This is a genomic window from Nonomuraea sp. NPDC005650 (assembly GCF_040605375.1).
Lineage (GTDB): Bacteria > Actinomycetota > Actinomycetes > Streptosporangiales > Streptosporangiaceae > Nonomuraea.
In genome coordinates, this window is the sequence record NZ_JBEXCR010000059.1 from 1 (window position 1) to 54,876 (window position 54,876).

General features: G+C 71.0%; 53 protein-coding genes. 25 read left to right on the top strand and 28 right to left on the bottom strand.

All coding sequences use genetic code 11. The features are described from left to right. Window positions 1-89: 89 nt before the first annotated feature. Window positions 90-1,664: an ATP-binding cassette domain-containing protein gene (locus ABZS69_RS58300; RefSeq protein WP_355390745.1), complete on the bottom strand. Its 1,575-nt coding sequence runs from the start codon at window positions 1,662-1,664 to the stop codon at window positions 90-92. A 77-nt stretch (window positions 1,665-1,741) separates the two neighbouring features. Here ABZS69_RS58300 and ABZS69_RS58305 point away from each other — a divergent pair, with 77 nt between their 5' ends. Then, complete coding sequence (locus ABZS69_RS58305) at window positions 1,742-2,392, top strand: TetR/AcrR family transcriptional regulator C-terminal domain-containing protein (RefSeq protein WP_355390748.1); 651 nt, start codon at window positions 1,742-1,744, stop codon at window positions 2,390-2,392. 25 nt (window positions 2,393-2,417) lie between these two features. Here ABZS69_RS58305 and ABZS69_RS58310 read toward each other — a convergent pair whose 3' ends face one another. From ABZS69_RS58310 to ABZS69_RS58320, 3 genes are all read right to left on the bottom strand, one after another. After that, on the bottom strand, window positions 2,418-3,812 hold the full coding sequence (locus tag ABZS69_RS58310) for an MFS transporter (protein ID WP_355390751.1): 1,395 nt from the start codon (window positions 3,810-3,812) through the stop codon (window positions 2,418-2,420). 212 nt (window positions 3,813-4,024) lie between these two features. After that, window positions 4,025-4,621, bottom strand: a complete 597-nt coding sequence (locus ABZS69_RS58315; protein WP_355390754.1) for a hypothetical protein — start codon at window positions 4,619-4,621, stop codon at window positions 4,025-4,027. 69 nt (window positions 4,622-4,690) lie between these two features. Then, window positions 4,691-5,392 (bottom strand): DUF2470 domain-containing protein, encoded by a 702-nt coding sequence (locus ABZS69_RS58320; protein WP_355390757.1) that lies wholly within the window; start codon window positions 5,390-5,392, stop codon window positions 4,691-4,693. Between the two features lie 68 nt (window positions 5,393-5,460). Between ABZS69_RS58320 and rpsD the strand changes: the two genes are divergently transcribed. Both rpsD and ABZS69_RS58330 read left to right on the top strand, forming a co-directional pair. Further along, window positions 5,461-6,075, top strand: a complete 615-nt coding sequence (rpsD, locus tag ABZS69_RS58325) for a 30S ribosomal protein S4 (RefSeq protein WP_355390939.1) — start codon at window positions 5,461-5,463, stop codon at window positions 6,073-6,075. A gap of 2 nt (window positions 6,076-6,077) precedes the next feature. Then, on the top strand, window positions 6,078-7,289 hold the full coding sequence (locus tag ABZS69_RS58330; RefSeq protein ID WP_355390760.1) for a low temperature requirement protein A: 1,212 nt from the start codon (window positions 6,078-6,080) through the stop codon (window positions 7,287-7,289). On the opposite strand, the gene ABZS69_RS58335 is transcribed toward ABZS69_RS58330, so the two are convergent. Further along, complete coding sequence (locus ABZS69_RS58335; RefSeq protein ID WP_355390763.1) at window positions 7,272-8,051, bottom strand: ion transporter; 780 nt, start codon at window positions 8,049-8,051, stop codon at window positions 7,272-7,274. The two genes, ABZS69_RS58330 and ABZS69_RS58335, sit on opposite strands and share 18 nt — an antisense overlap. Before the next feature lie 119 nt (window positions 8,052-8,170). Between ABZS69_RS58335 and ABZS69_RS58340 the strand changes: the two genes are divergently transcribed. Continuing rightward, the gene (locus tag ABZS69_RS58340; RefSeq protein ID WP_355390766.1) at window positions 8,171-8,482 is read left to right on the top strand and encodes a DUF4190 domain-containing protein; all 312 of its coding nucleotides are present in this window, start codon (window positions 8,171-8,173) and stop codon (window positions 8,480-8,482) included. Here the strand turns inward: ABZS69_RS58340 and ABZS69_RS58345 are convergent. Then, entirely contained in the window at window positions 8,420-9,100 is a 681-nt protein-coding gene (locus tag ABZS69_RS58345; protein WP_355390769.1) for a TetR/AcrR family transcriptional regulator, read from the bottom strand. The two genes, ABZS69_RS58340 and ABZS69_RS58345, sit on opposite strands and share 63 nt — an antisense overlap. 66 nt (window positions 9,101-9,166) lie before the next feature. Between ABZS69_RS58345 and ABZS69_RS58350 the strand changes: the two genes are divergently transcribed. Then, on the top strand, window positions 9,167-9,907 hold the full coding sequence (locus ABZS69_RS58350; RefSeq protein WP_355390772.1) for an ATP-binding cassette domain-containing protein: 741 nt from the start codon (window positions 9,167-9,169) through the stop codon (window positions 9,905-9,907). Further along, complete coding sequence (locus ABZS69_RS58355) at window positions 9,907-10,632, top strand: ABC transporter permease (protein ID WP_355390775.1); 726 nt, start codon at window positions 9,907-9,909, stop codon at window positions 10,630-10,632. Before ABZS69_RS58350 ends, ABZS69_RS58355 begins: the two co-directional genes overlap by 1 nt. A 10-nt stretch (window positions 10,633-10,642) precedes the next feature. Here ABZS69_RS58355 and ABZS69_RS58360 read toward each other — a convergent pair whose 3' ends face one another. Beyond that, a complete protein-coding gene (locus ABZS69_RS58360) occupies window positions 10,643-12,001 on the bottom strand; it encodes a S8 family serine peptidase (protein ID WP_355390778.1) in 1,359 nt (452 codons plus the stop codon). Between the two features lie 183 nt (window positions 12,002-12,184). On the opposite strand from ABZS69_RS58360, the gene ABZS69_RS58365 reads away from it, so the two are divergent. Then, window positions 12,185-14,221, top strand: a complete 2,037-nt coding sequence (locus ABZS69_RS58365) for a spermidine synthase (protein ID WP_355390781.1) — start codon at window positions 12,185-12,187, stop codon at window positions 14,219-14,221. 141 nt (window positions 14,222-14,362) lie between these two features. Here the strand turns inward: ABZS69_RS58365 and ABZS69_RS58370 are convergent, their stop codons facing one another. Beyond that, window positions 14,363-15,910, bottom strand: a complete 1,548-nt coding sequence (locus ABZS69_RS58370) for an LCP family protein (RefSeq protein ID WP_355390784.1) — start codon at window positions 15,908-15,910, stop codon at window positions 14,363-14,365. A 174-nt stretch (window positions 15,911-16,084) separates the two neighbouring features. After that, window positions 16,085-17,392 (bottom strand): neutral zinc metallopeptidase, encoded by a 1,308-nt coding sequence (locus tag ABZS69_RS58375; protein WP_355390787.1) that lies wholly within the window; start codon window positions 17,390-17,392, stop codon window positions 16,085-16,087. Window positions 17,393-17,660: 268 nt separating this feature from the next. On the opposite strand from ABZS69_RS58375, the gene ABZS69_RS58380 reads away from it, so the two are divergent. Then, the gene (locus ABZS69_RS58380) at window positions 17,661-18,530 is read left to right on the top strand and encodes a LysR family transcriptional regulator (protein ID WP_355390791.1); all 870 of its coding nucleotides are present in this window, start codon (window positions 17,661-17,663) and stop codon (window positions 18,528-18,530) included. A 33-nt stretch (window positions 18,531-18,563) separates the two neighbouring features. On the opposite strand, the gene ABZS69_RS58385 is transcribed toward ABZS69_RS58380, so the two are convergent. Together ABZS69_RS58385 and ABZS69_RS58390 are read right to left on the bottom strand one after the other, a co-directional pair. Then, window positions 18,564-19,910 carry an ATP-binding protein gene (locus ABZS69_RS58385; protein ID WP_355390794.1) on the bottom strand — a complete coding sequence of 449 codons (1,347 nt, stop codon included), beginning with the start codon at window positions 19,908-19,910 and terminating at the stop codon, window positions 18,564-18,566. Continuing rightward, on the bottom strand, window positions 19,903-20,577 hold the full coding sequence (locus tag ABZS69_RS58390; protein ID WP_355390797.1) for a response regulator transcription factor: 675 nt from the start codon (window positions 20,575-20,577) through the stop codon (window positions 19,903-19,905). The genes ABZS69_RS58385 and ABZS69_RS58390 overlap by 8 nt, the downstream gene beginning before the upstream one ends. A gap of 127 nt (window positions 20,578-20,704) precedes the next feature. On the opposite strand from ABZS69_RS58390, the gene ABZS69_RS58395 reads away from it, so the two are divergent. Genes ABZS69_RS58395 through ABZS69_RS58405 form a run of 3 tightly spaced genes read left to right on the top strand, consistent with a single transcriptional unit; the run spans window position 20,705 to window position 23,827 of the window. Then, window positions 20,705-21,868 (top strand): DUF2092 domain-containing protein, encoded by a 1,164-nt coding sequence (locus tag ABZS69_RS58395; protein WP_355390800.1) that lies wholly within the window; start codon window positions 20,705-20,707, stop codon window positions 21,866-21,868. Next, window positions 21,865-22,851: an ABC transporter ATP-binding protein gene (locus ABZS69_RS58400; RefSeq protein WP_355390803.1), complete on the top strand. Its 987-nt coding sequence runs from the start codon at window positions 21,865-21,867 to the stop codon at window positions 22,849-22,851. The genes ABZS69_RS58395 and ABZS69_RS58400 overlap by 4 nt, the downstream gene beginning before the upstream one ends. Then, window positions 22,838-23,827 (top strand): ABC transporter permease, encoded by a 990-nt coding sequence (locus ABZS69_RS58405; protein WP_355390806.1) that lies wholly within the window; start codon window positions 22,838-22,840, stop codon window positions 23,825-23,827. The genes ABZS69_RS58400 and ABZS69_RS58405 overlap by 14 nt, the downstream gene beginning before the upstream one ends. 53 nt (window positions 23,828-23,880) lie before the next feature. On the opposite strand, the gene ABZS69_RS58410 is transcribed toward ABZS69_RS58405, so the two are convergent. Continuing rightward, complete coding sequence (locus ABZS69_RS58410) at window positions 23,881-24,612, bottom strand: YcnI family protein (protein WP_355390808.1); 732 nt, start codon at window positions 24,610-24,612, stop codon at window positions 23,881-23,883. Between the two features lie 47 nt (window positions 24,613-24,659). Further along, entirely contained in the window at window positions 24,660-25,229 is a 570-nt protein-coding gene (locus ABZS69_RS58415; RefSeq protein ID WP_355390810.1) for an MFS transporter, read from the bottom strand. Between the two features lie 120 nt (window positions 25,230-25,349). Between ABZS69_RS58415 and ABZS69_RS58420 the strand changes: the two genes are divergently transcribed. After that, window positions 25,350-25,832, top strand: a complete 483-nt coding sequence (locus ABZS69_RS58420) for a hypothetical protein (RefSeq protein WP_355390813.1) — start codon at window positions 25,350-25,352, stop codon at window positions 25,830-25,832. Here the strand turns inward: ABZS69_RS58420 and ABZS69_RS58425 are convergent. The 4 genes from ABZS69_RS58425 to ABZS69_RS58440 all read right to left on the bottom strand — a co-directional run bounded on the left by ABZS69_RS58425 (window position 25,826) and on the right by ABZS69_RS58440 (window position 28,662). Beyond that, window positions 25,826-26,572, bottom strand: coding sequence for an ATP-binding cassette domain-containing protein (locus tag ABZS69_RS58425; RefSeq protein WP_355390816.1), 747 nt, complete (start codon window positions 26,570-26,572; stop codon window positions 25,826-25,828). The two genes, ABZS69_RS58420 and ABZS69_RS58425, sit on opposite strands and share 7 nt — an antisense overlap. A gap of 2 nt (window positions 26,573-26,574) precedes the next feature. Then, window positions 26,575-27,363, bottom strand: coding sequence for an ABC-2 family transporter protein (locus ABZS69_RS58430; protein WP_355390819.1), 789 nt, complete (start codon window positions 27,361-27,363; stop codon window positions 26,575-26,577). Next, window positions 27,356-28,141: an ABC-2 family transporter protein gene (locus ABZS69_RS58435; protein ID WP_355390942.1), complete on the bottom strand. Its 786-nt coding sequence runs from the start codon at window positions 28,139-28,141 to the stop codon at window positions 27,356-27,358. Before ABZS69_RS58435 ends, ABZS69_RS58430 begins: the two co-directional genes overlap by 8 nt. A 125-nt stretch (window positions 28,142-28,266) precedes the next feature. Next, window positions 28,267-28,662 carry a hypothetical protein gene (locus ABZS69_RS58440; protein WP_355390821.1) on the bottom strand — a complete coding sequence of 132 codons (396 nt, stop codon included), beginning with the start codon at window positions 28,660-28,662 and terminating at the stop codon, window positions 28,267-28,269. Between the two features lie 106 nt (window positions 28,663-28,768). Here ABZS69_RS58440 and ABZS69_RS58445 point away from each other — a divergent pair, with 106 nt between their 5' ends. The 3 genes from ABZS69_RS58445 to ABZS69_RS58455 all read left to right on the top strand — a co-directional run bounded on the left by ABZS69_RS58445 (window position 28,769) and on the right by ABZS69_RS58455 (window position 32,382). Next, window positions 28,769-29,746, top strand: coding sequence for an alpha/beta hydrolase (locus ABZS69_RS58445; protein ID WP_355390824.1), 978 nt, complete (start codon window positions 28,769-28,771; stop codon window positions 29,744-29,746). 95 nt (window positions 29,747-29,841) lie between these two features. Next, a complete protein-coding gene (locus ABZS69_RS58450; RefSeq protein ID WP_355390826.1) occupies window positions 29,842-30,678 on the top strand; it encodes a siderophore-interacting protein in 837 nt (278 codons plus the stop codon). Between the two features lie 216 nt (window positions 30,679-30,894). Further along, on the top strand, window positions 30,895-32,382 hold the full coding sequence (locus ABZS69_RS58455; RefSeq protein ID WP_355390829.1) for a protein kinase: 1,488 nt from the start codon (window positions 30,895-30,897) through the stop codon (window positions 32,380-32,382). On the opposite strand, the gene ABZS69_RS58460 is transcribed toward ABZS69_RS58455, so the two are convergent. Next, entirely contained in the window at window positions 32,369-33,568 is a 1,200-nt protein-coding gene (locus ABZS69_RS58460; RefSeq protein WP_355390832.1) for a hypothetical protein, read from the bottom strand. The two genes, ABZS69_RS58455 and ABZS69_RS58460, sit on opposite strands and share 14 nt — an antisense overlap. After that, entirely contained in the window at window positions 33,565-34,065 is a 501-nt protein-coding gene (locus ABZS69_RS58465) for a SigE family RNA polymerase sigma factor (protein WP_355390835.1), read from the bottom strand. Before ABZS69_RS58465 ends, ABZS69_RS58460 begins: the two co-directional genes overlap by 4 nt. Window positions 34,066-34,195: 130 nt before the next feature. Here ABZS69_RS58465 and ABZS69_RS58470 point away from each other — a divergent pair, with 130 nt between their 5' ends. Further along, a complete protein-coding gene (locus tag ABZS69_RS58470; RefSeq protein WP_355390838.1) occupies window positions 34,196-34,393 on the top strand; it encodes a hypothetical protein in 198 nt (65 codons plus the stop codon). Between the two features lie 94 nt (window positions 34,394-34,487). Further along, a complete protein-coding gene (locus ABZS69_RS58475; protein ID WP_355390841.1) occupies window positions 34,488-35,774 on the top strand; it encodes a hypothetical protein in 1,287 nt (428 codons plus the stop codon). Window positions 35,775-35,869: 95 nt separating this feature from the next. Here ABZS69_RS58475 and aceA read toward each other — a convergent pair whose 3' ends face one another. Further along, window positions 35,870-37,156 carry an isocitrate lyase gene (gene aceA, locus ABZS69_RS58480; protein ID WP_355390844.1) on the bottom strand — a complete coding sequence of 429 codons (1,287 nt, stop codon included), beginning with the start codon at window positions 37,154-37,156 and terminating at the stop codon, window positions 35,870-35,872. Window positions 37,157-37,435: 279 nt separating this feature from the next. On the opposite strand from aceA, the gene ABZS69_RS58485 reads away from it, so the two are divergent. Beyond that, window positions 37,436-38,875: a helix-turn-helix domain-containing protein gene (locus tag ABZS69_RS58485; RefSeq protein WP_355390945.1), complete on the top strand. Its 1,440-nt coding sequence runs from the start codon at window positions 37,436-37,438 to the stop codon at window positions 38,873-38,875. Between the two features lie 33 nt (window positions 38,876-38,908). Beyond that, window positions 38,909-39,835 (top strand): glucosyl-3-phosphoglycerate synthase, encoded by a 927-nt coding sequence (locus ABZS69_RS58490; RefSeq protein ID WP_355390847.1) that lies wholly within the window; start codon window positions 38,909-38,911, stop codon window positions 39,833-39,835. Here ABZS69_RS58490 and ABZS69_RS58495 read toward each other — a convergent pair. Continuing rightward, on the bottom strand, window positions 39,819-40,403 hold the full coding sequence (locus ABZS69_RS58495) for a TetR family transcriptional regulator (RefSeq protein ID WP_355390850.1): 585 nt from the start codon (window positions 40,401-40,403) through the stop codon (window positions 39,819-39,821). The genes ABZS69_RS58490 and ABZS69_RS58495 overlap by 17 nt on opposite strands. A gap of 86 nt (window positions 40,404-40,489) precedes the next feature. Between ABZS69_RS58495 and ABZS69_RS58500 the strand changes: the two genes are divergently transcribed. Both ABZS69_RS58500 and ABZS69_RS58505 read left to right on the top strand, forming a co-directional pair. After that, entirely contained in the window at window positions 40,490-41,695 is a 1,206-nt protein-coding gene (locus tag ABZS69_RS58500) for an MFS transporter (protein WP_355390853.1), read from the top strand. A 46-nt stretch (window positions 41,696-41,741) separates the two neighbouring features. Beyond that, window positions 41,742-42,950, top strand: a complete 1,209-nt coding sequence (locus ABZS69_RS58505) for an acyl-CoA dehydrogenase family protein (RefSeq protein ID WP_355390856.1) — start codon at window positions 41,742-41,744, stop codon at window positions 42,948-42,950. On the opposite strand, the gene ABZS69_RS58510 is transcribed toward ABZS69_RS58505, so the two are convergent. Continuing rightward, on the bottom strand, window positions 42,928-43,458 hold the full coding sequence (locus ABZS69_RS58510; protein ID WP_355390859.1) for a helix-turn-helix domain-containing protein: 531 nt from the start codon (window positions 43,456-43,458) through the stop codon (window positions 42,928-42,930). The genes ABZS69_RS58505 and ABZS69_RS58510 overlap by 23 nt on opposite strands. Window positions 43,459-43,614: 156 nt before the next feature. On the opposite strand from ABZS69_RS58510, the gene ABZS69_RS58515 reads away from it, so the two are divergent. Genes ABZS69_RS58515 through ABZS69_RS58525 form a run of 3 tightly spaced genes read left to right on the top strand, consistent with a single transcriptional unit; the run spans window position 43,615 to window position 46,894 of the window. Continuing rightward, window positions 43,615-44,862 (top strand): CocE/NonD family hydrolase, encoded by a 1,248-nt coding sequence (locus ABZS69_RS58515; RefSeq protein WP_355390862.1) that lies wholly within the window; start codon window positions 43,615-43,617, stop codon window positions 44,860-44,862. Continuing rightward, window positions 44,859-45,617: a hypothetical protein gene (locus ABZS69_RS58520; RefSeq protein ID WP_355390865.1), complete on the top strand. Its 759-nt coding sequence runs from the start codon at window positions 44,859-44,861 to the stop codon at window positions 45,615-45,617. Before ABZS69_RS58515 ends, ABZS69_RS58520 begins: the two co-directional genes overlap by 4 nt. Beyond that, complete coding sequence (locus ABZS69_RS58525) at window positions 45,614-46,894, top strand: glycosyltransferase (protein WP_355390868.1); 1,281 nt, start codon at window positions 45,614-45,616, stop codon at window positions 46,892-46,894. Before ABZS69_RS58520 ends, ABZS69_RS58525 begins: the two co-directional genes overlap by 4 nt. A 316-nt stretch (window positions 46,895-47,210) precedes the next feature. Here ABZS69_RS58525 and ABZS69_RS58530 read toward each other — a convergent pair whose 3' ends face one another. From ABZS69_RS58530 to ABZS69_RS58545, 4 genes are all read right to left on the bottom strand, one after another. After that, a complete protein-coding gene (locus tag ABZS69_RS58530) occupies window positions 47,211-48,494 on the bottom strand; it encodes an ArsB/NhaD family transporter (protein ID WP_355390871.1) in 1,284 nt (427 codons plus the stop codon). Then, window positions 48,491-48,937 carry a CBS domain-containing protein gene (locus ABZS69_RS58535; RefSeq protein ID WP_355390874.1) on the bottom strand — a complete coding sequence of 149 codons (447 nt, stop codon included), beginning with the start codon at window positions 48,935-48,937 and terminating at the stop codon, window positions 48,491-48,493. The genes ABZS69_RS58530 and ABZS69_RS58535 overlap by 4 nt, the downstream gene beginning before the upstream one ends. Window positions 48,938-49,252: 315 nt before the next feature. Further along, window positions 49,253-50,479: a glycosyltransferase gene (locus ABZS69_RS58540; RefSeq protein ID WP_355390877.1), complete on the bottom strand. Its 1,227-nt coding sequence runs from the start codon at window positions 50,477-50,479 to the stop codon at window positions 49,253-49,255. Continuing rightward, the gene (locus tag ABZS69_RS58545; RefSeq protein ID WP_355390880.1) at window positions 50,476-50,928 is read right to left on the bottom strand and encodes a MarR family transcriptional regulator; all 453 of its coding nucleotides are present in this window, start codon (window positions 50,926-50,928) and stop codon (window positions 50,476-50,478) included. The genes ABZS69_RS58540 and ABZS69_RS58545 overlap by 4 nt, the downstream gene beginning before the upstream one ends. Window positions 50,929-51,159: 231 nt before the next feature. Here ABZS69_RS58545 and nhaA point away from each other — a divergent pair, with 231 nt between their 5' ends. Then, complete coding sequence (gene nhaA / locus ABZS69_RS58550; protein ID WP_355390883.1) at window positions 51,160-52,455, top strand: Na+/H+ antiporter NhaA; 1,296 nt, start codon at window positions 51,160-51,162, stop codon at window positions 52,453-52,455. A gap of 37 nt (window positions 52,456-52,492) precedes the next feature. Here nhaA and ABZS69_RS58555 read toward each other — a convergent pair whose 3' ends face one another. After that, entirely contained in the window at window positions 52,493-53,113 is a 621-nt protein-coding gene (locus ABZS69_RS58555) for a TetR/AcrR family transcriptional regulator (RefSeq protein WP_355390886.1), read from the bottom strand. Further along, complete coding sequence (locus ABZS69_RS58560; protein ID WP_355390889.1) at window positions 53,110-54,573, bottom strand: FAD-dependent oxidoreductase; 1,464 nt, start codon at window positions 54,571-54,573, stop codon at window positions 53,110-53,112. Before ABZS69_RS58560 ends, ABZS69_RS58555 begins: the two co-directional genes overlap by 4 nt. Window positions 54,574-54,876: the final 303 nt, after the last annotated feature.

A 54,876-nucleotide genomic window follows, 5' to 3' on the forward strand; every position in this document is an offset into this window, starting at 1 on the left:
GGAGTGACAGACCTCTTCTACAGCGGCTCCGCTGCTTTGTTCACTGTTCTTGACGAACAGCCCTCTCCCTTAACTGAACGGCGTTGCCCCTAGAGGTCCCAGCGGGGGACGTCGCTCTCCCGTACGAGCCCGTCCGCGCCGAACACCAGATAACGGTCGAGGTCGGCGGCGAACCAGCGGTCGTGCGTGACCGCCAGCACCGTCCCCTCGAACCCCGCGAGCCCCTGCTGGAGCGCCTCCGCGCTGGCCAGGTCCAGGTTGTCGGTCGGCTCGTCGAGCAGCAGCAGCGTCGCGCCCGACAGCTCCAGCAGCAGGATCTGCAGCCGCGCCTGCTGCCCGCCCGACAACGTCTCGAACGGCTGCCCGCCCGCCGGCGCCAGCTCGTAGCGGGCCAGCGCCGCCATCGCCTCGTTGCGGGTCATCGCGTGCTCCCGCATCACCACGTCGGCCGCGGCGCGCCCGCGCAGGTCGGGCCGCGCGTGGGTCTGCGTGAAATACCCGGCTGACACCCTGGCGCCCAGGCGGGCCACGCCGGTGTGCGCGATCGGCTCTCCGGCCAGCAGGCGCAGGAAGTGGGACTTGCCGGTGCCGTTCAGGCCCAGCACGCCGACCCGCTCGCCGTAGCGGACCTCGGTGGAGAACGGCCGCAGCAGCCCGCTGAGTTCGAGGTCCTCGCAGATCACCGCCCGCTTCCCGGTGCGTCCGCCGCGCAGCCGCATCCGGACGTTCTGCTCCTTCGGGGCACGCTGCGGGGGTCCTGCCCGCTCGAAGCGCTCCAGCCTCGTGACCGCCGACTGGTACGCCCCCGCCAGCGCGTCGTTGTTCGCCGAGCGCTGACGCAGCGTGTGGACCAGCCTGCGCAGTCTGGCCCGTTCGTCCTCCCAGCGCCTGCGCAGCTCTTCGAGACGCTCCTTGCGCCGCCTGCGGGCCTCGGCGTACGTCGCGAACCCGCCGCCGTGCACCCACACCCCGCGCCCCTCCACGGTGATGATCCGGTCCGCGGCCTCGGCCAGCAGCTGCCGGTCGTGCGAGACGAGCAGCACCGTCTTGGCCGAGCCCCTGATCGCCCGCTCCAGCCACTGCTTGGCCCGCACGTCGAGGTAGTTGTCCGGCTCGTCCAGCAGCAGCACCTCGTCCGGGCCGCGCAGCAGCGCCTCCAGCATGAGCCGCTTCTGCTCCCCGCCGGACAACGTGTCCAGCCCTCTGCCCCGCACCCGCTCGTACGGCAGCCCCAGGGCCTCGGTGGCGCACACGTCCCACACCACCTCCAGCTCGTAGCCGCCCGCGTCGGCGTAGTCGGCGATGGCCTGGGCGTAGGCGAGCTGGGCTGGCTCGTCGTCGCTGCGGGTGATCGCCGCCTCGGCCGCGTCCAGGGCGGTGGCGGCGTCGCGGACGCGCCGCGGGGCGACGTTGAGCAGCAGGTCGTGCACGGTGCCATCGCCGAGGAACTGCCGCATCACCCCGATCCCGCCGCCGCTCGCGACGCGGCCGTCCGACGGGGCCAGCTCGCCCGCGATCAGCCGCAGCAGTGTGGTCTTGCCCGCGCCGTTCGGCCCCACGAGCGCCGCCTTGGCGCCCGCGCCCACCTTGAACGAGGTCTCCAGCAGCAGCGGCCGCCCGTCCGGCAGCAGGTACGTCAGCCCGCTCACCTCGATGTGCCCCATGACGGCCACCCCCACTCGATCGTCGTTCGACTAACTAGACCATCGATCTAGTCACTCGAACAACGTATTATCCCCGGGTGGACACCGTGTGGTCGCGCCCCAGGAAGGCGCCGAGGCAGACGCTGACGCTCGACCGGATCGTGGCCGAGGCGGTGGCGCTGCTCGACGAGGAAGGCGTGGGCCGCCTGACCATGCGCCACCTGGCCGAGCGGCTCGACACCGGCTCCACCACGCTCTACTGGCACGTCAAGAACAAGGACGACGTCCTCGACCTGGCCCTGGACGCGGTCTTCGGGGAGGTGCGCCTGCCGGCGGGCGGCTCCGGGTGGCAGGAGTCGGTGCGCGAGCTCATCGGCGGCTGGCGCGCGGCCCTGCTGCGCCACCCGTGGTCGGCCACGATCCTCGACCGCCCGCTCATGGGCCCGAACGCGCTGGAGCGCACCGAGTTCCTCTACGCGACGCTGGCCGCCGCCGGTTTCGCCGCCCCCAAGCCCGCCGCCTACAGCCTGTCCAACTACGTCATGGGCTCAGTCGTCATGCAGGTGACCTGGCAGGACCGCGACGGGGACGGCACCGGCGAGTTCCTCAAGGAGCGCGCCGACCGCTATCCGGCCCTGGCCGAGCACGGTCTCGACCATGCCTGGGACGCCACGTTCGACGAGGGTCTGGGCTACCTCCTGGACGGCATGGAGCAGTCCCTCGGACGCGGAGACGGCCGGCTCGGGTGAGCCGGCCGTTCTCGGGGGTCGATCGTCAGTCCTCGCGGGCCTGTTTCGGGAGCATCAGGCCGACCGCGAACGTCGTGGCGATCATCCCGGCCGCCACCCACAGCGTGATCGCGACGCTCCCGGTGCCGAAGTAGAGGGTGCCCAGCACGGCCAGGCCCAGCGCCCCGCCCACCTGCTGGAGCGCGGTCAGCGTGCCGGAGGCGGAGCCGGTCTCGCGGGGTTCGACGGCGGCCATCACGATGCTGAAGTACGGGCTCATGATCAGCCCGCTGCCCAGCCCGGCCACCACCAGCGCCGGGGCGAGCTGCCAGGGCGTGACCCCGGGCGAGACGACGGCGATCACCCCGATCACGCCGAGCCCCATGACGATCGCCCCGGCCAGCAGCACCTTGCGGCCGTGGCTCCTGGCGGCCTGCGCGACGCCCATGCCCGCGATCATGCCCAGTGACGAGGGCACGCTGGTCAGCGCCGCCTTGAGCGGGGAGTAGCCGAGGCCGAGCTGGGTGTAGAGGCCGATCACGAGGAAGAACCCGGTGAAGGCGGCGAAGTAGATCGTGCCGGTCGCCATGCCGGAGACGAACGCCCGCTTGCCGAACAGGCTCGGCGCCACCAGCGGGTCGCCGCCACGCCTGGCCCGGCGCCTCTCGTAGGCCGCGAAGACCGCGAACACCGCCGCGGAGCCCGCCATCATCGCGAACGACCACGCCGGCCAGCCGCTCTCGTGCCCCTGGACCAGCGGGAAGACCATGAGAACGGTCCCCGCGGAGGCCAGCACGGCGCCCGTCAGGTCGAGCCGCACGCCCTTGACCGGGCGGGAGGCGGGCAGGAAGCGCAGGGCGGCCAGCGCGGCACCGGCCCCGATCGGCAGGTTGATCAGGAAGATCAGCCGCCAGTCGACCCCGGTCAGCGCGCCCGCCAGGATGGGCCCGCCCACCGCCGACAGCCCCATGACCGGCCCGAACAGCCCCATAGCGACCGCCAGTTCCTTGGGCGGGAACATCTCCTTCATCAGCCCCATGCCCTGCGGGATCATCGCCGCGCCGAACAGCCCCTGCACGACCCGCGCCGCGATGATCGTCTCGGGGGAGGCGGCCACGGCGCACAGCAGCGATCCCACGGTGAACCCGACGACGCCGATGAGGAACATGCGCTTGCGCCCCACGATGTCCCCGAGCCGCCCGCCGGTCAGCAGGCCCGCGGTCATGGCGAGGGTGTAGGCCGCGCCGAGCCACTGGATCAGGGAGGTGCCGCCGCCGAGGTCGGCCCGCATCGTTGGGCCCGCGACGTTGGTGACGGTCGCGTCGAGCAGCTCCATCACCGAACCGGCGAGGACCACCGCGAGCGCGGGCCAGCGCCACTTGTAGGGCGCGGGCTCGGGTGCGGCCGGTGTCTGCGCCGGGCGGGTGTCGAGCACGGTCATTGCGGCCTCCTGAATCGGAACGGCTTGTTCTGTTCCAGATTAGCAGAACGGAACGCTTCATTCCACAAGAAGGCCGAGATTCTTCGCGACGATCAGGGGCAAAGGGGCGCCGTTACGGTGACCGGCCCGTGAGCCTTCACGAGCGGCCATGGCGGGCGGCAATGGGCGTCGGCGTGTGCGGCCCGCCGTGCGCAGTCGTAAAAGGTGGGGGTTTAAGGGGTTCTGTGGTGTCTGGGGTGGCGCGTCTGACCGGGCGGCGTGTGAGTGCGGGCGGGGGTCGTCGCGGTGGTGGGAGACGGCGTGACGGACGGGCGGGTCGGCTGCGCCGCCGGAGTGATCGTTACCCGCGCCGGCGTGGGCGTGCGGGAGACGGCGGGCCCGGCGGGCACCGCCGGGGTGGGCCGCGCGGCGTGCGCAGGCAGGGACGTCGGCCGGGATGTCGGCAGGGACGTCGGGCGCGCGGGGAGCGCCTGCTTCGGGGTCGGGCGGCGCGCGGCCGAGAAGGAATGCGTCGGGTGCGCGCGCGTCGGGCGCGCGGAGGGGCTGAGCGTGGTGGGCGCCGTATGGGGGTGGGACTCGGTGGCGACCGGGATGGAGCCGTCGCGGGGGCCGGGGCCGGTGCGGTGCCAGTCGATCGCGTCCAGCCGCTTGCCGCCGGACGTCCCGCCGATCAGGATCCCCGCCGTGGCCAGCATGAGCGTGCCGAGCAGCGCGCCGGTGACCATGAGCGCCCGGCCCCGCCGCCCGATCCCGTCGGGGAAATCATCGGCGAACGGGGTGGGTGCCGGTGATCGCTCCGTGCCAGTCACGCCTCAAATGCTAGAGAGGCGGCGCCGATGCCAGGGTCGATCCGGACAAATCGGAGTCAATTGTGATCATCAACAGGTGCAGAGCAGCCCGCGCAGCGCCGTCTCCAGGCACAGGTCGGACCGGGCCGGGGTCGGCCACGGGAAGCGGATCAGCGACTCGTCCACCCGTACGGTCGCCCCGAACCGGTCCAGCTCCCACAGCCACACCTCGCCGGCCTCCTCGCCGAGCTGGCGGGACACGCCCGCGGTGAGCTGCGCCCGGTGCGAGGCGTTGACGTGCGCGAGCACCCGCTCGGCCGTCTCCGCCAGCGGGTCCGGCGCCGCGCCCAGGTAGTCGTCGGCGTCCAGCAGCCCCGACTCCTGCCCGGTCAGGTACACGACCTGCCCCACGTCCAGCCGCAGCAGCCGGGGTGCGGCCGGCTCCCCGAACCGCTCCAGCGCGTCGAACAGGCTCTCGTCGGCGCTGTGGGCGGCCACCGCGACCGCCGCGCCGCGGGCCTCGCCCTCCGGCACGGCCTCCACCCACCCCTGCACCTCCAGCAGCCCGCGCGGATGGGTGACGTCGCCCAGTTGCCGCATCGCCGTCAGGTTCACCGCCACGACGGCGTCCTCGCGCAGGCGGTGCAGGGACTCGCCGGGCAGCACCAGGAGCACGGGCCGGCCGCGCTCGTCCACGCCTCCCCGGGCCGGGGAGGGGGCGCCGTCGACGGACAGCTTGGCGACGCTCGCGGTCGTGGCGAGGGTGCGGACCCGCTCGGGGATCGGCAGCATGGGCCCTCCGTTCCAATGATAGGTTAGGCTTCCCTAAGTAAGGATTACCTAATCACATTGAGGTGAACGTGCGCTACACCGGCCCCAAGGTGCGACTGTCCCGACGCGCGGGCGTCCCGCTGACCAGGAAAGCCGTCCGCTACTTCGAACAGCGCCCCTACCCGCCGGGTGAGCACGGCCGCAAGACCAACCGCCGAAGCACCGGCGACTACGGGCTGCGGCTGATGGAGAAGCAGAAGCTGCGCTGGTACTACGACGTGTCCGAGCGGCAGCTGCGCCGTTACTGGGACCTCGCCGTCCGCAAGCCGGGCGCCTCCGGCGCCGAGCTGGTCACGCTGCTGGAGATCCGCCTGGCCTCGCTCGTGCTGCGCGCGGGGCTGGCGCCGTCCATCTACGCGGCCCGGCAGTACGTCAACCACGGCCACATCGCTGTGGACGGCCGCAAGGTGGACATCCCCAGCTACCTGGTCAAGCCCGGACAGGTGGTCACGGTGCGGGAGCGGTCCCGCAGGATGCAGCCGTTCGTGGCCGCGGCCGAAGGCGTGTACGCCGACGAGCGCATCGCGCCCTACCTCTCCGTGGACCACGCCAATCTGACGTTCACGCTGACGAACCGCCCCGAACGCGAGCAGATCGTGGTGCCCGTGGATGAGCAACTCGTCGTGGAGTTCTATTCTCGTTAGCCGTGAGTGAACCGGGAGAGCGTCACGCCAGTTGGTTAGAGCTGTTCTTCGATCTGGTGGTCGTCGTGGCGGTGGCGCAGCTGGCCCACCGCCTGGCGCACCCGACGTGGGCGAACGTCGCGTTGTTCGCGGTGCTCTACTACGCGGTGTGGAGCGTGTGGACGACGCTGACGCTCTACTCCAACGCCGAGGCCGAGCGCACCCGCACGCGCGGCATGCTGATCGGCATGTTCGGCATCGCCGTGATGGCCGCGGCCGCGCCCGACGTGGCCCACGTGCTGGAGGCGACCGGCGACACGCATGACGGCTGGTTCATCGCCGCCTACATCACCTGCAGGGTCGGCGCCTCGCAGACCCTGCAGCGCGCCGGCACGATCCTGACGGCGTGGCCGGCGGCCCAGCTCGGCGCGGGCCTGATCCCGTGGTTCGCCTCCATCGGGGTCCAGGGCCCGGGGCGCTACGCGCTGTGGGGGCTGGGCGCCGTACTCGACATGATCTTCTCCGTGCTCCAGAGCCGCAGGCCGGAGCGCCTGATCAGCGAGATGCGGCGGCAGGCCCAGCGGGCGGAGGAGCGCGATCGCCGCAGGCACGACGGGCTCGTGTCGCGCCCGGCGGCGGCGGTCAAGATCGCCGTGCTCGACCCGGCCCACCTCGGCGAGCGGCTCGGCCTGTTCGTGATCATCGTGCTCGGCGAGGCCGTCATGCAGGTCGTGATGGCCTCCTCCGGGCACTCCTGGGACCTGCCGCTCGGGCTGGCGGCGGTGGCCGGGTTCGGGCTGATCGTCTCGCTGTGGTGGCTGACCCTGCAGTACGGCGTGAGCGCGGTGCCGGGGGCGGCCGAGCGGGGGCTGCGCGCGTACGTGGCGCTGCCCGCGCACTTCGCGATGACCGCGGGCATCACCGCGACGGCGGCCGGGCTGGGCGCGGTCGCCGCGGACCCCGCCGTGCACCCGCACGGCGGGGTCGGCTGGGTGATGGGCGCCGGTCTGGCCGTCTACTTCGCCGCCTCCACCGTGCTCGGCGTGGCGGCGGGCGCCGAGCGGCGGTGGATCTGGGGATGGGCGCTGCCGTCCGTGCTCGCGCCGCTGGCGGTGGGCGCGGTGTCCGGCCTCGTCGAGGGATGGGCCGTGGTCGCGCTGCTGCTGGGGGTCACCCTGTGGCGGGTGGCCTACCGGCCGCGCGGGGGCCGGGCCGGCTCAGTCCAGCCGGCGTAGCTCGGCGACCTCTTTGCGCAGCGCGGCCAGCTCGTCGAGGATCAGCTGGGTGTGCTCGCTGGTGTCCTCCAGCACGGCGCGCTCCTCGGCGTTCTCCTCGTCCATGGCATTGACGACCACGGCCATGAAGAGGTTCAGAACCACGAACGTGCACACCAGGATGAAGATGGTGAAGAAGATCCAGGCCGACGGATGGCGGGTCATCACTTCCTTGGCGATGTTGCCCCAGTCGTCCCCGGTCATCGTCTGGTAGAGGGTGAACAGCGAGGTCGGCAGGCTGCCGAAGCGCTCGGGGGCGGTGCCCCCGTAGAGCTTGGTGGCCATGACGGCGGCCACGTAGAGCACCAGGCCGAGCAGCACCACGATCGAGCTCATCCCGGGCATCGCGCGCAGCAGCGCCGAGACGACGCGGCGCAGGCTCGGCACGACCGACAGCAGTCGCAGCGCACGCAGGATGCGCAGCGATCGCAGCACGGACAGGCCGCCCGTGGCGGGCAGGAAGGCGATGGCGACGATCACGGCGTCGAAGACGTTCCACGGGTCGCGGACGAACCTCGCACGCTCGACGTAGATCTTGGCGATCAGCTCGACGGCGAAGACGTACAGCGCGATGTGGTCGACGACGGTGAGCAGGTGGCCGAAGCGCGAGACGACGGCGGGGAAGGTCTCGAGACCCAGCGTGGCCGCGTTGAGCAGGATGACGCCGACGATGAACCGCTGGAAGCTTTCGCGGGCGAGGAAGGCGGCTGTGCGTTCACGCACGGGGGCAGGCTCCTAATGGGCGTGGTCATGTGCCCCACCATGATGGCGCAACGCGATCAAGAGGGTGTCTGTGGTATAAAACGCACCTGACCGACGAATGGTGAGGTTGCCGAGCGACCATGTCCTATCCGAACTACGGTCCCTCCTACTACGGGCCGCCGCCCCAGACCCACCCCCAGGGCACCGCCATCCTCGTGCTGGGCATCCTGAGCCTGGTGGTCTGCACGATCCTCGGCCCCTTCGCCTGGTCCATGGGCAACAGGGCGCTGCGCGAGATCGACGAGAGCGGCTACTACTTCGAGAACCGCGGCATGGTGCAGGCCGGGCGCATCTGCGGCATCGTCAGCTCGGTCCTGATGATGATCACTCTAGGCTTCGTCGTCCTGATGTTCGGGCTCATGGTGATCACCGGCTCCCTTGCCGGCCAGTAGGTCGCCGATGCCCGACTCCAGCAGGTCGAACGCCTTGTCGGCCTGAGCCCTGAGGTCGGGCTCGATGCTCTCCCACTGCTCGCCCGCCAGCTGCCTGCGCACCGAAGAGTGGGTGAGGATCCTCGTCGTGTTGAGGATGTGGGTGGCGACCAGGCGGGGCGTGAGGTCGTCGGCGTCGGCCTCGAGCTCGTCGGCCAGCGCCCGCGTCAGCGCGTCCTCGCGCTTCTCGTGCATCTCACGCAGCTTGGCCACCAGTGAGGGCGCTTCGCCGACGATCCGGGCGAACACATCGGAGCCCTGGCTGAGCCCGTAGCGCCAGTGGCGCGTGTCGAGCGCGTCGAAGAAGTCGCGGCGGAACGCCCCCACCAGGCTCTCCCCGGGCTCGCGCTCGCGCAGCACTTGCGGCGCCAGGTCGATCGCCACGTCCTGCCGGTCGGCGAACAGGTCCTCCTTGGTGCCGAAGTAGTTGAACACCGTGTTGACCGACACGTCGGCGACCCGCGCGATCTCGGCCACGGTCACGTTGTCGAACCCCTTGGCCATGAACAGCCCCATCGCCATGTCCGCGATGCGCTGCCTGGTCTCGCGCTTCTTCCGCTCCCGCAGCCCCTCTTCCATGCCTTCATCGTACCAAGCTTGCAGTGACTCCAAAATTGTGGCTACTCTAATTTTGGAGGCGATGAAATGATCACTACTTCAGGTCTGAGCAAGACCTTCGACGGCGGCGTGGAAGCCGTCAAAGGCGTCGACCTGTCGGTCGGGCCCGGCGAGATCGTCGGGTTCCTCGGTCCGAACGGCGCCGGCAAGACCACGACCATGCGCATGCTGACCACGCTGCTGCGCCCCACGTCCGGCACCGCCACGGTGGCCGGGCACGACCTGCTCGGCGACCCGAAGGAGGTGCGCAGGCGCATCGGCTACGTATCCCAGACCGGCGGCGTGCCGCCCACGTCGCCGCTGGAGGGCGAGCTCGCCCTCCAAGGCCTGCTGTACGGCCTGAGCAGGGCGCAGGCGGAGGCCAGGACGCGGGAGGCCCTGGAGCGGCTCGAACTCACGGGACTGGAGTCGAAGCCGGGCGCGGCGCTGTCCGGCGGGCAGCGCCGCCGCTTCGACATCGCGTTCGCGCTGCTGCACGACCCGGTCCTGCTCTTCCTGGACGAGCCCACGACGGGCCTCGACCCGCAGAGCCGGGCCAACCTGTGGGACCACATCCGCTCGCTGCGCCTGGAGAAGGGCATGACGGTCTTCCTCACCACCCACTACCTGGACGAGGCCGACGCGCTCTGCGACCGGATAGTGATCATCGACCACGGCCGGATCGTGGCCCAGGGCGCCCCGGCCGAGCTCAAGACCGGCGGGCGCACGCTCGACGAGGTGTTCCTCGACATCACCGGCAGGTCGCTGCGCGAGGAGGCGGGCGTCTGATGCTGCGCGACACCTGGGTGCTGTTCCGTCACGGCGTGCGCGTCACGCTGCGGCAGAAGGTCGGCATCATCTTCGGGGCGATCCAGCCGCTGCTCTTCCTGGTGCTGTTCGGGCCCATCTTCACCACGTTCGGCACGTGGGAGACGCTCGTTCCCGGCCTCATCATCCAGCTCGGGCTCACGAGCATGGGGCTCGCCGGGTTCGGGGTGGTGTTCGAGAAGCGCTCCGGCGTGCTGGAGCGCATGCGCGTCACCCCGGCCAGCCGGCTGGCGCTGCTGCTCGGGCGCGTGCTCAACAACGCGCTCACCATGACGATCCAGACGGTGCTGCTCCTCGCGGTCGCCTTCGCCCTCGGGCTGCGGGCTCCCGCCCTGGGGCTGGCGGCCGGGTTCGTGCTGGTGATCGTGCTCGGGACCAGCCTGGCCGCGCTGTCGTACGCCATCGCGCTGACGATGAACGAGCACCTGTTCGCGCCCGTGATGTCCACGGCGGTGATCCCGCTGGTCCTGCTGTCGGGCTCCTTCCTGCCGATGTCGATGGCGCCGGGCTGGCTCGACGCCATCTCGCACATCAGCCCGTTCAGGTACGCGCTGGAGGCGCTGCGCGACCTGTTCGCGGGGCACTACCTGACCGGCACCGTGGGCCTGGGGGTGGCGGTGACCGTGGTGTTCGCCGCGGTCAGCCTCACGATCGGGACCAGGGTCTTCAACCGGGAGAACGCCTGATCGGGCGGGGTCAGGCCGCGTTCCTGAGGCGCCGCTGCAGCGCGGCGATGATCCCCGCAGGGTCCACGTTCCCGTAGCCGTAGTCGTAGTCGAAGCCCACCTCGCTGCGGTCTTCGGCCGTGCGCCGCAGCAGCGCCCGCAACTGGGTGGGCGACAGCCTGGTCGACGGCCACCGGGTGCGGACGGCGGCGACGAGCCCGGCGGCCACCGGCGTCGCCGCCGAGGTGCCCGAGTCGGGCTCGCCGTCGCCGAACGCCTTCGACCCGGAGAAGTGGGTGTAGGCGCAGAAGTCGGGCTTGCGGGCGGTCAGCCGACCGGGCCCCTGCGAGGAGTAGCCCACCCGCTCCCCGTTGATGTCGACGCCGCCGATGGACAGGACCTTCGGATGGGAGTTGGCGCCGACGATGGGCCGGTTGGGGTAGACGCACCGGCCGTCGGGGCACTGCCGGCCGCAGTTGCCCGCCGCGAACAGCACGTCCGCGCCCGCCCGGTCGAGCTCGGCCACCATCAGGTTGAACGGGTGGGCGGCGTTGTCGGAGTAGTTGCCCGGATGGCCGACGGGGAAGTCCCACTCGGGGGAGAAGGAGCCCCACGAGTTGCTCACCACCAGCGCCCTGGTCTCGGCGGGCTGGGCGGCGAGCACGTTGCGCAGGTGCGCGAACGCCGACACCGCGTCCGACAGCAGCCCGTCCAGCGCCGAGCCCCCGGGGCGGGTGGACAGCAGGACCGGGATGTCGATCAGCGACGCCTGGGGAGCGGCGATGAGCGTGTCGAACGCGCACATCGTCCCGTGGTCGACCTCGAACTCGCCCGCCTTGCCCGACACGCCCTGCGGGCTCCACGACCGCTCGGCGTCCAGCGTGACGCCCCTGCCGAGCTGCCTGGCGGTGTGGGCCGCGTTGATCCCGGTGTCGAGCACGGCCAGCGCCACCCCGCTGCCGTCGAGGCCCTCGGCGCTCAGCCCCGGCACGTTCAGCAGCCGCTCCACGTCGTGCCAGGTGCCGACCGGCGGGTCACCGCCGCACGTCTGCGTGGTCTCGATCACCGGGTCGGCGAAGACGCCGACCACGTCGGGCCGCAGCGCGGGCAGCAGCGTGACCCTGGCGGCCAGCTCGTCGTCCGAGATCGTGCCGCGCACCAGCACGGAGGCGTCCTCGGCGGCCAGCGAGAAGCCGAGCGGCTGGTTGAGCGAGAGAGGGTCGCCCCCGGCCGCCGGGATGGGCCGCGCGACGGCCACGGGGACGTACGCGGAGTCGAGCTCGACCCCGGGCAGCCCGTCGGCCACGTCGGCCGTGGTGGCGATCTGACCCGGGTCGGCGACGGCCGCGACCAGATCGGGGGAGGGGCGGAGTTGGATCAGAACCCGCATGTGTCACCGCCGAATATCGTAGGGGGAAGGAACTCCCCAAGATTCCTCCATCCACCGCCCCGGCGTCCAGCGCCTTTCAGCGGTTTGACCTGCGCAAATACCGTAATTAGTGCGAACCGGATGACATTTCTTGCGGGGCGTCAGGCTTCCTTGTTCCGCGTCTCTTCACTACGGTGTCGAATCATGACGCTCCAGGCGCAGAAGCCGGTCGACGACGGAGAAAGAGCTCACTGGCTGGCGGTGCGGCCGAGGCTCGTCCTCGCCAGCGCCTTCATGCTGTTCCTTGAGCTGGCGCTGATCCGGTGGACCGGATCCAACATCGTCCACCTCAGCTATTTCACCAACTTCGTCCTGCTCGGCTCGTTCCTGGGCATCGGCCTCGGCTTCCTGCGCGTGGGGCGGTCGCGGCGGCAGCCGTACTACTCGCCCGTCGTGCTCGCCATCCTGGTCGCCGTCGTCCTGACGTTCCCGGTGACCGTCGACAGGAACACCGAGGGCGTCCTGTACTGGACCAGCCTGTCCACCAGCGGCCCGCCCGCGTGGCTGATCCTGCCGGTGATCTTCGGCGCCGCCGCGCTGGTGCTCATGGGCCCCGCCGAGCTCGTCGGGCGCTGCTTTCCCGAGCTGCCCCGGCTGGAGGCGTACCGCTACGACCTGATCGGCAGCCTCAGCGGGATCGCCGCCTTCACGGCGCTGTCGTTCCTGAGCGCGCCGCCGGTGTTCTGGGGGCTGATCGCGGCCATCTGCTACGGGCTGCTGCTCATGCCCCGGCCGCGCTCGCTCTACCTCGGCCTGGTGACCGTGCCCTCGCTGGCCGTGGTGGGGCTGCTGCTGGCCGAGACGCTGACCGCCGGGGCCATCTGGTCGCCGTACTACAAGGTCACCACGCGGCAGCTCACGCAGCTCGGCGTGCTCGTCACCGACATCGCCGTGAACGGCATCCCGCACCAGCAGGCCGTGCCCGCCGCCGCCCGGCTGCAGTGGGAGGCCCAGTACGGCCTGCCGTACGAGCGGACCTCCAAGCCGCCCAAGGACGTGCTCATCGTCGGCGCGGGCAGCGGCACCGACGTGGCCATCGCGCTGTCCAAGGGCGCGAACCGGGTGGACGCCGTGGAGATCGACCCCAAGCTGCGCGAGCTGGGCGGCTCGGTCCACCCCGACAAGCCGTACGACGACCCGCGCGTCACGACCCACGTCACCGACGGGCGCGCCTTCCTCGAGCGCACGGGCGACAAGTACGACCTGATCCTCTTCGCCCTGCCCGACTCGCTCACCCTCGTGTCCGGGGCGAGTTCGCTGCGCCTGGAGAGCTACCTGTTCACCGAGGAGGCCATGCAGGCCGCCCGCGCCCACCTCAAGCCGGGCGGCACCTTCTCGATGTACAACTACTACCGGGAGAGCTGGCTGGTCGACCGCCTCGCCTCCACCATGCAGCGCGCCTTCGGCCACAAGCCGTGCGTCGACATCGTCAGCACCGCCGGCCAGCAGGCCGTGATCACGGCGGGCGTGACGGCCGACGCGCAGCGCTGCGCCTCCGAGTGGCCCGGCGCCGCCGCCGGCACCCCGCAGCCCGCCAACGACGACCGGCCGTTCCTCTACCTCAAGGACGCCACGATCCCGCCGATCTACATCATCACGCTCGGCCTGATCCTCATCGTCAGCCTCTTCGCCGTCCGGGTCGTCGCCGGGCCCTACCAGCGGATGCGGCCGTACGCGGACCTGTTCCTGCTGGGCGTGGCGTTCATGCTGCTGGAGACGAAGAGCGTGACCGGGTTCGCGCTGCTGTTCGGCACCACATGGGTGGTCAACGCGATCGTCTTCGCCGGCGTCCTGGTCGCGGTCCTCGCCGCCGTCGAGATCACCCGCCACTTCCGCACCCCGCCGCTGCCCGTCATGTACGGCGTGCTGCTGGCGGGCCTGCTGCTGGCCTGGCTGGTGCCGAACGCGTGGCTCCTGTCCCTCCCGTTGCCCCTGCGCGCGGTGGCGGCGGTGACGGTGGCGTTCCTGCCGATCTTCGCCGCCAACGTCGTCTTCGCCAAGCGCTTCGCCGAGACGGCCGACGCGACGACCTCGTTCGGGGCGAACCTGCTGGGGGCGATGGTGGGCGGGTGCCTGGAGTACGCGGCGCTGGTGATCGGCTACAAGGGGCTGCTGATCGTGGCGGCGGTGCTCTACCTCGGGGCCATGGTGCTGCTGCCGCGAAAGTCGGTCGCGGCCTGACGCCACGCCTCTTCCTGAGGCTCGCCGCGCGCCCTGCGCCCACGCACCCGGCCCGACCGCGCCGGCGGAGCGGGATGCGCTGCTGCGGGCCCCACGCGGCGCTGTGGCCCGCTGGTGGGCGGGGCGCCGCCCCTCACCGGGTTAGAGGCCGCAGAGCTCGTCGAGGGACTTGGCGCCGCTCTTCTGGGTGTTCCTGGTCGGCGTCTGCGTAGGTGTGGCGGGGCGCGTGCGGGTCGGCGAGGCCGTGGACGTGATGCTCGGCGACGCGCTCACGTTGGCCGTCTGGGCCTGGCGGGCGGGCCGGTTGGAGTCGGCGATCGCCTTCCTGGAGGCCAGGCGGATCTTGGCCCAGTCGGGCCGCCCCGAGTAGAACTCCGGCGGCACGAACTGCAGGCTCGTGATCCGGGCGTCCTTGACCTTGACGGCCAGCTCCACCAGCGGCTGCACCAGGTGCTGCGGGATGTTGGTCTGGGCCAGCCGCCTGGCCGCCCCGGCGATCCTGGTGAAGTTGGCGAGGATCTTGGTGGGGGTGGCCTGCTGGGCGAAGGCGCCGATGACGCAGCGCTGGCGGGCCATGCGGGAGAAGTCGTCGCTGTCGACGCGGGAGCGGCCGTACCAGAGGGCCTGCTCGCCGCTCAGCTTCCGGTAGCCCGCCTTGATGGTGCCCGCCGTGCCGAAGTGGCCGCCCCACTTGACGTCCTGCTCGACCCGGATCTTGAGCCCGCCGATGGCGTCGACGAGGTCCGCGAAGCCGTACATGTTCATCAGCATGTAGTAGTCGATCTTGAGGTTCAGGGTGTAGCCGATGGCGTCCATCAGCGCCCGGGGGCCCTTGTTCTTGCCGCCCATGAGCTGCGGGTTGTCGTTGGCGTACTGCCAGACCTCGTTGAGCAGGCCACCGTTGGGGAGCTCGGCCATGTAGCCGTTCGGGAACTGCTTGTGCAGCGGCGAGGTCGGCGGGAAGCGCACGTGCTGCAGGTTGCGCGGCAGGCTGAACAGGACGGTGTTGCCCGTCTTGAGGTCGATGCTGGCCACGTTCATGCTGTCGGTGCGCACGCCGGTGCGGTTGCCGGCCGCGTCGCCGCCGATCAGCAGGAAGTTCATGCGGTCCTTGCCGCCCCACGGGTCCTCGCCCTCCTTGACCGGGGCGTCGGTGACGTCGGGGTCGGACACCGAGGGGAAGATCTGCTGGATGGTGTCCCGGAAGGTCAGCACATAGTTGGCCGTCAGCGCGAACGGCGACATCACCGCCACGCACAGCACCCCGACGAGGATGCCCGTCAGCACCTGGCCCTGCTGGTTGAGGCGGTTGGGCCCGAGCGCGACGTACGAGGTCACCAGCACCGCGAACCACGCCAGCGCGAGGGCCGAGGCCACGACGACCACGGTGACCTGCACCTCTCCGGAGGCGAACACGGTGAGGTCCTCGGTGTTCCGGGTCAGCCCGTAGGCCAGGGCCGCCAGGATCAGCACCGCGTACACGCTGAGGAGGATCAGCCCGGTACGGCGACGCCCGGCGCGCAGATGTGCGGCGCCGGGCGCGATGGCGGACAGGGCGGTCCATCCGAGTACTGAGCCGGTCGTCAGGGGCTTGGCGAAGCGAGGGGACGAGGAGCCAGGACGCGGACGGCGAAGGGGTCGCCGTTTCTTGCCTCCCGGCACGGTTTCTGCCCCATCGCGATTGCTCACACCCGGCTCCTTACACGCCTACCAGGCAAAACTGCCGTTGCCCCCCGATGGGCACAAGATTGCCAGGATTCTAGTCCCCATATCTGGACATCAGAGACATGTGCCCAACCTGAGATGAACACCTCGTGCACGATGGGCCGCGTTTTAAGGGTTTTTGGTAGTTCGTAAAATGTGTCAGGAGACCGTCGAGGACGGCGCCATCCAGGTGTTGCACTGGAACGTCTTGTCCCGCTCCCAGCCCTGCCGGAACCAGCGGTTGTTGTTCGCGGGCGTGCCGTGGTCGCGCGGATACCCCGGATAGTCGCCCACCTGCCCGTAGAACGCGTACAGGCGGCTGCGCATGGACATGTTCACCGGGTACGACGACGCCACCGACCGCATCCACATGCCGCCGAAGCAGGTCGCCTGCAGCTCCAGCCGCCTGCTGAGCGCCAGCTTGCCGCTCTGGTTGGAGGAGTCGAGGGTGGCGCTCCACCAGGAGTCCATCAGGCCCGTGATGTTCTGGACGTGGTGGCCGTACTCGTGGGCCATCATGCTGATGATGCCGCCGTGCCAGTTGATGATCTGGCCGTAGCCGCGGGCGTTGCCGTTGCCCCGGGCCATGGCCGAGGTGGAGGCGTAGATCGTGTTGTTGCGCGGGCAGTAGTACGGCACCATGCTCCCCGCCGACGGGTAGTCGCCACACGCGCCCCGGCCCCGCTTGGCCGCGATGGCGTAGTTGGGCGCGCTGAACTGGATGCCCTGCTTCTGCAGGATCGGCCCCCATGCCCGGTCCATGCACTTGCCGGTCTTCAGGATCAGCGCCTTGAGCTGGCTGTGGTTGAAGATGTTGGCGTTTCCGGCGGAGCAGCTCAGCCTGGGCAGCGTGCCCGCCCGATACATGGTGTTGCTCTTCAGGCTCGTGTTCAGCGTCACCCTGGGCTGCTGCGTCGGGGTCGTCTCCGGCTCCTCGGTCTCCTCCTGGGTGGGCTGCTGGGTGGGCGAGTCGGACTCCGTCGGCGTCGGCCGCGTGCGGGTCGGGAACGGGTCGCTGGTGGCGCGCTCCGAGGGCTCGTACGTCGGGATCGCGACCGGCGTCGTCGTCTCCGACCTCGACGCGCTCTTGAGCAGCGCCGAGCCGATGACGAGCAGCACGAACAGCGCCGCGATCCCCCCGAGCACGCCGCCGATCACCCCGAAGACGCCCATCCCCGACTTCCTGCGCTGCGGCGGCCCCCACTGCGCCGGAGGCAAAGGCGGTGGAGGCGGCGGAGGCGGCGGCTGGTGGTACTGCTGCTGCCCGTAGGGTGGCGGCGGTGGCGGATACTGCGGGCCGCCCTGCGGGTACTGCTGCTGCGGGTACGACGGCCCCGGAGGGCGCGGCGGCGCCTGCTGGTACGGATTGCCCGACGGGGGCGGCGGCGGGGGCGGCGGCGGGGGTGGCGGCGGCGGGTACGACTGCCCGCCCTGCGGCTGGCGGTAGTTCGGCGGCGGCCATGGCAACGAGGGCGGCCTCTGTGGCTGCCCTGGCCTCTGTGGCGGGGGTGGATATTGCCCGTTCCCTGTCACCGTGTCTCCCCGTTCACCCGGTTGTCTGGAATCGATGGCTTTGTGCCGCGACTTGCCGGACCCTTGTCAAATTTGGGGCAAAAGCATACTCATTTCTCACCCGTCACGGATGTAGCAGTGATCGGTTACGGTCCGAAATCATTCGAGGTGATCTCGGTTATCTCCCGGTCCGCGCGGCGGGCGTTGCCCTAGCTTCTTTGGCATGAATCTCCAGCAGCTCCGCTATGTGGTCGCGACTGCGGAGCACCGCACCATGACCGACGCGGCAAGATCGCTTTACATCGCGCAGCCTGCGCTGTCCCGCGCGATCCGCGATCTGGAGCGGGAGCTCGGTATGACGCTCTTCGCTCGTTCAGGCCGTGGCGTGGTCGTCACCGCGCAGGGCCGCCGCGTGGTCAAGCTGGCGAGGGAGGCACTCGACGCCGTTCACGAGATCGAGAGCCTGGCCAACCACGGTGGCGTCACGGAAGCGGAGCTCCGCATCGCGTCCACGCCCAGCCTCGAACCCGGCCTGGCCGGGCGGCTGCTCCCGGCTTACTCGGCCGAGCATCCGGGAGTCCGCGTGCACATCGTCCGCTGCGACGGCAGAGACGCCGTCGTCAGCGCCATCAGAGATCAGCGGGCCGACCTCGGGCTCACCGATCTTCCCGTCCCCACGGACCTGATCACCCATCCGCTCGAGCGCCAGGAGATCGTGCTGATCTCCCCGCCCGGGCTCGACCTGCCCAATCCGGTGCCGATGGGCAAGCTGCACGGCATGCGCCTGGCGCTGCCCGCCCGCGGCAGCATGCGGCGCAGGGAGCTGGACGCGATGTTCGGCAAGTACGCGGTCACCCCCGTGGTCGTGCTCGAAACCGACGAGCGCAACGGCTGGCTCAACGCGGTGCGCGCCGGCCAGGCGTCGTTGCTCTGGTACCGCGGCCTGGCGGAACAGGCCAGCCGCGCCGGCCTGGTCGTGCGCTCGCTCGAACCGGCCGTGCGGCGCGTCATCGCCGTCGTGCACGCTCGCCGCCGGCTGCCGCTGATCGCCCAGAACTTCCTGGCCACCGCAGAAAAGGGGACAGCGGCCTGACCCGATTAGGAACGATCCAGAGTCACCGACCCCCTACCGGACCACCGGCAACCGCACCACCGCCCGCAGCCCAGGCGCGGCGTCCTCCAGGACGACCGTGCCGCCGTGCGCACGCACGGTCTCGCGTACGATAGCCAGCCCCAGCCCGGCGCCGCCCTCATCGCGGCTGCGCCCGGAGTCAAGCCTGGTGAAGCGGTTGAAGACGCGCTCGCGATCCTGTTCGGGGATGCCGGGCCCGTCATCGGTCACCGTCAGCACTCCGTCCGCGGTCAAGGCCACCTCGACCTTGGAAGAGGTGTGGCGTACCGCGTTGTCCATCAGGTTCGTCAGCACCCGGCTCAGGTCGAGGGCGTCTCCGCGCACCACGACCGGGTCGCACGCCGTCAGGCGCGCCTCGGCGTACCTGTCGACGGTCTGGCGGACCACCTCGTCCAGCTCGACGGGTTCCCGCCTGGCGGGCACGCCGCCGCGCTCGTCCAGCCTGGCCAGCGCCAGCAGGTCCTCGGCCAGCCTGGACAGCCGCATCGTGTCCTCCAGGACGCCCTCGGCGGTCTCCCGCCAGTCCTGACCCTCCGGATGCCCCATCGCGACCTCCAGCTGCAGCCTGATGCTGGCCAGCGGGCTGCGCAGCTCGTGCGCGGCGTCGGAGACCAGCGCCCGCTGGCGCTGCTCGGCCTCCTCCAGCCTGGCCAGCATGTCGTTGAGCGTGGTGGCCAGCGAGTACACCTCGTCACGCGACTGCGGCACCGGCAGCCGGCGCGACCTGGCCGTGTGCGTGATGTCCGCCGCGCCCCTGCGCAGCGCCGCGATCGGGCGCAGCGTCCGGCCGATCATGAGCCAGCTCGCCACCGCGAGCAGCACGATCAGCGCCGGCGTGCCCACCAGCAGCACCCGTCCGGCCGTGACCAGGCTGGTCTGGATCTCGCTGATGGGCCGGGCCGCGATCACGGTCTGCCCGCGGTCCGCGCTGAGCACGATCACCCGCAGGTACCCGGAGACCGCGTACGGCCGCCCGTCCATGAGCGTGGCCTGCCCGCGCTTGAGCACCTTGGCCCGGGCCTTGGCGTCCAGCAGCGGCACCAGCCGGTCGGTGCCGTACGTGACGTGCGTGATGCGCCCCCCGGCGTCGATGACCTGCACGATCGTGCCGTCGTGTGTGGTGATCGGGCTGGTCAGCGTCCCGGCGTCGGCCGCCACACGCACGGTCTGCGCCGTCTGCCTGGTGGACTCGTCCACCGTGTCCATCAGCGCCCGCTCCAGCACGCTGACCAGCACCGACGCCGACACGGCCAGCGCCAGCGCGAGCACCGCGGCGGCCGCCACCGTGAGCCTGAACCGCAGCCCCTGCCGCCGCCACCAGACGAGCGGGGAGTCAGCCACCGTCGCCCGCCAGCCGGTAGCCCGCGCCGCGCACGGTCTGGAGCGCGTTCCTGCCGAACGGGGCGTCGATCTTGCGGCGCAGGTAGCCGACGTACACCTCGACCACGTTCGGGTCGGTGTCGAAGGTGTCCCAGACGTGCTCCAGGATCTCCGCCTTCGACACGACCTCGTCCCGCCGCCGGATCAGGTATTCCAGCAGCGCGAACTCCCTCGGCGTCAGCTCGATCGAGCTCCCGTCCCGCTCGACCCTGCGCCGGGCCGGGTCGAGCGACAGGTCCCCGGCCACCAGCACCGACGGCCGCCGCCCCGCGTCGCGCCGCAGCAGCGCCCGGAGCCTGGCCACCAGCACCACGTACGAGAACGGCTTGGTCAGGTAGTCGTCGGCGCCCAGGTCGAGCCCGTCGGCCATGTCGTACTCGCCGTCCTTGGCCGACAGCATCAGGATCGGCACCCAGTTCTCCTCCGCGCGCAACTGCTTGCACACGTTGTAGCCCGACAGCCTGGGCAGCATGATGTCGAGCACCACGACGTCGTAGTCACCGTGCCGGGCCGCGTGCAGCCCATCCTCGCCGTCGTGGGCGAGGTCCACGGCGAACCCCTCAGCCTGGAGCCCCCGCTGAAGCGCGGCGGCCATCCGCCGCTCGTCCTCGACGACAAGCACTCTCATGTGGCAATTCTCCTGTCCTCGCCCTGAGACAACGCTGAGAAGACTGAGAGCCGTCTCAGACAGTCTCAGGTCCGCCTAAGCATGCATGACGCAGTCTCTGAACATCGACATACCGTTAAGGAGTGAGATGCGCAGAGGCACGTTCGTGAGGTGGGGAGTGCCGATCGCGGCAGCGGCCGTGATCGGAGCCGCGATCGGCGCCGGCCCCGTCATAGCCGCGGTGAGCGGCGCCCCGGTGCTGCCGGAGCGGTCGGCGCAGCAGTTGCTGGCCGACGCCGCGGCGGCGACCAGCAAGGAAGGCGGCATCGCGCCGATGTCCGGCACGGTGCAGCAGACGGCCTCGCTCGGCCTGCCGGCGCTGCCGCAGACCGGTGAGGCGTCGCCGCTGAGCCTGTTGTCCGGCTCGCACGAGGTGAAGGTCTGGTACGGCGGCGAGGACAAGATGCGGGTGGCCCTGCCGACCCAGCTGAACGAGACCAACCTGATCGTCAACGGCGACACGGCCTGGTACTGGGAGAGCGCCACCAACACGGCCACCAAGCTGACCATCAAGGGGGAGGCCGGGCAGCACAAGGAGGGCCTGCCCACGCCGCAACCGACCGACGTGACGCCGCAGCAGGTGGCCGAGCGGCTGCTGGCCAACGCCGACCAGCACACGGCGGTGCGCGTGATCAACACCGCCGAGGTGGCGGGCCGGCCGGTCTACCAGCTCGTGCTGGCGCCCAAGGACGCGGGCTCGCTCGTCCAGGAGATCCGCATCGCCCTCGACGGCGAGACGTACGTCCCGCTGCAGGTGCAGGTGTTCGCCAAGGGGTCGGCCGAGCCGGCGTTCCAGGTCGGGTTCACGCAGGTGACGTTCACGCCGCCGGCGGCCGAGAACTTCACCTTCACCCCGCCCGCGGGCGCCAAGGTGGAGGAGAAGACCCTCGGGGCCGGCATGGAGCAGGACCTGGCAGCCGACCGCGCCGAGCACGCCAAGGACGTCGCGGGCGACCTGAAGGTCGTGGGCCAGGGCTGGACGACCGTGGCGGTCGTGCCGTTCTCGCCGTCGGACCTGAAGACCGCGACGCCGTCGGAGGGGCGCCAGGGCGGCCCGCGCGGTGACATGACCGGTGACCCCAGTGCGCTGGTCGACAGCGTGCTGAAGTCCGCCACCCCGGTGAGCGGCACGTGGGGCTCGGGCAAGCTGATCAAGACCAAGCTCGTCACCGCCCTGCTGACCGACGACGGCCGCCTCCTGGTCGGCGCGGTCACCCCGGAGGAGATCACCAAGGCGGCGGGCATCAAGTGACCACCGTCACGCAGGAAGCAGGGGCGCCCTTCGGGGCGGCCCTGCCCCCGGGGGTGAACGCGGGGGAGTTCGCGATCGTCACGGAGGGCCTGACCAAGCGCTTCCGCGGCGGCCAGGTCGCCGTGGACACGCTGGACCTGGCCGTGCCGCGCGGCTCGGTGTTCGGCTTCCTGGGGCCGAACGGCTCGGGCAAGACCACCACGATCCGCATGCTGCTCGGCCTGGTCGCGCCGACGTCGGGCGCGTACTCCGTGCTCGACCTGCCCCAGGCCCAGGCCCTGCCCAAGGTGGGGGCGCTGGTCGAAGGACCGGCCTTCTACCCGTACCTGTCGGGCGCGGCCAACCTGATGCGCTTCGACTCCGCGGACCCGACCGCGCCCGGCGCGACCGCCAAGCGGCGCATCGCCGAGGCGCTCGACCGCGTGGGCCTGTCGGCCGCGGCCGGCAAGCGCTTCCGCAACTACTCGCTCGGCATGCGCCAGCGCCTGGCCATCGCCGCCGCCCTGCTGGGGCCGCGCGAGCTGCTCATCCTGGACGAGCCCACCAACGGGCTCGACCCGCAGGGCACGCGCGAGGTCCGCGCGCTGGTCAAGGAGATAGCCGCCGACGGTACGACGGTCTTCGTCTCCTCCCACCTGCTGGCCGAGGTGGAGCAGATGTGCACGCACGCCGCGATCATGCGTACCGGCAAGCTCGTGGCGCAGGGCACGATCGCCTCGCTGAACGGCGGGCTCGTGACGCGCATCCGGGTGGAGACGCCGGACGTGGCCGACGCCGCGCGGGTGCTCGGCACGCTCGGCCTGGCCGACGTGCGGCCCTCGGGCGGTGAGGTCACGGCGGAGCTCGGCGGGCACGCGCCGGAGCGCGTCAACGCCGCGCTGGTGGGGGAGGGCGTGGCCGTCCGCGGGCTGGCCGTGGTGCGGCCGAGCCTTGAGGACGTGTTCGTGGGACTGACAGGGGAGGGCTTCGATGTCGACGGCTGAGACGGCGGGGACCTTGGGGTCCGCCGTCGGGACCACGGGGGCCGGGACCCAGGAGGAGGAGCGCCGCACGCCCGGGCTGGTGCCCGTCGCGGAGTCCATGCGCACCACCGAACGCCACCCGCCGGAGCCGCCCGCCCCCGCTCCGGCCCCCGCGGTGCGAAGCGCGTGGGCGTTCTGGCGGCTGCTCGGCTCGGAGCTGGGCCTGACGTTCCGCAGGCCGCGCAACCTGACGATGCTGGCCGTGCTCGGCGTCGTGCCGATCGTCATCGGCGTGGCGCTGCGGCTCGTCTCCTCCGAGGAGGGGATGGGCGGGATCGTCCAGGACGTGGTGGGCAACAGCCTGATGCTGACGTTCGTGTCGTTCTCGTTCCTCGTCCTGCTGCTGATGCCGGTCGCCGTCAGCGTCGTGGCCGGCGACTCGATCGCGGGCGAGGCCGGGGCGGGGACCCTGCGCTACCTGCTGGCCGCCCCGGCGGGGCGCACCCGGCTGCTGCTGGTCAAGTACGTCAACGCGGTCGTCTTCGCGTACGCGGTCACCGCGGTGGTGGCTCTGACGGCGCTGCTGACGGGCCTGATCCTCTTCCCGGCCGGGCCCGTGACGCTGCTGTCCGGCACCACGATCTCGATGGCCGACGGGCTGCTGCGCATCCTCATCGCCGTCGGGTACGTCGGCGCCGGGATGGCCGCCCTGGCCGCGGTCGCGCTGGCGCTGTCGACGTTCACCGAGGTGTCCATCGGGGCCATCGCGGCCACCATGGTGCTGATCATCGTCTGCCAGGTGCTCCGGGCGATCCCCGAGCTGGGCGCGATCACGCCGTACCTGCTGCCGTCCAAGTTCACGAACTTCGACGCCGTGCTGCGCAGCCCGATCGACTTCGGGCATCTGTGGGACGGGCTGCTGGCGTTCGGGGCGTACATCGCGCTGTTCGGCTCGATCGCCTGGGCCCGCTTCTCCGGCAAGGACATCACGTCCTGACGCCCGGAAGCGCCCCGACCGCGGACGGCCGGGGCGCGGGGGAGGCGGGAGGGTCAGGCGGCGGGGCGGCGGCGCAGGCCGAGCGCGCCGATCACGAGGCCGATGACGCCCACCACGAGACCGGCGCCGCCGAGCAGGCGGGCGGTGCCGTCGGAGGCCGACGTGGCCGCCGCCACCGGCGCCACCGAGGGAGCGGTGGCGGCCGCCGGAGCGGCCGAGGCCGAGGCCGACGCCATGCCGTGCTCGCCGGCCCCGCTCGCGGGGACCAGCTTGAGCGTCGGGGCGGGGTGCTCCGCCTCGGTCCCGTCCGTCTTGGGCGCGTCCGACCAGTCCACGACCTCACCCTTCGAGTACGTCTGCTTCGTCGGGAACACCAGTGAGTCCGTGTCCTTGGGCAACTGCCCCATGGACACCTCGAACTCCTGGAACTCGCCCGGGTTGATCTTGCCGCCGGACCACACGACCTTGGTCACGGCCTCTTCGAGGTCGCCGTACTCGGTCTTGACCGGCTTGGGCAGCTTGCCCTGGGTGACCTTGACCTCCCAGCCCGGCAGGGGCTTGACCGACACGAACGCCAGCGGATGGTCGGTGGGGAAGGCGACCTCGACCTTGACGGTCGAGGCGTCGTCGCGCTCGTTCGGGACGCGGAACGCGACCTTGGTGAACCCGCCCTGCTCGGCGGTGCCCGGCTGGATGGTGACGTGGGCCAGGGCCGGAATGGCGAGCCCGACGGTGAGAGCGGTGGCGGCGGCGAGCACGGTCGCCGCACGGCGTGCGAAGGACATGCGGGAACTCCACTTGGTAATGGGGACGAATAAGGGGTGTCAGCAGGTCAGGCGGGAAGTGGAGGACCACGCCTGGCCACGCAGAGCCGGAACTCCGGCTGGAGCGGGACGACCCTCGCCCGGACGATCGGCGCCCGGGGGCGCGAGAACGGCGGCACGGCGACCGCCGGGAGCAGCATGAGCCGGCGGCCGACCAGGCGCAGCAGCGACCAGAGCGCGACCTCGCCGCGCGCCAGCCACAGGCCCGTGATCAGCGTGGCCGTCACGTGGGTGAGCAGCATCCCGGTGTTGACCGCCAGGCCGCCCTGGCCGTGGCCGTGCGCCCCGGCGCCCAGCGTGAACAGCCCGCGCATGGAGAAGTAGGCGGCCCCGTCGGCCGCGAACAGCTCGTGCAGCGCGAGCTGCGCCCCCACCAGCACGAGGTTGATCGTCGCCGCGGAGCGCTCCCTGCCGCACAGCGCCAGCCCCAGTGCGGACACGCCCGCGAGCCCCAGTCCGGCGACCCACGGCGCGGGCACCGAGCCGCCGCCCAGCACGTGGGCGAAGGCGGCGAGAGCCACGCAGACGGCGGCGAAGGCGGCCGTCCGCGCGAGCCTGAGGGGAAGGTGCGCACGCATGGGTGTGCCCCATGCTCTCACGGGGCAGTGAGTCATGAGACCCGAAGTACGAAGGTCCACATTGGCTGGTCCAAAACGGGCATTTAGGGCTAGGGTCGTGCCGATCGCGTTGACATTGAGGTGAGAACGTTGCGGCACTTGGGTGGTTTCCTCGTCGGGCTGGTGGTGACCGCGGCCCTGCTGGCGGGCGGAGGCTGGGCCGTTCAACAGGCCGTCGGCAACGCCGCGGCGACCCCTCCGGACAACCAGAAGATGTGGATCGCGCTGGGCGCGATGGCCGCCGTCGGGCTGGTTTTCGGGCTGGTGGTGGCGGGCCGGATCTCGCCGATGGCGACGTTCGTGCCGTCGATGGTGCTGCTGGCCTGGACGGTCGTCTACGCGCTCGACGTGAACAGGGCGCTCTCCCTGATCCCGAGCGCCCCGTCGGTCAACCAGATCATCAGGGACGCCGGCTGGGGCGCCAAGACCCTGCTCACGTCAGGCGTGTTCGCCCTGCTCGGCGTGGCGCTGTTCATCCCCGTGCTGATGCCGTCGCGCTGGTCGCGCCAGTACGACGACGTCGACGAGGACTACGAGGCCACGCCGGAGGGCAGCTACTACTGAGCTCTGCCCGTGTAGAGGCGGGTCACCACGTCCTCGATGCTCGACTGGCCGGGAGAGGTGGCCATCAGGTCGTCGAGCGTGCCGTCGAACGCCAGCCGTCCGTGGTCGATCACCATGACCCGGCGGCACAGGCGTTCGATGTCGCCGAGGTCGTGCGTGGTCAGCAGCACGGTCGTGCCCCGCTCGGCGTTCAGCCGCTGCAGGAAGTCCCGGATGCCGGACTTGCTGACCACGTCCAGCCCGATCGTCGGCTCGTCGAGCACCAGCACCTCGGGCGCGTGCAGCAGCGCCGCCGCGAGGTCGCCCCGCATGCGCTGGCCCAGGCTGAGCTGGCGCACCGGCGTGCGCATGAACTCGCCCAGGTCGAGCGTCTCGGTCAGCTCGCCGAGCCGGGACCTGAACGTGGCCCGGTCCACCTTGTACAGGTGGCGGATCAGCTCGAAGCTGTCGCAGAGCGGCAGGTCCCACCACAGCGTCGTCCGCTGCCCGAACACCACCCCGATCCGCCGCGCCAGCGACGTGCGCCGGCGTGACGGGTCGAGCCCGGCCACCCGGACCCGGCCGGACGTGGGCGTGAGGATGCCGCAGAGCATCTTGATCGTGGTGGACTTGCCCGCGCCGTTGGGCCCGAGGTAGCCGACGAACTCTCCCGCCTCCACGGTGAACGACAGGTCGCTCACGGCGTGGACGACATTCCTCTTGATCTTGAACGAGCGTCCGGCCCGGTCAAGTTCGATCATGCTCAACTCCCCGTGGATCGGTGATGCCTGATGCCCTGCCGCCAGGCCAGCCCGGCCAGCAGCGTGAGGACCAGCGCGGCGACCGGCGCGGCGAACCGCAGGAACTCCGGCGTGCCGAACGGGTCGTCCCGGCCCAGCACGTACAGGCCGGGCTGCCAGTTGACGAAGGCCAGCGGGAACACGTATGTCACGCCCCTGACCAGGTCGCGGCCGTAGATGCTGAGCGGGTACTGGTTGAGCTGGGCGCTGCCGTAGGTGAAGGCGTTGGACACCTCGGGAGCGTCGGTCAGCACGAACTGGATCGCGCCGCCGAATGTCCAGATCGCCGCGAAGATGACAATCCCGGTGACCAGCATGACGGGGATCATCCAGGCCCGCCGCCAGTCGAGGTCGACCGCGCCGATGCCGTAGCCGAGCACGACGCACGCCTGCAGGATCCGGCCCACCCTGGCGGGCACGAAGCGGTCGGCGGCGAGCTGGATCCACGGGCTGACGGGCCTGATCAGGAACGTGTCGAGGGTGCCCGCCTTGATGTGCTGGCTGATCCGGTCGATGTTGCTGACGAACGTGTCGCAGATGGCGAACGACACGCCGGCGGCGCCGTACAGGAAGAGGACCTCGTCGCGGGAGAATCCCGCGAGCGTGGTGGTGTTGGCGAAGACGATCAGGATCACGGCGACGTCCACCGCGGCGCTGAGGGCGCCGAACAGGGTCATCAGGGCGAACGACACCCGGTACGACGCCGCCGCGCGGGTCCAGGTCCACAGCAGCAGGAAGTAGGTCCTAACCACCCTGGATCACCACCTTGCGGCGGATCGCCATGGTGGCGAGCGCCCCCAGCCCGAGCAGGATCGCGGCCCAGAGCGCCTGGAACGCGAGCGTCTCCAGGACCGGGGCCTTGCCGAGGTAGAGATCGGTCGGCAACTGGACCATTGCCGCCCAGGGCAGCGCCATGACCAGGTCGCCGAGCCGGCCGGGAAACAGGTGCAGCGGCACCATCATCCCGGAGAAGAACGTCGTCAGGAGCATCGACACCACGGCGACGCCGCGGTCGTCGAGGAGCCAGCAGACCGACAGCGCCACCAGGTAGCGCCAGCCGAAGCCGACCAGGAACGCGACGGCGAAGCCGGCCAGGAACGCCAGCCACTGCCCCGGCCCGGCGGGGACCGTGATGCCGAACACCGCCGCGCCGACCAGCATGGGCGGGATGCCGCGGACCAGGAACAGGTACGCGGCCCTGCCCAGGTCCTCGGCCAGCGTCCAGAGCTGGAGCGAGGCGGGCCGGACCAGGTCGAGCGCGATGTCGCCGCTGCGGATGCGCTCGGGGATGCCGAGCCCGCCCCCGAACAGCTGCAACGGGCCGATGAACGCCTGGGTGATGAAGCAGAACGTGATGGCGTCGGTCACGTCGTAGCCGGCCAGCCCGGGGCGGGCCTGCCAGAGCGCGATGAGGATGTAGGCACGAAGGATGCCGAAGACGCTGTTGGTGAAAGCGCCGGCGACCGCGGCCCAGACGTAGGTGGCGTGTTTACGGAAGCCGTACCGGACGAGCCGGGCATATAGGGGTATGGTTTTGCACCTCCGGAGGGTGAGGACACGGTGACCAACCGTGTACGGACCCGCGCACGGGTCTGCCGATGGGAAGCATGGAATTATGCGTTGGGGGCGACGGGCCCCGCAACGCAATTAATCGCTCAACGGTCGGTGAGGCGGTAGACGAAGCGGAGGCCCGACCAGGTGTCGTCGATCGCGGCCACCTTGTTGTCCACCAGCCCCATGGACAGGCCGTAGTCGCGGATCGGGTTCTCGGAGAGGTCGGTGGGCACCTTGCTGGCGCGTTTCGGCCAGCAGACCCACAGGCCGCCGTTCTTCGCCAGCAGAGCCATGGCGGGCGGGAACGCCTCGTGAAGTGCCGCCGCGTCGGGGCAGAAGACCAGTATGACGTCGTACGGCCCGCCGGCCGGGGTCCGATGCACCTCGGCGGCGGGCTCGCCCAGGTCGAGGCCGTCGGGGGCATCGATGGCGAGCACCTGGTGTCCCGGCTTGACGCCGAGCTTGCGCGGCAGAGGAGTGCCCGAGTATCCGGCCATGGAGGACAGCGTGTCACAGAGCCGAAATATCCAGGTAAGAGATGTGATACTTACTAGCCGGTAGGACGATCTTCATCCGGGGAAGGAGATTCATCGGAGGGCCGATATGGAGATCGACCGGGACGTCGTCCCCGACTATCCCTTGAGCTGGCAAGCCCGCGCCCTGACGAGTCTGATGTGGGGCACCTTGAAGCCGGCGTCCACCGTGCTGATGCGCCATCCGCTGGCCCTCGTGTGCGCGGCCCGGCTCGGTGAGCTCGGCCGCCTGGTACGCGTTCCCCAGCCCGAACACGTCACGATCGAGTCCGAGGAGTTCTCGGCGTGCCAGGGCGAGTGGGTGCGCGGGGGGCCGAAACTCGACGAGGGCAAGGTGGTGCTCTACTTCCACGGCGGCGGCTACTTCTCGTGCTCGCCGCGTACCCACCGGTCCATCACCTGGAGGCTGTCGGTGGCGGCCCGGCGGCCCGTGCTGGCGCTCGACTACCGGCAGGGGCCGGTGCACAAGCTCTCGGACTCGCTGGCCGACGCGGTGGACGCGTACGACTGCCTGCTGCGCCGCGGCCACGCGCCCGGGGACGTCATCCTGGCGGGGGACTCCGCCGGGGGCCACCTCACGCTGGCGACGTTGCTGGCGCTGCGCGACGGGAAGCTGCCGATGCCCGGCGCGGCGATCTGCCTGTCGCCGTGGGCCGACCTGACGGACATCCCGCGGACCGCGAACCGCTGGCAGGACCCCATGCTCCCGTCCGGCCGGGTGCGCTGGCTGGCCCGCCGGTGGACCTCGGGCCTCGACCCGAGCGATCCGCTGGTCTCCCCGGTGCTCGGGGACTTCACGGGGCTGCCGCCGCTCATGATCGTGACCGGCTCGACCGAGGTGCTGCGGGACGAGGCCAGGCGGGTGGCCGAGCGGGCGCGGCAGGCCGGGGTGCCGGTACGGTACGAAGAATGGAATCGGATGCCCCACGTTTTCCCGATCCTGGCGGACGTGCTGCCCGAGGCGAGACTGGCCTTCCGGCACATGTCGCACTTCCTGCGGGCCGTGGCCGCCCGGCGCGCGTCCGCGGGCGACATCGCGGCGGCGTGAATTTTGGCACTGCCCTTTTTACGGTTCTCGGCGTACGCTGACAGCTTGAGGTGTGTAAGGTTAGGTATACCTAACTCGAAGTCAGGGGGCTGTGCATGGCAGAGAAGCCCACGGATCATCATCGTGGCGTCGTCCTGCGGACCGAGTGGATCTCGCGGCACATGGTCCGCGTCGTGGTCGGGGGCGACGGGCTGGCCGACTTCGCCACCGCCGGCCTGACGGACCACTACGTCAAGCTGGTCTTTCCCTACGAAGGGGTCGAATACCCCACTCCGTTCAGCGTGAAGACCTGCCGCGAGACGATGCCGCGCGAGGTCTGGCCACGGCTGCGGACCTACACCGTACGCGCCTGGGACCCCGACAGCCGCGAGCTGACCCTCGACTTCGTGGTGCACGGCGACGAGGGGCTGGCCGGACCGTGGGCCGCGCAGGCCGTCCCCGGCGACGTCCTGCTCATGCTCGGCCCCGGCGGCGGATACGCGCCCGACCCCGAGGCCGACTGGCACCTGCTGATCGGCGACGAGAGCGCGCTGCCGGCCATCGCCGCCTCCCTGGAGTCCCTGCCGGACGGCGCGCAGGCGCACGTGCTGGTCGAGGTGGACGCGCCGGAGGACGAGCAGAAGCTGGACACGCCCGGCGACGCGCGGGTCGAGTGGCTCTACCGGGGCGGCCGTCCCGTGGGCGAGAAACTCGTCAAGGCGGTGCGGGAGCTGGCCTTCCCCGAGGGGAACGTGCACGCGTTCGTGCACGGTGAGGCGGGCTTCGTCAAGGAACTCCGGCGTCACCTGCGCGTCGAGCGGGGGATCGGGCTGGACCGGCTGTCCATCTCCGGCTACTGGCGGACGGGCGCCGACGACGAGGCGTGGCGCCAGATGAAGCGCGATTGGAACCGTCAGGTCGAGGCCGAGGAAGACGCCGCGATCGCTTCCTAGATCGTTCTCGCGGGAAACGTCAGAGCCATAACACCACTTCAGACCACTGAACCCCAGCTCTTACTGACCCCAGAGGAACGAAGACCTTACCTGCAATACCTCTTATGACGGACATGCGGAAAGCCTCCGCGGATCCGGCCACAGTGTGTTTGCCGTGTCCTGGATCAGAGAGGCGAAACCCGTATGGCGCGTGGTGCTGGCGACATGCCTCCTGGCGTGCGACCGCTTACGGTGGGCGACCCGGTCATCATCGGCCGATATCTGCTCCTCGGCCGCCTCGGCATGGGTGGGATGGGAGTGGTCTATCTGGCCGAACACCCTCAGGGTGGGCTGGTCGCACTCAAGACGCCGCACGCGGTGCGTCTCAACGATGCCACGTTACGCGCGCGCTTCGCCGAGGAAGTGGCTTTCTCGCGAAGATTGGTGCCCTTCTGCACGGCGGCGGTGGTGGAGGACGGCACCGACAAGGATCGCCCGTACCTGGTCACCGAGTACATCCCGGGCCCGGCGCTCTCCCAGGTCGTCGCGGCCAAGGGGGCGCTCACGCCCGACCTCGCGTACGGCGTGGCGCTCGGCGTGGCCGCCGCCCTGGTGGCGGTGCACGAGGCGGGGCTGGTGCACCGGGACCTCAAACCCGGCAACGTGCTCCTGTCCACGCTGGGCCCGCGCGTCATCGACTTCGGCATCGCGCGTGACGTCGACACGCTGGCCGCGCACACGCAGGCCGGCCAGGTGATGGGGAGCCCCGGATGGGTGGCGCCGGAGCGGCTGACGGGTGGCCCGGCGGTGCCCGCGTCGGACGTGTTCGCGTGGGGGTGCCTGGTGGCGTTCGCGGCCACGGGGCATCACCCGTTCGGCCGTGGAGAGGCGGACGTGCTGACCCGGCGGATCCTGTTCGACCCGCCGCGCGTCGCCGGCGTGCCCGCCATGCTGCGGCCCGCCGTGGAGGCCGCGCTGGCCAAGGACCCCGCCGACCGCCCCAGGTCCGCCGACCTGCTCCGGGCGCTGCTGGCCGCCGGTGGCGTCGGCGAGCCCTGGGACCTGCGGCAGGCGGTGGCCGGGGTGCTGGAGGAGATCTGGACGCCCGTGCCCTATCCGCCCGGCGGCGGCAGGGTACGCCTGGCCGAGTCCGGGACGCCGGAGGCGGGTGTGGAGCGTTCCCACAAACGCGGGCGCAGGGCCAGGGCCGGGGCGCAGCTGTCGCACGCCAGCTTCGCCGCCCTCGCCACGGTGTCCATCGCGGCCCTCACGGTGATCGCGGCGGGCGTTGACGGCGCGAGCGTCGGAGGCGGCTCGCTGCCGCCCGGCAGCCCGCCGGTCGTGCGCTCTCACGGCAGCGCGGACTCGACCGTCCGCCCCTCGTCCACGCCCGCCGCCCCGCTCCCGCCGACGAGGGCCGCCGCCCCGCTCACGCCGTCGAGCACGCCCACGACGTCCGTCACGCGCACCCGTGCCAAGGCCCCGCTGACGGTGCACAGCCCCTCGCCCGGCAGGAAGGACACCTTCGGCCCGGCCAGCAGCAGCGGGCCGGGCGGCGGGGACCCGGCCGACTGCGCGAGCCCGGCGGGCCGGCGCGGCAACGCGGTCAGGAGGGACTGCCCGCGGCCGTCGCAATCGATCAGCACGATCCCCCAGGACGGGCCCGGCGAGTCGCCGGACCCGTCCGTGTCGGTGTCGGAGACGCCGACGGCTACCGGATCTTAGACAGGTCGATCAGATAGAGGTCGTCCCCGAGCGTGTAGCTGATGAGCCGGCCGGTCCAATCCGTGGATGGCGGTCTGATGAAAGTGCCTTCCCCCGGGACGCTCAGGTCGCCCGACCTGCCGGTGTCCAGGTCGTAAAGTCCCACGCCCACGGGTTTCCCTTCGCCGTACACAGAGATGTAGAAGCGGTTCTGCGTGGGCGGGTCCGTCAAGGCCACGATGCCCGGCACGTTCTTCTGCGATGAGCCGTCCCGATTCCGGAAGAAGGCCGCGCCTTCCGCGGTCGCGCCCAGGCAGATGGTCACGCCGCAGGAACGCACCGCCTCGCCAGGCCGGATGACGGCTGTGCTGGTCTCACCGGTCTCCACGTTCTGGATCCGGGCGTAGTCCGTGCCGTGGGGCTCGCCTCCTCTCCCCGGCGCGCCGATCCACGGCCAGGCCAGCAGATGCATCCCGGTGCCGCCCTGGACCGGCTCCACCGTGCCGCCCCCGAGAGGAACGGTGAAGACCCCGCCGGTGGACGACAGAGAGAAAACGATCTTGTCGTTGGCTACGGCGATCCTGTCGACTCCGCTGCCGTCGTCGGTTGTGGTGAGGCGCTGGTCGGCGACGATCTTCGGGGTGCCGCCGTCCAGCGGCACCGTCCACAGGTGCGCGACCGAGTCCTTCGTCCCGGTCCACCAGACCACGTGGCCGCCGCCCACGGCGTAACCGTTGCCGAAGCCCACCGTGCCCTCGGGGGCCGGGACGTCGGCGATCTTGCGTGGCGTGCCGGCGTCGAGGTCGTAGGCGTAGACGGCGCTCTTTTGCCCGGGTGCGTCGTCGTTCTGGGCCTCCATGAGCAGCGTGCCGTCGTCGATGAACGTCTGGGGCCGCCACGGCACCCCGTCGGGGGCCTTCGCCGGGATCGTCCGCACCGCCTCAGGCCAGACCTTCTCCACCTGCTCGGCCGGCGCCTCGGCCAGGTCCCGCCCCGTGGCGGGGACGGCCGTGATGGTGTCGCCGCCGCGCAGCACGGCCCCGGCCCCGACCAGCACGACCGCGGCGGCGGCCAGCGCGATCCGGGCGCGTTCCCTCCTGCGCCGGTGGATCCGCTCCAGCCGCTGGGACAGCAGGGCGGGCAGCCTCGGCGCCTGCTCGGCGGCGTGGCCGAGCGTCCTGCGCAGGGTCTCCTCAACCTCGGTCATCGTACGTTCCCCCTGGTCATCGGCTCGCTTGGGAGCGCCACGCGCAGCTTGTCCAGCGCGCGGGCGGCCTGGCTGCGTACCGTGCCGCGGGAGATCCCGAGCACGGTGGCGATCTCGGTGTCGTCGAGCTGCTCGTAGTAGCGCAGCACCAGCACCGCGCGCTGCTTGCGCGGCAGCCCGGCCAGCGCCTGCCACATCCGGCGCTCGTCGCCGCTGGGCAGCAGGTCGTGGTACTCGCCGTCCGGCAGGTCCCAGGCGAGCTGCTCACGCCTGCGCTTCCGCCACGTGGCGATGTGCAGCCTGGCCATGGTGGTACGCGCGTAGCTCTCCGGGTTCTCCTTCAGCCGCAGCCGGGGCCAGGCGCCGCGCAGCTTCAGCAGCGCCTCCTGGACCAGGTCCGCCGCGTCGTGCGGATTGCCGGCCAGCACAAATCCGTAGCGCAGCAGCGCGTCGCCGCGTTCGGCGACGAACTCCGCGAAACGGGGATCACCTTCCAACAGTCCTCGCCCTTCGTCCGTTCCTTCACCTCCGAGAGGGATGAGGCGCGCAAACTGTTGCACGCCCCAGCCGTCCCCCCGCGGGCTACGCTCGGAGGGGGACGGAACTCTTCTGTGAAAGAAGATCATCATGAGTACGAGAGGGTTCCCGCTCACGCTGCGCGTCACGGTGAGCGAAGCGACGCCGGACGAGATCAGAAGCAAGGCCGTGGCCCAGGCGCTCAGCTTCTTCGGTCTCGACGCGGAGCTGGACGTCATCAGCGCCGAGGCCGAGCTCGACGTGGAGGGCCGTTATTGCGCCACCGTGGTCTTCCGGAAGGTCGCCTGAAGAATCTTCCGCCTTGCCGTATCAGGATTCACTCTCCGGCACTCGGGGACAGCGCAGAGTGCCCGAGCAGAGTGAGGCGAGAAGAGGCCGGAGCATGCCGATCAAGTACGTGATCGAGATTTTCCAGGGGCTGAGGCCGCAGGCCGTCACCGCCGCGAGCGCCGAGTCGCTGGTCAAAGCCAGCGGCCTCACCAGCGCGAGCGTCAGGATCAATGGAGGGGCTCAGGCCGAGCGCGACATCCTGCTGTGGTTACTGGCGAGCTGTGCTCCACAGCCGCTGCAGAACCAGACGAACCACCAGATCCTCCCGCTCGCCGAGGGTGAGAACCCGCCCCTGGGGCAGGTCATCCTCCACTACGAAAACTCCGTGGGAACCGCGACCCTCGTCGGCCGCGGACTGCCGGCCGGTCCTCCGCCGCAGAGCCAGGACGTGTCCCAGCTGAAGAATCAGCTCGCCGGAGAGTACGGGCTGGCCGGCATCTCGGGCAACTGGATGCTGGACCACCTGACCAAGCTTCACTATGCGCTGTCCCTCGTCCCCCGTGACGACCGTCCGGCGCTCCGCGGCGTCCAGGTCGAGCGGCTCGGCCTGCTGCGCGCCGGCGTGGGCGGCCACAACAAGGCGAAGTTCTCCCAGGAGGCCGGGCCCTGGACGGTGGCCCGTGGAACGCTCCAGGTGGCGGACGCGGCGTTCGATCAGGACCGGCTCGGCTTCTACGGCGGCGCCACTTCGCAAGCCTGGCCCCCGAGTGTGCAGGCCATCCTGCACGAGGTCGGGCACGCCGTGGAGTGTGCCAACCGCAGGCACGAGTCCTGGGAGAACGCCACCTGGGTGGTCGGCGGAGACCCCGCGGCCGTGCGGCAGAACCAGGTCGACGACGCTGTCGAACTCCAGATCGACGCTGAGGAGCTGGGCCGGCGCGGGAGTGGTCTCCCGAGCGCGCGGGTGGCGGACTACAACTATCTGGCCGAAACCTATGAGCAGATCGGCACGTGGATCGAGGCCGGCAACGGCGGAAACCACGAGCCTGAAGCCACGTACGTGACCCTCAAGAGTCAGGTGGCCAAGAAGCTGAGCGACGGGCTCTGGGACGTCTATCGGCAGGCGATCGAACGCTGGTGCGACGGCGAGATCCGCGCGGCCCGGTGGCGCCAGAAGTACAGGACGCCTCAGGGCTACATCACTCCTCGCCTGGCCGCGTTCAGCCGATACGTCGGGGACAACGGGGTGGGCAAAAACCTCACCCCGTACGCGATGACGGCAGACGGGGAGCTGTTCGCGGAGGCGTACTCGTTCTGGCTGGTCGATCACGACGCCGTCGCGGGCCACAACCCCCTGCTCAGCGGCTACTTCGACGCCGGCCGCCACCGGCAGAGCTGACCACGCATGCGGCCGGGCCGCGCCAGTGCTGGGGGAGACTGGCGCGGCCCGTTCGCCGGGGAACCGCCGCATGCCCGGAGGGCGGTCCGGCGAGATCAGTGGGCGAACTGCTCCTCCTCCGTCGACCCCCTGAGCGCGGTCGTCGAGGAGTCGGGCGCGACGGCCGTGCTGACCAGGTCGAAGTAGCCGGTGCCGACCTCGCGCTGGTGCCTGGTCGCGGTGTAGCCGCGCGACTCGGCCGCGAACTCGGCCTCCTGCAGCTCGACGTACGCGGTCATGCCGTCGCTGGCGTAACCCTGGGCCAGGTCGAACATCGAGTAGTTCAACGAGTGGAACCCGGCGAGCGTGATGAACTGGAACTTGTACCCCATGTGCCCCAGCTCCCGCTGGAACTTGGCGATGGTGGAGTCGTCCAGGTGCTTCTTCCAGTTGAACGACGGTGAGCAGTTGTAGGCGAGCATCTTGTCCGGGTACGCCGCCTTGATGGCCTCGGCGAACTCGCGGGCCACGTCCAGGTCGGGTGTGCTGGTCTCCATCCAGAGCAGGTCCGAGTACGGCGCGTACGCCAGGCCGCGGGCGATGCACGCCCCCAGCCCGTTCCTGACCCGGTAGAAGCCCTCCGGGGTGCGCTCGCCGGTGGTGAACGCCTGGTCGCGCGGGTCCACGTCACTGGTCAGGAGTGTCGCGGCCTGTGCGTCGGTCCGCGCGATGATCAGCGAGGGGACTCCGGCGACGTCCGCGGCGAGGCGGGCGGCGTTCAGGGTCTTGATGTGCTGGCCGGTCGGGATGAGCACCTTGCCGCCCAGGTGGCCGCACTTCTTCTCGGAGGCGAGCTGGTCCTCCCAGTGCACGCCCGCGGCGCCGGCCGCGATCATGCCCTTCATCAGCTCGAACGCGTTGAGCACCCCGCCGAACCCGGCCTCGGCGTCCGCCACGATCGGCGCGAGCCAGTGCGGGGCGTCGGCGTCGCCCTCCGACCAGGTGATCTGGTCGGCGCGCAGCAGCGCGTTGTTGATGCGGCGCACGACGGCGGGCACGGAGTTGGCCGGATACAGGCTCTGGTCCGGGTACGTCTGCGCGCCCAGGTTCGCGTCCGCGGCGACCTGCCAGCCGGACAGGTAGATCGCCTTCAGCCCTGCCTTCACCTGCTGGACGGCCTGGTTGCCGGTCAGCGCGCCGAGGGCGTTGACGTAGTCCTCGGTGTTCAGCAGGTCCCACAGCCGGCCGGCGCCGAGCCGGGCCAGCGTGTGCTCCTCCTGGACGCTGCCACGCAAGCGGATCACGTCTTCGGCGCCGTAGGTGCGCTCGACGCCCTCCCAGCGAGGGTCGTTGTCCCATTCGTCCTGCAGCTGCTCAGCAGCTCCCTTGAGGCGATCGATCATTGTTCACTCCCTTGTCGTCCCCTGGGGCTCACAGCCGAGTTTGTGCCCTGGCGGAGGCCGTCCATAGTGGCGGACGGGGAGAAGAATCGCGAAAGTTTCCTAGATCTGCATTACTGACGGGTATTCAGCAGTGAAGAAATTGATAGTTTTCCTGTTGGCCTAGACCAATTCGAGCGCTACGGCCATCCGGCGCTGGTCTGTTCAGGAGACTAGAAAATGGGCCGAATTTCTGTCTAAGATGCCGTCATGGCGCCTTTGCTGGGTGAAGAACCGCTGTCTTTGACGCAGGAGCTTGACCTGATCGCGTTCGGCCAGCGCCTCCGGCACCTGCGCAAGCAGCGCGGCCTCACCCTCTCCGACCTGGGCTCGCGCGTCGGCAGAGCGCCCAGCCAGCTGTCGCTGCTGGAGAACGGCAAGCGCGAGCCCAAGCTGTCGCTGCTCAAGGGGTTGGCCGCCGCGCTCGGCGTGCCCATCGAGGAGCTGCTGCGCCGCCAGCCGCCCAACCGCCGCGCCCAGCTCGAGATCGCGCTGGAGGAGGCGCAGCGCGACCCCATCTACGCCGGGCTCGGGCTGCCCCGCCTGAAGGTCTCCGCCCGCGTCCCGAACGACGTGCTCGAACACCTCCTCGGCCTGTACGGCGAGCTGCGCGCCCGGCAGGCCCGCGGCACCGCCACCCCGGAGGAGGCCAGGGCCGCCAACGCCGAGCTGCGGCGCAGGCAGCGCGAGGTCGGCAACTACTTCGGGGAGATCGAGGAGGCCGCCGCCAAGGCGCTCGCGGCGGTCGGCTACCGTACGGGCGCGCTGTCGCAGAGCATGATCCAGAGCCTGGTCACGAACTTCGGCTACACCGTGCACACCGCGCAGGACCTGCCGCGATCCGTACGTTCCATCACCGACCTGCGCAACCGCCGCATCTACGTCAAGCACGAGCAGCTCGGCATGCACACCCCGCGCACGATCCTGCTCCAGACGCTCGGCCACCTCGCGCTCGGCCACGACAAGCCCCGCGACTTCGCCGACTTCCTGCGCCAGCGCACCGAGGCGAACTACTTCGCCGCCGCCGTCCTCGTCCCCGAGAAGGCCGCCACGCTCTACCTCCAGGAGGCCAAGGCCGACCGGGCGCTGTCGGTGGAGGACCTGCGGGACGTGTTCGCGGTGTCGTACGAGATGGCCGCCCACCGCTTCACCAACCTCGCCACCCACCACCTGGGTCTCGTCTGCCACTTCGTGCGCAACGACGCCGGGGGCACCATCTACAAGGCGTACGAGAACGACGGCATCGTCTTCCCGGCCGACGAGCAGGGCGCCATCGAGGGGCAGCGGATGTGCCTGCAGTGGTCGGGGCGGCAGGTGTTCGCCTCGCCCGACCGGTTCTCGGTCTACTACCAGTATTCCGACTCGCCCACCGGGACCTACTTCTGCGTGGCGCACGTGGATCCGTCGCGGGAGCGGGACTTCGCCATCACGCTGGGGGTGCCGTACAAGGAGTCGCGCTGGTTCCGAGGTCGTGAGACCACCAACCGCACCAAGTCGAACTGCCCCAACGGCGACTGCTGCCGCCGCCCGCCCGCCGAGCTGTCCGAACGCTGGGAGGGCTACGCCTGGCCCTCCGCCCGCGCCAACTCCCACGTCCTGGCCGCGCTGCCGCCGGGGTCCTTCCCCGGGGTGGACGAGGCGGACGTGTACACGTTCCTGGAGCGTCACGCCCGCACCGCATAATCTGAAATGTGGGGATACGGGGGGAGGGGTCGCATGCTGCCTGAAGTGCGAGGATGGTTGCGGCACCGTACTTCGTCAGCCGCGGACTGGCCGCGCCGGGACCTGAAGGCCGCCAAGGGGGAGACCACGGTGAGCGTGGTGCTCCCCGCCCGAGACGAGCGTGAGACCGTGGGCGAGATCGTCGGGGTGATCCGGCGTGAGCTGGACGGGCTCGTCGACGAGATCGTGGTGATCGACTCGCGTTCCTCCGACGACACGGCGCTCGTGGCGCGCCGCGCGGGGGCCTGCGTGCACGCCCAGGACGAGATCCTGCCGCAGCTCAAGCCGCTGGACGGCAAGGGCGAGGCATTGTGGAAGTCGCTGGCCGTGACCTCGGGGGATGTGCTGGTGTTCGTGGACGCCGACATCCGGAAATTTCGTGCTTCTCTGGTATTCGGCCTGCTCGGGCCGCTGTTCGCGGACCCGACCGTGGTCTACACGAAGGGCTGCTATGACCGCCCCTTGCACGGCACCGCCAACGGCGGCGGCCGCGTCACGGAGCTGGTGGCCCGCCCGCTCATCAACCTCCACTGGCCGCAACTGGCCGGTTTCGTCCAGCCCCTGGCCGGGGAGTACGCCGGCCGCCGCTCAGCCCTGGAACGGGTGCCGTTCCTGACCGGTTACGGCGTGGAGCTGGGGCTGCTGATCGACCTGCTCGACCTGGCCGGGCTGGACGCGTTCGCCCAGGTCGACCTGGGGTCGCGCGAGCACGCCCCGCAGTCGACCGAGGCGCTCGGGGGGATGGCGTCCCAGATCATGCTGGCCGCCTGGTCGCGCCTGCTGCGTCAGGGCAAGATCGAGAGCTGCCACGAGCCGTCCGTCCGGCTGGCACAGTTCAGGAGGGGGCCGGACGGGCACGACATCCTGCTCCGCGACATCGGGATCAGCGAGCGCCCGCCCATGATCACTGTGATCCCTTGACGCCGGACGCGACGAACGCGGCGACCTGGTCCCGCATGGCCTCGTGGTCGTCGGCCGCCTCACCCAGGATGATGCGCCCGAGCTGGGGCATCATCGAGGGGAACAGCGCCAGCCCGGTCAGCATGAACACCGTCCTGGCCACCGCCGGCGACGGCTCCACGCCCAGGCCCTCCGCCAGCGAGGCCGTCTTGCGGCGGCAGCGCTCCACCCGCGCCTCCTGACCGGGCGGCATCGCCTCCTGGTCCCGGTAGTTCAGCGCCTCCCACATCAGCAGCCGCACCAGGTCGGGATGTGAGTGGTAGTAGTCCGCCAGCCGGGCCACGTAGTCGCCGGGATCGGCGCCGGGGAGGGCGATCTGCGTCGTCAGGTCGTCGAGCGCCTCCGTGATGACCTCGTCGAACAGCTTCTCCTTGCTGCCGAAGTGCCCGTAGATGCGTTCCTTGTTGACGCCGGCGCGCTCGGCGATGCGATCCACGCGGGCGCCCGCCACGCCGTACGCGGCGAACTCCTCCCGCGCGGCCTCCAGCAGGGCGGCGCGCGTGGCGGCGGTCGAGACCTTGGGTGCCATGCCGCCCATGATAGCCACCAACCAGTTGGTTGTAATCCAACCAAACGGTTGACATCCAACTGGTTGGTTGGCTAGCGTCCCGGCACATGACGACCACCTTTGATCCCGCGCCGCGCGACCTCGCGGCGGCCTCGCCGACCCGTGCGCCGTTCGCGCGCACGCTGGCGGCGTTCACCCTCACCGCCGTGCTGGTCAGCGGCCAGCTGTACATCGTGATCCCGCTCCTGCACGACATGGCCGCTGGCTGGGGCGCCTCGGCCGGCGGGCTGACCTGGCTGGTGACCGCGTTCGGCATCGGATACGGGACCGGCTTCCTGGTGTTCGGCCCGCTCTCCGACCGGTACGGGCGCCGCAGGCTGCTGACGATCGGCCTGCCGCTGGCCGCGCTCACCTCGGCGGCGGTGGCGCTGAGCCCGAACCCCGAAGTGGCGCTGGCGCTGCGGGCGGTGCAGGGGCTGGCGGTGGCCATGTTCCCGCCGGCCGCGCTGGCGTACGTGGCGGAACGCGTCGAGCCGCGCCGCCGGGTGGGCGCGATCGCGGCGATCACCGGCGCGTTCCTCGCCTCCGCCGTGCTGCTCCAGGTCGCCGCCCAGCTGCTGGTGGACGTGATCGGCTGGCGCGGGCTGTTCCTGCTGTCGGCGGCCGGGTTCGTGCTGGCGTTCCTGGGCGTAAGGGCCGTCACGCTGCCCGACCTGCCGCGCGCGGGCGGCGGCTCGCCGCTGTCGGTCTACCGGGCGGTGCCGGGCCTGCTGTTCCACCGCGTCCTCGGCCTGCGGTACCTGGCCACGGTCATGCTCATGGCGGGCTTCGTGGCCGTCTACACCGGCCTGCAGATCTACGGCGTGGCCTCGTCCTCCGAGCTCCTCACGCTCCGCGCCGCCGGGCTGCCGTCGATCGTCCTGATGCCGCTGCTCATGCCCTGGCTGGCCCGGGTCCACGCGCCGATCAGGGCGGCCGGGTTCCTGGCGGCCGGAGCCCTCGCCCTCGCGGCCGTCGGCCTCACCGGGACGGCCGCTCTGGTGCTGCTGCTGGCCGTCTACGTCGCCGCCATCACCGGCGGCCTGCCCAGCCTGAACGAGGCGATCTCCGCCGGCGCCGGACAGGCGCGGGGGGCGGCGCTGTCGCTGTTCTCCTTCGCGCTCGCGGTCGGCGGCAGCGTCGGCCCGCAGCTGGCCGCCGCGTTCGGGGGGTTCACCCCGCTCATGTACGGCCTCGCGATCGGCATGGCGCTGGCGGCCCTCGCCGCACTGCTCTCGGGGCCGGTGTTCCATCGCGGAGCTACCGGCCGGTAAGGTGTCGTGTTACCACCGGTAACCTCGGGTCGAGGAGAGTGCGCACATGACCGGCTTCTGCCCGGAGCCCAGCGACGACGTGGTCGAGGTACGCGACTGGGTGCACGCGTTCGCCCGCGACGTGATCCGCCCGGCGGGCGCCGAATGGGACGAGCGCGAGGAGACCCCCTGGCCGGTCATCCAGGAGGCGGCCAAGATCGGGCTCTACTCCCTCGACTTCTTCGCCACCCAGTGGTTCGAGGAGAGCGGGCTGGCGCTGCCGGTGGCGTTCGAGGAGATCTTCTGGGGCGACGCGGGCATCGGCCTGGCCATCGTCGGCACCGGCCTGGCCGCCGCCGCCCTCTCCGCGAACGGCACCCCCGAGCAGATGGGGGAGTGGCTGCCCCAGATGTTCGGCACGGAGAACGACGTCAAGCTGGGCGCCTTCTGCGCCTCCGAGCCCGACGCCGGCTCCGACGTCGGCGCCATCCGCACCCGCGCCGTCCCCGACGGCGGGGACTGGGTGCTGGACGGCGTCAAGACCTGGGCCACGAACGGCGGCATCGCGAACGTCCACGTGGTCGTGGCCTCGGTCGACCCGTCGCTCGGCACCCGGGGCCAGGCGTCGTTCGTCATCCCGCCCGGCACCCCCGGGCTGTCCATGGGCCAGAAGTTCCGCAAGCACGGGATCCGCGCCTCCCACACCGCCGAGGTGATCCTGGACGGCGTCCGCGTACCGGGCTCCTGCCTGCTGGGCGGCAAGGAGAAGCTGGACGCCCGGCTGTCACGCGTACGCAACGGGGAGCGGGCGGGAGAGCAGGCGGCGATGCGCACGTTCGAGACCACCCGCCCGACGGTCGCCGCCATGGCGGTCGGCATCGCGCGGGCGGCCTTCGAGTACGCCAGGGACTACGCCCGCGAGCGGGAGCAGTTCGGCCGCAAGATCGGCGAGAACCAGGCGATCGCCTTCCTCCTCGCCGAGATGGCGACCCGGGTGGACATGGCCCGCCTGCTGACCTGGCGGGCCGCGTGGATGGCCCGCAACGGCAGGCGGTTCTCCCAGGCGGAGGGGTCGATGTCGAAGCTGGTGGCGGGGGAGACGGCGGTGTGGGTGACGGAGCAGGCGATCCAGATCCTGGGCGGCGCCGGGTACACCAGGGAGCACCCGGTGGAGCGCTTCCACCGGGATGCCAAGATCTACACCATTTTCGAAGGGACGTCGGAGATCCAGCGCCTGATCATCGGCCGTGCCGTCACGGGCCTGCCGGTTCGCTGAAACGCCCGTGGTTCTTTGAACGCCTCTCTCGGAGATCGTTCAGGTCGATGTGGCGCTGTTCCTGCTTCCAACGTTGCAACAAGGCGGGGATTTCGCCGAGCAGGAGGTGGTAGAAGTCGTGCATCTGGACCAGGCGGTGATGGGCCGGATCATCTGAGGCGGTGGCGTCCATCCCGTTCCTGGCCGCTTGGAGCATGGTCTCGATGATCGTGTTCTGGCCGGTGAACAGGGTCGCCCAGGCGTCGTCACGCAACCGGTAGTGCTCGCGACGGCTGCCGGGGGCGGGCAGTCGCTCGATCAGGCCGACCGACAGCAGTGCTTTGACCGCGCCCGAAACAGAGCCCGCGCTGGCACCGAGCCGCTCGGCGAGGTCGCCCATGGTGACCGTCTCGGCCTCGGTGAACAGGAACATCGCCAGCGTGCGTGCGGACATGCGCTGCAGGCCACCTGCCGTGAGCGCCAGGGCCAGGCGTTCCGCCGCCTGCCACCGCTCGTTCTGGTCGTTCACACGACACCTCCCGCAGATCAGGATAGCGGCGTTCGTATGTCTTCAGAAATTTCCGAAACTTCGCTATATTGCGGGCATCAACCTCCGTCAGGAGCGCGATGGAGTGCCGGGAAGCCTGGTCGGCGAGCAACACAACCGACCCCGGAAGGTGCCCCGATGAGCTTCCTCAGCCGCCTCTTGGACGTCCGCCCCGAGCATCGGCATCCGGTACGGGTGCGGCGCGACCTGGTGATCCCGGCCGCTGACGGCGTGCGCCTGCTGGCCGACCGCCACTTCCCCGCCGATGTCGAGCGGCCGCCGCTGGTCCTGCTACGCAGCCCGTACGGCCGCGGCAACGCCCTGGACCAGCTACCGGCACTGCTGGCCGAACGCGGCTACCAGGTGCTCTACCAGAGCCTGCGCGGCACCGCCGGATCGGGCGGCGACTTCGACGGCTTCACCATCGATCCCGCCGACGCCGACGGCACGCTCACCTGGCTCCGCCGGCAGCCGTGGTTCGGCGATCGGCTGGCCACCTGGGGAGCCAGCTACCTCGGGTACGCGCAGTGGGAGCTGGCCGCCCGCGAGATTCCCGAGTGGAAGATCGCCGTCATCCAGGACGCCCCGGCCGAGTTCGCGCACCGCTTCATGTACCCGGGCGGGGCTTTCGCGCTGGGCAACGCCCTGGGCTGGGTCCAGATCGTGGACCGGATGTTCACCGGCGGCTACTCCACCATCCGCCAACTGCCGGCCATGGCCGGCGCCGCCCGCAAGCTGAGGCGGGCCACGCTGACGCTCCCACTGGACGAGGCCGACCTGACGCTGATCGGACACCGCGTCCCCTGGCACCTGCACCTCGGCGGACGGCTGAGCCTCGAACCACCCGGTGACGACTCACAGCCCAGCCGCTACCGCTACGACCCCGGCGACCCCACACCCACGGTCGGCGGCACCGCGGTCGGCCTGTCCGCCGGCCGTAAGGACAACCGCCGCATCGAGGCCAGACCGGACGTCCTCACCTTCACCTCCGACCCGCTGCCGCGCGACACCGACGTCATCGGCCCGGTCAGGGTCCGCCTCCACGCCCGCTCGTCCATCCCGTACGTCGACTATTTCGCCCGTTTGTGTGACGTGTCGCCCCGTGGCCGGTCGACCAACCTGTGCGACGGCATCGTCCGCCTCGGCGAGCCCGGCGACGTCCGGACCGCTGACATCGAGCTGTGGCCGCTGGCACACCGCTTCGTGCGGGGCCATCGAATCCGGTTGCAGGTCGCCGGCGGCGCCCATCCGCGCTTCGGCCGCAACCCCGGCACCGGCGAAGCCCCGGTAGCGGCACGCGAGCTGCGCCCGTCCAGCCACGAGATCTTCCACGACCCGGACCGCTCCTCGGCGATCTGGCTTCCCGTCTTTTCAGGAGCGTCATGAAACTGCTGGTTCTCGGCGGAACCCACCACGTCGGCCGCGCGGTCGTGGAAACCGCGCTCGAACGTGGCGACGAGGTGACCACGCTGAATCGCGGCCTGAGCCGCGTGCCCGCACCCGGCGTCCGCGGCCTGGCCGCCGACCGCCGGGACGCCGAAGCGGTCCGGGCGGCGCTCGGCCGCCAGGAGTGGGAGGCCGTCATCGACACCTGGGCATGGGCGCCGCGCGTGGTCCGCGACAGCGCCCGCCTGCTGGCCGGCCGGACAGGACATTACGGGTACGTCTCCAGCAGGGGCGTCTACCGCTGGCCCTGGCCACCTCGCGCCGACGAGCACGCCCCGCTCGTGGACGGCGACCCGGCGAGCGAGGTCGACGCCGACTACGCGGCCGCCAAACGCGGCGGCGAACTGGCCGTACAGGAGGCGTTCGGTGAGCGCGGCCTCCTGGCCAGGGCCGGCATGATCCTCGGCCCGTACGAGGACGTCGGCCGCATCCCGTGGTGGCTGCGCCGCCTGGAAAAGGGCGGCCGGGTGCTCGCCCCGGCCCCCACCGGCATCCACGACGCCGACGTCGGCGCCGCCCTGGCCGCCGGACTGACCTGCCGCTCACTTCGCGACACGATGGCCGACACCTGGGCCTGGCTGCGGGCCGAAGGCGACCCGCCGCCGCGGCCCGACGCGCCCGCCCCCGACACCTGGTTCGACCCGGCCGCCGAGCGGGATGTGCTCGCCCGCCTCACCCAGAGTGGTGGCCGGTGAAGGTTCTCATCCTCACCCACGGCACTCGCGGTGACGTGCAGCCTTATGTGGCGCTCGCGTACGCGCTGCGCCGGGCCGGGCACGAGGCGGTGCTGGGCGCCCCGGCGGCCATGGCCTCGCTGGCCGAGCCGTTCGGGCTGCCGTTCGTGGCGCTGGACGACGGCCCGAACAGGCTCATCGACGACCCGGAGATCCGCGAGGCCGTCGAGACCAACTATCGGGGGCTGCGCGGCAAGAAGGTCGCACTGGCCGTGATGCGGCGTACCAGACCGCTGATGGCCCGGGTGCTGGCCGACATGGCCGCCGCGGCCGAAACCGGGGCGGACGTGGTGGTGCACGCGCCGGGCATCACCGCCCACCACATCGCCGAGCGGTTGGGCGTGCCCGCCGTACCGGCCGCGCTTCAGCCGGTGTGGGTGCCGACCGGCACGTTCCCCAACCCGATGATGGCGGGCGTCAAGGTGCCGAACGCCCTGAACCGGGCGTCGTACCTGCCGACCAGGGTGCTGCTGCGGCGCGCCTCCGCCGCCGTCGCCGACCAGCTGCGGCGCGACACCCTGCACCTGCCCAGGCGGAAGGGGCGGCACGACGTCCTGCGCGCCCCGGGCGGAGGCCCGGTCACCGTGTTGCAGGGCTTCAGCAAGCTGGTGCTGCCCCCACGGCTGGACTATCCGTCGTGGGTGCACACCACGGGGTTCTGGTACCTGCCGGCTCCAGCCGACTGGACACCCACCACCGAGTTGACGGCATTCCTGCGGGACGGGCCGCCGCCGGTCTACCTCGGGTTCGGCAGCATGGCGGGCGCCGACCCGCGGCGCGTCGGCCGGGTCGTGCGCGAGGCGATCAGGCTGGCCGGCGTGCGAGCGGTGCTGGTCTCCGGATGGGGCGGCATCCAGCTCGACGACCTGCCCGAAGATGTGCTGCTGCTGGACCAGGCGCCGCACGACTGGCTGTTCCCTCAGATGGCGGCGATCGTCCACCACGGCGGCAGCGGCACCACCGGTGCGGCCCTGGCCGCCGGGCGCCCTCAAGTGGTGTGCCCGTTCGTCGCCGACCAGCCGTTCTGGGCGGCCCGCATGCACGCGGCGGGTGTCGCGCCCCCGCCTCAGCCGCAGCGCCACCTGACCCCACAGGGGCTGGCCGCCGCCATCAAGGTGGCGGTCACCGACCGGGCGCTGGCCGAGCGCGCCGAGTCGCTGGGCCGGCGCATCGCGGCCGAGGACGGTGCCACCGCCGCGGTCACGATCCTTGAGCAGGTGGGGCCAGACGCGAGGTAGCACAGCATGCCGTCAGCGGCCGGCGGGCCGGGCTTCACGGCCGAGCACACTCGCCGCATGCTCCAGCTGTTCGTCGCCCCTGGCGAGGAACAGCCGGGATCGAAGTGGAGTGGATGACCCTGACGGCGGTCAGTTGCCGTACCGCCCTCGCCCCGCCGCCCCCGCCGGCCGAACTGCTGGCCGGCCGCGCCGACCGGCCCTGCGTGGCCGGGGTGGGAGAGCACGACCGGTTCCTTCCACCCCGGCGACTGGCACCTGCCCCGCGCCGGCCAGTCAGACGATGGCGAAAATGACGAAACTGCCGCCATGTCGGTGGTCAGAGGAGGTAGCGCAGCCACAGGTACGGCGCGACCAGGGTGACGGTGACGACCGTGACGATCAGGCCGTACTTGGTGAACTGCCAGAAGCTGATCGGGGTGCCGTTGCGGGCGGCGATGCCGAGCACGACGACGTTGGCCGCGGCCCCGACGGCGGTGGCGTTGCCGCCCAGATCGGCGCCGAAGGCAAGCGCCCACCACAACACGTCGTGTCCCCCGTTGGCCTGAACGAGTTGCTCGACGATGGGGCTCATCGTGGCGACATAGGGGATGTTGTCCACGATGGCCGACAGCACGGCCGAAGCTCCGAGCAACCCCATGGTGGTCAGCCCCAACTGTCCGCTGGTCGCCGCGACGGCGGCCTTGGACAGCTCGCCGATCACGCCGGTCTCCACCAGCGCGCCGACCATGACGAACAGGCCCGCGAAGAACACCAGCGTGGGCCACTCGACCTCGCCGATGGCCTGCTCGGTGCTCACCTTGGTCGCGGCCACCAGCACGCCCGCGCCCAGCAGCGCGACCACCGACGGCTCGTAGTGCAGCACCGGATGCAGCACGAACGCGGCCATCACCAACGCCAGCACGGCCAGCGACTGCCACAGCAACCGCCGGTCGGCGATCGCCTCCCGCTCGTTCAGCGCCATGACCGACGCGGCGCGCTCCGGGTCGTAACGCAACGATCGCCCGAACATCAGCCAGCACAACCCCACGAACACCGCCATCAACACGATCACCATCGGCGCCATGTGCACGAGGAAGTCGTTGAAACTCAGACCGCCACGGCTGGCGATGATGATGTTCGGCGGGTCACCGACCAGCGTGGCCGCGCCGCCGATGTTGGAGGCCAGCGCCTCGGCGATCAGGAACGGCGCCACCTTGACGGCGAGCCGTTCGCACACCAGGAATGTCACCGGAGCGATCAACAGCACGGTGGTCACGTTGTCCAGCAGCGCCGAGGCTGCCGCGGCGATCAGGACCAGCAGCACCATCAGCCGGAACGGCCGGCCCCGGGCCCGCTTGGCGGCCCAGATGGCCAGGTACTCGAAAACGCCGGTCTGCTTCAGCACCCCGACGATGACCATCATCCCGAGTAGCAGGAAGATGACGTTCCAATCGATCCCGGCGTGCCGGGAGAAGAACGCCGCCTCGCCATTGGTGGCGTGGATGGCCAGCATGATCCCCGCCCCGCCGAGCGCGGCCGCGACCCGGTGGATCCTCTCGGTGGCGATCAGCGCGTAGACGGCCAGGAAGACCGCCACGCTCACCCATGAGAGCACGCTCATGCTTCGAGCACCCGGTCCAGCAGCGCCTGCAGCGTCACCGCCCCGGCCAGCCGCCGGTCGTCGTCGACGACGGCGACCAGCGGGCTGTGGGTGCGGGCCATCAGCGCCGCCACTTCCAGCACGGTCGCCTCGGGGTCCGTGACGGGCAGCTCGCGCGGCTGCCGGGGCAGGGCCTCGCGCACGCTGCGGCCGTCCAGTGCCTTGAGGAAGGCGTCGGCGTGTGCCTCGTCCACGACCCGGGCCAGCGCCGGGTCGTCCTGGCAATAGCCGGGCACGGCCAGGCGCAACACCTGCGTGCCGGGCAGGATCGTGAACGGCGAGCCGTCGTCGTCGACCACGATCAGGCCGGGCAGGTCCTGTTCGGCCAGTATCCGAGCGGCGTCGACGACGGGGGTGTCGAGAGCGACGGTGGGGAAGTCGGCAAGGAGATCTCGGGCGCGCACCGGCACATCCTTCACTCAACGGGACAGAACGTGCCGACCAGACTTCCCGGCTCACCTGTAGACAACGTATCAAGACCTGTCAAGATCGTCGAGATCGGGATCGGCGGCTGACGGCCTGCCTCGCGGTGATGTCGCGTCGAGGCAGGACGAGGCCCCGTGCATGATGGGCTGCGCCCACAACCCGCCGGAGACCACACGCGGCTGCGGAGACTACCGGGGCCAGCCCTGCGAGTACGGGAGGAAGGGGTGGGTGGCTCTGGCCCGGTCATCGGCGCGGATCCGGCGTCCCCCTGGGCGTCGGGGGGGGAGCAGGCGTCAGCGGTCTTGCGCGGAGCAGGTCTGTGCGGCGATGCGGGTGATGGCAGTGGTGACGCCGTCCTCGCCGGCGACGTCTCCGGCCAGTGCGCGGGCCGCGGGTGCCAGTTCGGTGGCGGTGGTGATGGCGGTGGCCAGCCGGGTGGCGGTGAGACGGCCACGCAGCGGGGCCGGGGCGACGCCGAGGTGGTGCAGGCGGCCGGCCCAGAACGGCTGATCGCCGAGGAATGGGCGGACGACCTGGGGCATTCCTGCGCGCAGGGCCGCCGCGGCCGTGCCGATGCCGCCGTGGTGGACGGCAACGGCGACGCGGGGCAGCAGCCAGTCGTGCGGGGCCTCCTCCATCACCAGGACGTCGTCCGCGACCGCGCCTGGCCGCAGCGCGCCCCATCCGGTGGCCAGCACGGCTCGGCGCCCGGCCAGCCGGACCCCCTCCAGGACCGTGGCGGTCATCGAATCGGGGTCGCCGGTGGTCGAGCTGCCGAAGCCCACGTAGACGGGTGGTTCGCCCTGCTCCAGGAAACGGGCCAGCCGCTCGGGCGGGGTCCAGGTGTCGTCCAGAGGCATCGTCCAGAACCCGATGGGGCGGGCGGAGCCGGGCCAGTCGGCGGGCGCGGGCATCAGATGCGGGCTCCAGGCGTGCAGCACGCTGCCCGTCTTGATCAGGTCGGCCATCGGCCGGAAGCCGTCCTGCAGGCCGAGTGCCTCCGCCCGCCACGTGCGGATCGTCCCCCGGTAGGGGGCCTCGATCGCGGCGGCCACCCGCCAGCTCGCCCGGTTGAGCGGGCCTGGCGGCCGTACCGGGAAGATGGGGGAAGGGAAAGCGGACGTCGGTATGTACAGGGGGATCAGCAGCGCGGCCAGGGCGGGGACGCCGAGCTTCTCGGCGACGTAGGGCCCGCCGAGGGACTTGGGGTGGTACACGACGACGTCGGCCGATCGCGCCGCGAGCGCCGCCTGGTCGTCGAGGAGGCGGCGGAGTATCGGCCGGACTGATCGCGCGGCGGTGATGGCCGCGCGCACGCCCTGCCCCTTGACGGAGTCCTGCAGCGCGAACATCTCGTCGTTGAGCGGCGCGAACTCCACCCCGTGCCGGGTCGCGAGCGGCTCGAACCGGCGGGGCGCGGCCAAGACCGGCCGGTGCCCGGCGGCCAGCAGTCCGCGGGCCAGCGCCAGGAAGGGCTGGACGTCTCCGCGGCTGCCCACGGTGATCAGTAACGGTCTCATCGGTCGTCCTTCAGCTCGTCCCACTCGTCCAGCAGGCGGGGGAAACGGTCCATCATGAACGCGTACATGTCGCGCATGAGCTCCAGCCGCCGCCTGCGTGCCGGGTCGTCTCCGACTGCCCGCAGGCCCTGCTCGGCCAGTGCGCGGAACCGTTCGAACTCGGCCAGTTTGGCCCGGAAGGCGCGCGCGAAGACGTCCTCGGCCAGCCGGTAGCGGTCGCGGCGCTCGCCCCGCCTCCGGAACCGCTCGACCAGGCCCGCCTGCTCCAGTTGCCGTAGCGCGACACTCATGCTGCTCTTGGCCACGGCGAGGGCTTCGGCCAACTCGGGCGCGTCGACGCTGTCGGCCTCGGCGGCGAGCAGCCAGCCCATGACCCGGCCCGCGGTACGGCTCAAGCCAAGTCGCTCATAGAAGAGCCCGGCGTCCTCCACGAACTCATCAACACTCACCAGCCGAACGTATCAGATTGTTCGGATCGATCCGAACAATCTGATGCTTCGCCGGCTCGGTCTTTCTCGGGCACGCCGCTCTGGGCTTCGCGGGCTGGGTGGTGGGGGTGACCCTGCGTGGAATCAAATCCGTTATGTGGGTCTTTACGTGTCCTGATACGTTATTGACAGGTGTGCCGGGAAGTCTGGTCGGCGAGTGAGCGACCCATCCCTCCCATAGAGCGGAGTTCCATGCCCGGCACCACCACAACGCGCACTCCCCGCCTGTTCAACCGGAGCTCGTGGCCCGAGGCGCGGCGCATCACCGACATCCTGCGCAAGGAAACCATCGGCGGGGCGCTGCTGCTCGCCGCCGCGCTCACCGCGCTGATCTGGGCCAACTCGCCGTGGGCGCAGACGTACCAGGACCTGCTCACGGTCGAGGCCGGCCCTGCCGCGCTGCACCTGAACCTCGACCTGGCCACCTGGGCCGCGGACGGGCTGCTGGCCGTCTTCTTTTTCGTGGCCGGTCTGGAGCTGAAACGGGAGTTCGTCGCCGGCGATCTGCGTGACCTGCGCCGGGCCGTGGTGCCGGTGGCCGCGGCGGTCGGCGGCGTGGTGGTGCCCGCGCTGGTGTATCTGGCGGTCGCCGGCGAAGCGGGGGCCATGGGGTGGGCGATCCCGACGGCCACCGACATCGCCTTCGCGCTGGCGGTGCTCGCGGTGATCGGCCGCTCCCTGCCGGACGCGCTGCGCACGTTCCTGCTGACCCTGGCGGTGGTGGACGACCTGATCGCCATCATCGTCATCGCCGCCTTCTACACCTCGCACCTGTCGGTGCTCCCGCTGCTGGCGGCCGTGGTGCCGCTGGCGGTCTTCGCCGTGCTGGTGCGGCGTGGAGTGCGTGCGTGGTGGCTGCTGCTGCCGCTGGCGTTCGTCTGCTGGACACTGGTGCACGCCTCGGGGGTGCACGCCACCGTGGCCGGGGTGCTGCTGGCTTTGACCGTCCCCGTACTGTCCCGGACACCGCCGGGTGGCACGGAGGGACCGGGCCTGGCCGAGCATTTCGAGCACCGGTTCCGCCCGCTGTCCGCCGGTGTGGCCGTGCCTGTTTTCGCCTTCTTCTCCGCTGGGGTCGGCCTTGGCGGGTTCGGCGGGCTGGTCGACGCGCTGAGCGACCCCGTGGCGATGGGGATCATGGCGGGACTGCTGGTAGGCAAGCCGGTCGGCATCCTGGCCGCGACCTGGCTGGTGGCCCGCTTCACCCGCGCGACCCTGGACGAAGGGCTGGCCTGGATCGACATGGTCGGGCTGGCCGTCCTGGCCGGCATCGGGTTCACCGTGTCGCTGCTGATCGGGGAGCTGGCGTTCGGCACGGGCGAGGCCGACGCACGGGTCAAGATCGCGGTCCTGGCCGGTTCCCTGGCCGCGGCCTTGCTGGCCACGGTGATCCTTCGGCTGCGTGCCCGCGTCTACCGGCGCATCCACCAGTCCGAGACCGCCGACTCCGACCACGACGGGATCCCCGACCTCTACCAGCAGTCCTAGTTCTCAGGCGTTTCCGGGCACCACGGTGACCGGGCTGTCATGGGTGCGTCTGCTGGGCGGGGGGATACAGCCCGGCCTGGCGGTAGACGGCGGTGAGGTAGCGCAGCATCTCGGCCTCGTCCGGAGGGTCGGGTTGCAGCACGCGGTAGGTCACCGCGCCGGCCATCATGTCGATCAGCACGTCCAGGTCGGCGTCGGGTGCCACTGTGCCGTCCCGCTGGGCGCGCCGGAGCATCACCGCGGCCAGCTCGCGGCGGGGCAGGATGTAGTGCCTCCAGTAGACCGCCATCAGCTCCGGATGGCTCACGGCGCAGCCCATGATGCGGGCGACCAGCGCGCGAAAGTCAGGGCTCGCGGCCATCGCGGCCGCCGTGGGAAGGACGTGCTCGACGATGGCCTGCGGTGGCAGGGCGTAGACGTCGGCGGCCGACGGTGTCGCCTCGTCGCTGACCCACTGCTCGATGGCTTGGGCGATCAAATCTTCCTTGCTGCTCCAGCGGCGGTAGACGGTCAGCTTGCCCACCCCGGCGCGCTTGGCGACCTGTTCGATGCTGGTGCCCTCGACGCCGCGCTCGACGAACAGCTCCAGCGCGGCGTTGAGGATCGCGGTGTCGGTCTCGGGGTCGCGGGGGCGCCCGCGGCCTCGGGTGGCGGTCATGCGAGGGCTCCGTCCAGCCAGCGGGCGAACTCGGCGGGGCCGCCCTTGCAGGCCAGGTGGGCGTCCGGGCGCACCAGCATAGCGGGCCCCTCGGCGTGACCGGCCGCGCGCAGGCGCACCACCTGGTCACCGAGCCGCTGCCGGGCTGCCTCGAACGCGGCCTGATCGCCGAGCACGGCCCACTTCCCGCGCAGTTCGGCGTGCAACCGGGTGGGGCTGCCGTCGGGGCGTTCGCAGGACAGGTCGCCGATTCGGTCGCCGGGACGGGGCTTGCGCCCGCGCCCCCCGAGCGGTCCGCGCCGGTAGCTCACCCAGAGCTGCGAGGTCGTGTACGTGGTCCAGCGCTGGATCCAGGACTGGTTGAACAGCCGCATCAGCACCTGGTCGCGCAGGAGGCGGCCGAACGGGCTGCCGGCGATGTTGACTTTGGTGGCGGCGGTGCTGCCGCGCAGGACCTGGGTGGCCAGCGGGCGGCGTTCGGCCTGGTAGGTGTCGAGCAGGCGCTCCGCGGCCAGACCCCGCACGACCAGGGCGAGCTTCCAGGCGAGGTTCTCGCTGTCACCGAGGCCGGTGAGCATGCCCTGCCCGCCGAACGGCGCGTGCACGTGAGCGGCGTCCCCGGCCAGCAGGACGCGCCCGTTCCGGTAGGCGTCGGCCAGCCGCCGGTGCACGCTGAACAGCGAGGCCCAGGTGACGTCGTGCAGGCGCAGGCCGGTCAGGCCGGTGCGTTCGGGCAGGATGAGCCGCATGCGTTCGGTGATCTGTTCCTCGCCGGGCTTGTCGCCCGTGAACGTGGCGTCGTAGGCGAGCAGCCGCCACTGATCGCCCGGCATGGGCATGGCGCCCAGCACGCCGTCGGGGTGCGCCCAGCCGCTGGTGCCCGACCGGTCCAGCCCGGGGTCGAGACGGCCGTCGACCAGCAGGAACCGCTCGCTGACCTTCACTCCGGGAAAGCGGAACCCCGCCAGCTTGCGCACCGTGCTGGCGCTCCCGTCGCAGCCCACCAGCCAGCCCGCCCGGATGGTACGGCCGTCGGCCAGCGTCGCGGTGACTCCGGCCGGGTCCTGCTGCAAGGAGGTCAGTCTCTTGTCCCATTCCGGCTGTCCGCCCAGCTCGGCAAGTCGCTTACGCAGCTGTGCCTCGACCCGGGCCTGGGAGATCACCATCGGTGGAGCCGCGGTGCCCAGCCCTGGATCGCCGAACCGGATCTTCATCATCGGACGGTCCCCGGCATAGGTGGTGATCGTCATCGCCCGCACCGACTCCTGCGGCAGATCGCCGAGGGCGTCCAGGCGGTTCAGCACCTCCGAGCCGCGGGCGTGCACGAAGTTCGCGCGTGACGTGGTGGCCGGCCCCTCGGCCTTGTCGATGACGCGTACGGAGACGCCGTGCTGCAGCAGTGCGCACGCCAGCGCCAGGCCGACCGGCCCGGCGCCGACCACCAGGACATCGGTGTCCATCGACGCCCTCCTTTTTATTAACGGAACGGTCTCGTAAATAAATTGTCCCGGAATCGGCCCGACATGTCCAGAGGTGACCAGTCCGGCAGCCGTCATCGTTGGTGGGTCAGGAGAGACGGACGGCGCCCGGCTCGCGGTGCGGCGGTGGTGTTCGGAAGCCTTGGCGTGGGCCGGCGTCCCACTCACGAACGCGACGGTGGACACCGGCACCGGGCGGGTGGCGCTCGTGCCGGCCGGACGCCGAGGGCCTCAGCGACCCGCACCGGCCTCGGCGGGGCAGCCCGGCCTGGCCACCGCACAAGC

Excerpts from the sequence above, each read along its gene's own strand:
- ABZS69_RS58300 (WP_355390745.1), bottom strand. The coding sequence starts at position 1,664 with ATGGGGCACATCGAGGTGAGCGGGCTGACGTACCTGCTGCCGGACGGG.
- ABZS69_RS58310 (WP_355390751.1), bottom strand. The coding sequence starts at position 3,812 with ATGACCGTGCTCGACACCCGCCCGGCGCAGACACCGGCCGCACCCGAG.
- ABZS69_RS58320 (WP_355390757.1), bottom strand. The coding sequence starts at position 5,392 with ATGCTGCCGATCCCCGAGCGGGTCCGCACCCTCGCCACGACCGCGAGC.
- ABZS69_RS58340 (WP_355390766.1), top strand. The coding sequence starts at position 8,171 with ATGTCCTATCCGAACTACGGTCCCTCCTACTACGGGCCGCCGCCCCAG.
- ABZS69_RS58345 (WP_355390769.1), bottom strand. The coding sequence starts at position 9,100 with ATGGAAGAGGGGCTGCGGGAGCGGAAGAAGCGCGAGACCAGGCAGCGC.
- ABZS69_RS58350 (WP_355390772.1), top strand. The coding sequence starts at position 9,167 with ATGATCACTACTTCAGGTCTGAGCAAGACCTTCGACGGCGGCGTGGAA.
- ABZS69_RS58355 (WP_355390775.1), top strand. The coding sequence starts at position 9,907 with ATGCTGCGCGACACCTGGGTGCTGTTCCGTCACGGCGTGCGCGTCACG.
- ABZS69_RS58360 (WP_355390778.1), bottom strand. The coding sequence starts at position 12,001 with ATGCGGGTTCTGATCCAACTCCGCCCCTCCCCCGATCTGGTCGCGGCC.
- ABZS69_RS58365 (WP_355390781.1), top strand. The coding sequence starts at position 12,185 with ATGACGCTCCAGGCGCAGAAGCCGGTCGACGACGGAGAAAGAGCTCAC.
- ABZS69_RS58380 (WP_355390791.1), top strand. The coding sequence starts at position 17,661 with ATGAATCTCCAGCAGCTCCGCTATGTGGTCGCGACTGCGGAGCACCGC.
- ABZS69_RS58390 (WP_355390797.1), bottom strand. The coding sequence starts at position 20,577 with ATGAGAGTGCTTGTCGTCGAGGACGAGCGGCGGATGGCCGCCGCGCTT.
- ABZS69_RS58395 (WP_355390800.1), top strand. The coding sequence starts at position 20,705 with ATGCGCAGAGGCACGTTCGTGAGGTGGGGAGTGCCGATCGCGGCAGCG.
- ABZS69_RS58405 (WP_355390806.1), top strand. The coding sequence starts at position 22,838 with ATGTCGACGGCTGAGACGGCGGGGACCTTGGGGTCCGCCGTCGGGACC.
- ABZS69_RS58410 (WP_355390808.1), bottom strand. The coding sequence starts at position 24,612 with ATGTCCTTCGCACGCCGTGCGGCGACCGTGCTCGCCGCCGCCACCGCT.
- ABZS69_RS58415 (WP_355390810.1), bottom strand. The coding sequence starts at position 25,229 with ATGCGTGCGCACCTTCCCCTCAGGCTCGCGCGGACGGCCGCCTTCGCC.
- ABZS69_RS58425 (WP_355390816.1), bottom strand. The coding sequence starts at position 26,572 with ATGATCGAACTTGACCGGGCCGGACGCTCGTTCAAGATCAAGAGGAAT.
- ABZS69_RS58440 (WP_355390821.1), bottom strand. The coding sequence starts at position 28,662 with ATGGCCGGATACTCGGGCACTCCTCTGCCGCGCAAGCTCGGCGTCAAG.
- ABZS69_RS58445 (WP_355390824.1), top strand. The coding sequence starts at position 28,769 with ATGGAGATCGACCGGGACGTCGTCCCCGACTATCCCTTGAGCTGGCAA.
- ABZS69_RS58450 (WP_355390826.1), top strand. The coding sequence starts at position 29,842 with ATGGCAGAGAAGCCCACGGATCATCATCGTGGCGTCGTCCTGCGGACC.
- ABZS69_RS58460 (WP_355390832.1), bottom strand. The coding sequence starts at position 33,568 with ATGACCGAGGTTGAGGAGACCCTGCGCAGGACGCTCGGCCACGCCGCC.
- ABZS69_RS58470 (WP_355390838.1), top strand. The coding sequence starts at position 34,196 with ATGAGTACGAGAGGGTTCCCGCTCACGCTGCGCGTCACGGTGAGCGAA.
- ABZS69_RS58475 (WP_355390841.1), top strand. The coding sequence starts at position 34,488 with ATGCCGATCAAGTACGTGATCGAGATTTTCCAGGGGCTGAGGCCGCAG.
- aceA (WP_355390844.1), bottom strand. The coding sequence starts at position 37,156 with ATGATCGATCGCCTCAAGGGAGCTGCTGAGCAGCTGCAGGACGAATGG.
- ABZS69_RS58490 (WP_355390847.1), top strand. The coding sequence starts at position 38,909 with ATGCTGCCTGAAGTGCGAGGATGGTTGCGGCACCGTACTTCGTCAGCC.
- ABZS69_RS58495 (WP_355390850.1), bottom strand. The coding sequence starts at position 40,403 with ATGGCACCCAAGGTCTCGACCGCCGCCACGCGCGCCGCCCTGCTGGAG.
- ABZS69_RS58500 (WP_355390853.1), top strand. The coding sequence starts at position 40,490 with ATGACGACCACCTTTGATCCCGCGCCGCGCGACCTCGCGGCGGCCTCG.
- ABZS69_RS58505 (WP_355390856.1), top strand. The coding sequence starts at position 41,742 with ATGACCGGCTTCTGCCCGGAGCCCAGCGACGACGTGGTCGAGGTACGC.
- ABZS69_RS58515 (WP_355390862.1), top strand. The coding sequence starts at position 43,615 with ATGAGCTTCCTCAGCCGCCTCTTGGACGTCCGCCCCGAGCATCGGCAT.
- ABZS69_RS58520 (WP_355390865.1), top strand. The coding sequence starts at position 44,859 with ATGAAACTGCTGGTTCTCGGCGGAACCCACCACGTCGGCCGCGCGGTC.
- ABZS69_RS58530 (WP_355390871.1), bottom strand. The coding sequence starts at position 48,494 with ATGAGCGTGCTCTCATGGGTGAGCGTGGCGGTCTTCCTGGCCGTCTAC.
- ABZS69_RS58540 (WP_355390877.1), bottom strand. The coding sequence starts at position 50,479 with ATGAGACCGTTACTGATCACCGTGGGCAGCCGCGGAGACGTCCAGCCC.
- nhaA (WP_355390883.1), top strand. The coding sequence starts at position 51,160 with ATGCCCGGCACCACCACAACGCGCACTCCCCGCCTGTTCAACCGGAGC.
- ABZS69_RS58555 (WP_355390886.1), bottom strand. The coding sequence starts at position 53,113 with ATGACCGCCACCCGAGGCCGCGGGCGCCCCCGCGACCCCGAGACCGAC.
- ABZS69_RS58560 (WP_355390889.1), bottom strand. The coding sequence starts at position 54,573 with ATGGACACCGATGTCCTGGTGGTCGGCGCCGGGCCGGTCGGCCTGGCG.